This is a genomic window from Pseudomonas lundensis (genome assembly GCF_001042985.1).
Classification (GTDB): Bacteria; Pseudomonadota; Gammaproteobacteria; order Pseudomonadales; family Pseudomonadaceae; genus Aquipseudomonas; species Aquipseudomonas lundensis.
Map to the genome: position 1 here is coordinate 1 of NZ_JYKY01000023.1, position 56,915 is coordinate 56,915.

At 58.5% G+C, this 56,915-nt stretch carries 53 protein-coding genes, 1 tRNA gene and 3 pseudogenes (1 of these 57 running past the window's edge); 29 read left to right on the plus strand and 28 right to left on the minus strand.

Features of this window, described 5'->3' with window-relative positions:
* Positions 1-212: electron transfer flavoprotein subunit alpha/FixB family protein (locus tag TU74_RS17060; protein WP_048377149.1), on the plus strand; the 212-nt coding region annotated here is incomplete at its 5' end.
* A gap of 156 nt (positions 213-368) precedes the next feature.
* Positions 369-857 (plus strand): hypothetical protein, encoded by a 489-nt coding sequence (locus tag TU74_RS17065; protein WP_143517956.1) that lies wholly within the window; start codon positions 369-371, stop codon positions 855-857.
* A 46-nt stretch (positions 858-903) separates the two neighbouring features.
* Here the strand turns inward: TU74_RS17065 and TU74_RS17070 are convergent, their stop codons facing one another.
* Positions 904-1,233 carry a hypothetical protein gene (locus TU74_RS17070; protein ID WP_048377150.1) on the minus strand — a complete coding sequence of 110 codons (330 nt, stop codon included), beginning with the start codon at positions 1,231-1,233 and terminating at the stop codon, positions 904-906.
* A gap of 627 nt (positions 1,234-1,860) precedes the next feature.
* Here TU74_RS17070 and selD point away from each other — a divergent pair.
* The 7 genes from selD to TU74_RS17105 all read left to right on the plus strand — a co-directional run bounded on the left by selD (position 1,861) and on the right by TU74_RS17105 (position 9,733).
* A complete protein-coding gene (selD, locus tag TU74_RS17075; RefSeq protein ID WP_047294731.1) occupies positions 1,861-2,895 on the plus strand; it encodes a selenide, water dikinase SelD in 1,035 nt (344 codons plus the stop codon).
* Complete coding sequence (gene mnmH, locus TU74_RS17080) at positions 2,895-4,004, plus strand: tRNA 2-selenouridine(34) synthase MnmH (protein WP_047273752.1); 1,110 nt, start codon at positions 2,895-2,897, stop codon at positions 4,002-4,004. The genes selD and mnmH overlap by 1 nt, the downstream gene beginning before the upstream one ends.
* Before the next feature lie 151 nt (positions 4,005-4,155).
* Positions 4,156-5,820, plus strand: a complete 1,665-nt coding sequence (locus TU74_RS17085; RefSeq protein ID WP_048377151.1) for an AMP-binding protein — start codon at positions 4,156-4,158, stop codon at positions 5,818-5,820.
* Between the two features lie 15 nt (positions 5,821-5,835).
* Positions 5,836-6,603: an SDR family NAD(P)-dependent oxidoreductase gene (locus TU74_RS17090; RefSeq protein WP_047275806.1), complete on the plus strand. Its 768-nt coding sequence runs from the start codon at positions 5,836-5,838 to the stop codon at positions 6,601-6,603.
* Between the two features lie 10 nt (positions 6,604-6,613).
* A complete protein-coding gene (locus TU74_RS17095; protein ID WP_048377152.1) occupies positions 6,614-7,807 on the plus strand; it encodes an acetyl-CoA C-acyltransferase in 1,194 nt (397 codons plus the stop codon).
* A 10-nt stretch (positions 7,808-7,817) separates the two neighbouring features.
* Entirely contained in the window at positions 7,818-8,945 is a 1,128-nt protein-coding gene (locus TU74_RS17100; protein WP_048377153.1) for an acyl-CoA dehydrogenase, read from the plus strand.
* Positions 8,946-8,959: 14 nt separating this feature from the next.
* Entirely contained in the window at positions 8,960-9,733 is a 774-nt protein-coding gene (locus TU74_RS17105) for an enoyl-CoA hydratase (protein WP_048377154.1), read from the plus strand.
* Between the two features lie 66 nt (positions 9,734-9,799).
* Here the strand turns inward: TU74_RS17105 and TU74_RS17110 are convergent, their stop codons facing one another.
* The 7 genes from TU74_RS17110 to TU74_RS17140 all read right to left on the minus strand — a co-directional run bounded on the left by TU74_RS17110 (position 9,800) and on the right by TU74_RS17140 (position 16,609).
* Positions 9,800-10,951: an acyl-CoA dehydrogenase family protein gene (locus TU74_RS17110; RefSeq protein ID WP_047294718.1), complete on the minus strand. Its 1,152-nt coding sequence runs from the start codon at positions 10,949-10,951 to the stop codon at positions 9,800-9,802.
* 3 nt (positions 10,952-10,954) lie between these two features.
* The gene (locus tag TU74_RS17115; RefSeq protein WP_048377155.1) at positions 10,955-12,061 is read right to left on the minus strand and encodes an enoyl-CoA hydratase/isomerase family protein; all 1,107 of its coding nucleotides are present in this window, start codon (positions 12,059-12,061) and stop codon (positions 10,955-10,957) included.
* Between the two features lie 148 nt (positions 12,062-12,209).
* Positions 12,210-12,980, minus strand: coding sequence for a 3-hydroxybutyrate dehydrogenase (locus TU74_RS17120; RefSeq protein ID WP_047273594.1), 771 nt, complete (start codon positions 12,978-12,980; stop codon positions 12,210-12,212).
* 121 nt (positions 12,981-13,101) lie between these two features.
* Positions 13,102-13,383, minus strand: a complete 282-nt coding sequence (locus TU74_RS17125) for a peptidylprolyl isomerase (RefSeq protein ID WP_008150918.1) — start codon at positions 13,381-13,383, stop codon at positions 13,102-13,104.
* Positions 13,384-13,475: 92 nt separating this feature from the next.
* Entirely contained in the window at positions 13,476-14,357 is an 882-nt protein-coding gene (locus TU74_RS17130; protein ID WP_048377180.1) for a triacylglycerol lipase, read from the minus strand.
* A 257-nt stretch (positions 14,358-14,614) separates the two neighbouring features.
* On the minus strand, positions 14,615-15,703 hold the full coding sequence (locus TU74_RS17135; RefSeq protein WP_048377156.1) for a 3-deoxy-7-phosphoheptulonate synthase: 1,089 nt from the start codon (positions 15,701-15,703) through the stop codon (positions 14,615-14,617).
* A gap of 675 nt (positions 15,704-16,378) precedes the next feature.
* Positions 16,379-16,609: a DNA-binding protein gene (locus TU74_RS17140; protein ID WP_047273599.1), complete on the minus strand. Its 231-nt coding sequence runs from the start codon at positions 16,607-16,609 to the stop codon at positions 16,379-16,381.
* An 81-nt stretch (positions 16,610-16,690) separates the two neighbouring features.
* Here TU74_RS17140 and TU74_RS17145 point away from each other — a divergent pair.
* The 5 genes and pseudogenes from TU74_RS17145 to TU74_RS17165 all read left to right on the plus strand — a co-directional run bounded on the left by TU74_RS17145 (position 16,691) and on the right by TU74_RS17165 (position 20,383).
* Positions 16,691-17,054 (plus strand): annotated as a pseudogene (locus TU74_RS17145) (helix-turn-helix domain-containing protein).
* Between the two features lie 132 nt (positions 17,055-17,186).
* Positions 17,187-17,825: a response regulator transcription factor GacA gene (gacA, locus tag TU74_RS17150; RefSeq protein ID WP_047273603.1), complete on the plus strand. Its 639-nt coding sequence runs from the start codon at positions 17,187-17,189 to the stop codon at positions 17,823-17,825.
* A 2-nt stretch (positions 17,826-17,827) separates the two neighbouring features.
* Positions 17,828-19,651, plus strand: a complete 1,824-nt coding sequence (uvrC, locus tag TU74_RS17155) for an excinuclease ABC subunit UvrC (protein WP_047275821.1) — start codon at positions 17,828-17,830, stop codon at positions 19,649-19,651.
* Between the two features lie 32 nt (positions 19,652-19,683).
* A complete protein-coding gene (gene pgsA / locus TU74_RS17160) occupies positions 19,684-20,241 on the plus strand; it encodes a CDP-diacylglycerol--glycerol-3-phosphate 3-phosphatidyltransferase (RefSeq protein WP_047275824.1) in 558 nt (185 codons plus the stop codon).
* 66 nt (positions 20,242-20,307) lie between these two features.
* Positions 20,308-20,383, plus strand: a tRNA-Gly gene (locus TU74_RS17165).
* 579 nt (positions 20,384-20,962) lie between these two features.
* Here the strand turns inward: TU74_RS17165 and TU74_RS24215 are convergent.
* Positions 20,963-21,163, minus strand: coding sequence for a hypothetical protein (locus TU74_RS24215; protein WP_139048387.1), 201 nt, complete (start codon positions 21,161-21,163; stop codon positions 20,963-20,965).
* A 31-nt stretch (positions 21,164-21,194) separates the two neighbouring features.
* Here TU74_RS24215 and TU74_RS17170 point away from each other — a divergent pair, with 31 nt between their 5' ends.
* The 3 genes from TU74_RS17170 (at position 21,195) to TU74_RS24750 (ending at position 23,975) form a co-directional block, all read left to right on the plus strand.
* A complete protein-coding gene (locus TU74_RS17170; RefSeq protein ID WP_048377158.1) occupies positions 21,195-21,836 on the plus strand; it encodes a glycoside hydrolase family 25 protein in 642 nt (213 codons plus the stop codon).
* 429 nt (positions 21,837-22,265) lie between these two features.
* Complete coding sequence (locus TU74_RS24745; protein WP_241485582.1) at positions 22,266-23,051, plus strand: penicillin-binding protein 2; 786 nt, start codon at positions 22,266-22,268, stop codon at positions 23,049-23,051.
* A 147-nt stretch (positions 23,052-23,198) separates the two neighbouring features.
* The gene (locus TU74_RS24750; RefSeq protein ID WP_277620540.1) at positions 23,199-23,975 is read left to right on the plus strand and encodes a penicillin-binding transpeptidase domain-containing protein; all 777 of its coding nucleotides are present in this window, start codon (positions 23,199-23,201) and stop codon (positions 23,973-23,975) included.
* A gap of 560 nt (positions 23,976-24,535) precedes the next feature.
* Here the strand turns inward: TU74_RS24750 and TU74_RS17180 are convergent.
* Together TU74_RS17180 and TU74_RS23635 are read right to left on the minus strand one after the other, a co-directional pair.
* Positions 24,536-25,240, minus strand: a complete 705-nt coding sequence (locus TU74_RS17180) for a DUF4225 domain-containing protein (RefSeq protein ID WP_047293119.1) — start codon at positions 25,238-25,240, stop codon at positions 24,536-24,538.
* Positions 25,237-25,734 (minus strand): Hcp family type VI secretion system effector, encoded by a 498-nt coding sequence (locus TU74_RS23635; protein ID WP_082149888.1) that lies wholly within the window; start codon positions 25,732-25,734, stop codon positions 25,237-25,239. The genes TU74_RS17180 and TU74_RS23635 overlap by 4 nt, the downstream gene beginning before the upstream one ends.
* Positions 25,735-25,999: 265 nt before the next feature.
* On the opposite strand from TU74_RS23635, the pseudogene TU74_RS24755 reads away from it, so the two are divergent.
* Positions 26,000-26,415, plus strand: a pseudogene (locus TU74_RS24755) (beta/alpha barrel domain-containing protein); the annotation flags it as partial.
* Positions 26,416-26,842: 427 nt separating this feature from the next.
* Here the strand turns inward: TU74_RS24755 and cynR are convergent.
* On the minus strand, positions 26,843-27,781 hold the full coding sequence (cynR, locus tag TU74_RS17190; protein ID WP_048377159.1) for a transcriptional regulator CynR: 939 nt from the start codon (positions 27,779-27,781) through the stop codon (positions 26,843-26,845).
* A 111-nt stretch (positions 27,782-27,892) separates the two neighbouring features.
* On the opposite strand from cynR, the gene TU74_RS17195 reads away from it, so the two are divergent.
* From TU74_RS17195 to TU74_RS17210, 4 genes are all read left to right on the plus strand, one after another.
* The gene (locus TU74_RS17195) at positions 27,893-28,534 is read left to right on the plus strand and encodes a carbonic anhydrase (RefSeq protein WP_047273616.1); all 642 of its coding nucleotides are present in this window, start codon (positions 27,893-27,895) and stop codon (positions 28,532-28,534) included.
* A gap of 29 nt (positions 28,535-28,563) precedes the next feature.
* On the plus strand, positions 28,564-29,034 hold the full coding sequence (gene cynS, locus TU74_RS17200; protein ID WP_047293114.1) for a cyanase: 471 nt from the start codon (positions 28,564-28,566) through the stop codon (positions 29,032-29,034).
* A 75-nt stretch (positions 29,035-29,109) separates the two neighbouring features.
* Complete coding sequence (locus tag TU74_RS17205; protein ID WP_047293113.1) at positions 29,110-29,349, plus strand: DUF2790 domain-containing protein; 240 nt, start codon at positions 29,110-29,112, stop codon at positions 29,347-29,349.
* A 70-nt stretch (positions 29,350-29,419) separates the two neighbouring features.
* Positions 29,420-30,643, plus strand: a complete 1,224-nt coding sequence (locus TU74_RS17210) for an amidohydrolase family protein (RefSeq protein ID WP_048377160.1) — start codon at positions 29,420-29,422, stop codon at positions 30,641-30,643.
* A 60-nt stretch (positions 30,644-30,703) separates the two neighbouring features.
* On the opposite strand, the gene mrdA is transcribed toward TU74_RS17210, so the two are convergent.
* The 7 genes from mrdA to TU74_RS17245 all read right to left on the minus strand — a co-directional run bounded on the left by mrdA (position 30,704) and on the right by TU74_RS17245 (position 38,474).
* Complete coding sequence (gene mrdA / locus TU74_RS17215) at positions 30,704-32,596, minus strand: penicillin-binding protein 2 (protein ID WP_048377161.1); 1,893 nt, start codon at positions 32,594-32,596, stop codon at positions 30,704-30,706.
* Between the two features lie 614 nt (positions 32,597-33,210).
* On the minus strand, positions 33,211-33,999 hold the full coding sequence (locus TU74_RS17220; RefSeq protein ID WP_047273626.1) for an amino acid ABC transporter ATP-binding protein: 789 nt from the start codon (positions 33,997-33,999) through the stop codon (positions 33,211-33,213).
* 16 nt (positions 34,000-34,015) lie between these two features.
* Positions 34,016-35,257 (minus strand): NAD(P)/FAD-dependent oxidoreductase, encoded by a 1,242-nt coding sequence (locus TU74_RS17225; protein ID WP_048377162.1) that lies wholly within the window; start codon positions 35,255-35,257, stop codon positions 34,016-34,018.
* Between the two features lie 48 nt (positions 35,258-35,305).
* A complete protein-coding gene (locus TU74_RS17230) occupies positions 35,306-36,016 on the minus strand; it encodes an ABC transporter permease (protein ID WP_047275841.1) in 711 nt (236 codons plus the stop codon).
* Entirely contained in the window at positions 36,013-36,732 is a 720-nt protein-coding gene (locus TU74_RS17235; RefSeq protein WP_047275843.1) for an ABC transporter permease, read from the minus strand. Before TU74_RS17235 ends, TU74_RS17230 begins: the two co-directional genes overlap by 4 nt.
* Positions 36,733-36,835: 103 nt before the next feature.
* Positions 36,836-37,585, minus strand: coding sequence for a transporter substrate-binding domain-containing protein (locus tag TU74_RS17240; protein WP_047273633.1), 750 nt, complete (start codon positions 37,583-37,585; stop codon positions 36,836-36,838).
* 13 nt (positions 37,586-37,598) lie between these two features.
* Positions 37,599-38,474, minus strand: a complete 876-nt coding sequence (locus tag TU74_RS17245) for a MurR/RpiR family transcriptional regulator (RefSeq protein ID WP_047273635.1) — start codon at positions 38,472-38,474, stop codon at positions 37,599-37,601.
* Between the two features lie 134 nt (positions 38,475-38,608).
* Between TU74_RS17245 and TU74_RS17250 the strand changes: the two genes are divergently transcribed.
* On the plus strand, positions 38,609-39,640 hold the full coding sequence (locus TU74_RS17250; RefSeq protein ID WP_047294096.1) for an Ldh family oxidoreductase: 1,032 nt from the start codon (positions 38,609-38,611) through the stop codon (positions 39,638-39,640).
* Positions 39,641-39,735: 95 nt separating this feature from the next.
* Here the strand turns inward: TU74_RS17250 and TU74_RS17255 are convergent, their stop codons facing one another.
* Both TU74_RS17255 and TU74_RS17260 read right to left on the minus strand, forming a co-directional pair.
* Entirely contained in the window at positions 39,736-40,767 is a 1,032-nt protein-coding gene (locus tag TU74_RS17255; protein WP_048377163.1) for an AraC family transcriptional regulator, read from the minus strand.
* Complete coding sequence (locus TU74_RS17260; RefSeq protein ID WP_048377164.1) at positions 40,764-41,684, minus strand: GGDEF domain-containing protein; 921 nt, start codon at positions 41,682-41,684, stop codon at positions 40,764-40,766. The genes TU74_RS17255 and TU74_RS17260 overlap by 4 nt, the downstream gene beginning before the upstream one ends.
* A 398-nt stretch (positions 41,685-42,082) precedes the next feature.
* Between TU74_RS17260 and TU74_RS17265 the strand changes: the two genes are divergently transcribed.
* From TU74_RS17265 to TU74_RS17290, 6 genes are all read left to right on the plus strand, one after another.
* A complete protein-coding gene (locus TU74_RS17265; RefSeq protein WP_048377165.1) occupies positions 42,083-44,617 on the plus strand; it encodes a TonB-dependent receptor in 2,535 nt (844 codons plus the stop codon).
* A 38-nt stretch (positions 44,618-44,655) separates the two neighbouring features.
* A complete protein-coding gene (locus tag TU74_RS17270) occupies positions 44,656-46,563 on the plus strand; it encodes a phytase (RefSeq protein WP_048377166.1) in 1,908 nt (635 codons plus the stop codon).
* 93 nt (positions 46,564-46,656) lie between these two features.
* On the plus strand, positions 46,657-47,367 hold the full coding sequence (gene tolQ, locus TU74_RS17275) for a protein TolQ (RefSeq protein ID WP_047294086.1): 711 nt from the start codon (positions 46,657-46,659) through the stop codon (positions 47,365-47,367).
* Between the two features lie 14 nt (positions 47,368-47,381).
* Positions 47,382-47,828, plus strand: a complete 447-nt coding sequence (gene tolR / locus TU74_RS17280) for a protein TolR (protein ID WP_047294084.1) — start codon at positions 47,382-47,384, stop codon at positions 47,826-47,828.
* Entirely contained in the window at positions 47,825-48,610 is a 786-nt protein-coding gene (locus tag TU74_RS17285; protein WP_048377167.1) for an energy transducer TonB, read from the plus strand. Before tolR ends, TU74_RS17285 begins: the two co-directional genes overlap by 4 nt.
* 111 nt (positions 48,611-48,721) lie before the next feature.
* Entirely contained in the window at positions 48,722-50,212 is a 1,491-nt protein-coding gene (locus TU74_RS17290) for a DASS family sodium-coupled anion symporter (RefSeq protein ID WP_048377168.1), read from the plus strand.
* A gap of 76 nt (positions 50,213-50,288) precedes the next feature.
* Here TU74_RS17290 and TU74_RS17295 read toward each other — a convergent pair whose 3' ends face one another.
* From TU74_RS17295 to TU74_RS17325, 7 genes and pseudogenes are all read right to left on the minus strand, one after another.
* Positions 50,289-50,648: a Na+/H+ antiporter subunit G gene (locus tag TU74_RS17295; protein ID WP_047273658.1), complete on the minus strand. Its 360-nt coding sequence runs from the start codon at positions 50,646-50,648 to the stop codon at positions 50,289-50,291.
* A complete protein-coding gene (locus TU74_RS17300) occupies positions 50,645-50,923 on the minus strand; it encodes a K+/H+ antiporter subunit F (RefSeq protein WP_047273660.1) in 279 nt (92 codons plus the stop codon). Before TU74_RS17300 ends, TU74_RS17295 begins: the two co-directional genes overlap by 4 nt.
* Positions 50,920-51,408, minus strand: a complete 489-nt coding sequence (locus TU74_RS17305) for a Na+/H+ antiporter subunit E (protein WP_047294080.1) — start codon at positions 51,406-51,408, stop codon at positions 50,920-50,922. Before TU74_RS17305 ends, TU74_RS17300 begins: the two co-directional genes overlap by 4 nt.
* Positions 51,405-53,090 (minus strand): monovalent cation/H+ antiporter subunit D, encoded by a 1,686-nt coding sequence (locus TU74_RS17310; RefSeq protein WP_048377169.1) that lies wholly within the window; start codon positions 53,088-53,090, stop codon positions 51,405-51,407. Before TU74_RS17310 ends, TU74_RS17305 begins: the two co-directional genes overlap by 4 nt.
* The gene (locus tag TU74_RS17315; RefSeq protein WP_003446102.1) at positions 53,087-53,431 is read right to left on the minus strand and encodes a Na+/H+ antiporter subunit C; all 345 of its coding nucleotides are present in this window, start codon (positions 53,429-53,431) and stop codon (positions 53,087-53,089) included. The genes TU74_RS17310 and TU74_RS17315 overlap by 4 nt, the downstream gene beginning before the upstream one ends.
* Entirely contained in the window at positions 53,431-56,349 is a 2,919-nt protein-coding gene (locus TU74_RS17320) for a monovalent cation/H+ antiporter subunit A (protein ID WP_048377170.1), read from the minus strand. The genes TU74_RS17315 and TU74_RS17320 overlap by 1 nt, the downstream gene beginning before the upstream one ends.
* Before the next feature lie 180 nt (positions 56,350-56,529).
* A pseudogene (locus tag TU74_RS17325) lies at positions 56,530-56,915 on the minus strand (DMT family transporter); it runs 621 nt beyond the window's last position.

Sequence of the window (56,915 nt, forward strand, 5' to 3'; positions counted from 1 at the left end):
TGCAGGTGGGCCAGACCGGCAAAATCGTTGCGCCACAGCTGTACATTGCGGTCGGTATTTCCGGCGCGATTCAGCATTTGGCGGGCATGAAAGACTCCAAAGTGATCGTCGCGATCAACAAGGACGAAGAAGCGCCGATCTTCCAGGTGGCCGATTACGGCCTGGTGGCGGACTTGTTCGAAGCCGTACCTGAGTTGGAGCGGGCGCTGTGAGCCGTTAAACAGCTGGCGTGAAGACGCAGGCAGGCTGCAAAAAGCTGTTTCAATCCATTGTGTAGCGGTAACAAAACGCGCTGTCACGAGGTGTAGATTTCTCGCGTTTCAAACGTAATCCCCGTCAATGGCTGTGGAGAATGAATGATGTCGCGAGTGACTGCAAAACGAAGCATGAGCGTGGTTGCGTGGGTGGTAATGGGAGGGTTTTGCGGCCTGACGATGGCGGCACCGGCCGACCCGTTACAGATTGTCGGTACTTATGAATGCTCGGGGTATGACCGGCATGACGGTGCGTATAAGGGCGTGTTGACGCTGACGACGGACGAGAGCGCCAGCCATGCCGAACAGGGGTTTGGAGCCTATCAGTTGACCTTTAGGGTTGAAACGTCCGCAGCGCCGGTCACGTATTCAGGGTATGGCGCGGCCAAAGGGCAAACGCTAGCCCTGTACTTTGCCAATGACGATGCGAGCGCGGCCAAGGACTACGGCATCGGGTTGGCCACCTTGACCCAGGATCAGGATGCGCAGGGCACGTACACCACCACGCTGCACAAGTCGTACTATCAACCGCACTACATGCACAACGGTGTGGCTGGTCGAGGGACAGAAAGCTGCGTCAAGACCGTTGCCGGCAAGGCATAAAAAAAGCCCCGGAGTGAACTCCGGGGCTTTCAATGCCGTCTTTTGATCAGCAGTAGCTGTTCACTTTTATAACCTCAGGTTCTGCTTTCGCCTTTTCCCAGGTCAGGGTCAAGGTTTGGAGCACCTTTGTCATGAACGCTTTGTCCGCGGCGGCCTTTTTGCCCACATAACCCTGGCCGCGGCGGTACATTTTGAGTCGGGCACGCATCTGTGGATGCTGATTTTCGAACTCGGTTTCTTCTACACAGTGGGAGACCGGGTCGATCCGAACGTCACCCGCCTCATTGATCCACACAATATGATCGTTGAGTGCGTCTTTACGACCGGCGAACAGTTCAGCCAGTTCGTTGATAGTCGGTTGGTTATTCAGGTTCATCGCTAGCTCCTTGACCACTCGTTGATCTGTCAATTGATTCGCGCAACTGCCAGTGCAGCGCTACGTGGGGTCCATCTAAAGCAGATCCTGCCTTGAGCGCGTCCCGTGTAGTAGTTAAGTTCAGCTACTACAACATCAGCCTGAAATGAAGGAGGGCAGCGTGAGCCAGAATGCTACGGGTGACATGACACATCAGCCACAAGCCTCTTGAGGACGTCTCGCCAGCTTCTCTCATCCAGACTCTGGACGATCAAACCAGGTCAGCTTCATCAATTCTGCCTTGTGGGCAGTACCTATCCCGGAACAGTCCGACGGCTCGTCGAACATGCTTACAACTACTTTTCCAGCGCTTCCGGTGGGGAAGACGTCTGCATCATGCAAAAGGAAAAAGCCGTCGTCAACACATATGTAGTGATTATTTCAAGGCACTACATATGTGACTCGCGGGTCTGTTTCCAGCTTGCCGGTCATCCTGCGCTGGCCCGCAAGGGCGGGGGGGAAGTGCACTGACGTCTGAGCAATTGCGGTGGTTTGTTGCGGATTTGTTGCGGGCCTCGCATGCCGTGCGCCAGCTGCGCCGGCCGCTCTGTTAGTATCTGGCACTTTGATACCCATTGAAGGTGCCCTATGAGCGAGCCGATTCGCCTGACGCAGTACAGCCACGGAGCAGGGTGCGGCTGCAAAATTTCGCCTCAGGTGCTTGAAGTCATTCTTGCCGGTAGCGGTGCGCAAAACCTTGATCCGAAGTTGTGGGTCGGTAATTCATCGCGCGACGATGCGGCGGTCTACGCCCTGGATGACGAGCGCGGTGTGGTGTCGACCACCGATTTTTTCATGCCCATCGTCGATGACCCGTACGACTTCGGGCGCATTGCGGCCACCAATGCAATCAGCGATATCTACGCCATGGGCGGCGATCCGTTGATGGCGATTGCCATTCTGGGCTGGCCCGTGAACCTGTTGCCGCCCGAAGTGGCACGGGAAGTAATCCGCGGGGGCCGGGCCGTGTGTGATGACGCAGGCATCCCGCTGGCGGGCGGGCATTCGATTGACACCCCCGAGCCGATTTTTGGCCTGGCCGTGACCGGTGTCGTCAACAAACGCCAGATGAAACGCAATGACACCGCGACCGCCGGGTGCTTGCTGTACCTGACCAAACCCTTGGGCATCGGCATCCTCACCACGGCCGAGAAGAAGGGCAAATTGCGCACGCAGGACGTGGGCGTGGCCCGTGACTGGATGTGTACGCTGAACCGGATCGGCAGTCAATTTGCCAAGCTCGATGGCGTCACGGCGATGACCGATGTGACGGGTTTTGGTCTGCTGGGGCATTTGGTCGAGATGGCCGACGGCAGTGGCTTGAGCGCGCAAATCGATTACGCCAGGGTGCCGCGGCTGGACGCGGTGGAATACTACCTGGAGCAGGGCTGCGTGCCGGGCGGCACCTTGCGCAACTATGACAGTTACGCGAGCAAGATTTCGCCGATCCAGGAGCTGCACAAGCGCGTGTTGTGCGATCCGCAAACCAGCGGCGGGTTATTGGTCGCTGTTACCCCGCAAGGCAACGAGGCGTTCCTGGACATGGCCCGCGAGCATGGCTTGCACCTTGAGCCGATCGGCCGCCTGGTGGAGCGACAGACGTACGCGGTTGAGGTTGCATGATGGCTCATGACGTAACCGACTTGCGCGAGGTGTTCCTCAATGACCGGCCGATGATGGATACCCGTGCGCCGATTGAGTTTCACAAAGGGGCGTTTCCGGGTGTGGTCAACCTGCCTCTGATGACCGATCACGAGCGTGAGCGCGTGGGCACGTGCTACAAGCAGCAAGGCCAGCAAGCCGCCGTGGTGCTGGGGCATCAATTGGTCTCGGGCAAGGTCAAGGCTGAGCGTCTGCAAGCATGGGCCGATTTTGCCCGGGCCCATCCCGACGGGTGCCTGTATTGCTTTCGTGGCGGCATGCGGTCGCAGATCGTGCAGCAGTGGCTCAAGCACGATGCCGGCATTGATTACCCGCGCGTCACCGGTGGCTATAAAGCGCTGCGTACGTTCCTGATCCAGACCCTCGACGAGGCCGTGGCGCAGTGCGATCTGCTGGTGCTCGGCGGCATGACCGGCACCGGCAAGACCGACGTGCTGGTGCAGCTCGACAATGCGCTGGACCTTGAAGGTCACGCCAATCATCGCGGTTCAAGCTTTGGCAAGCGCGCCACCGGCCAGCCGTCCAATATTGATTTTGAAAATCGCTTGGCCATTGATGTGCTGAAAAAGCGCGACAAAGGCATTGAGCGCTTTGTGCTGGAAGACGAAAGCCGCACGGTGGGCAGTTGTGCCTTGCCGTTGCCGCTCTACCAAACCATGCAGACCGCGCCGATGGTGTGGCTCGAAGACAGCCTGAACAGCCGGGTCGAGCGCATCCTGCGTGATTACGTCATTGAGTTGTGTGCCGAATTCACGGCTAAAAATGCTGAACATGGTTTCGCGCTGTTTTCTCAGCGGTTGCTGGAAAGCCTGGCCAATATTCAAAAACGCCTCGGCGGTGAACGCTTTCAGCGTTTGCAGGACGTGATGACTCGCGCGCTGCAAGAGCAGGAACGTTGCGGATCGGTGGACATGCACCGGGTGTGGATCGAAGCGTTGCTGCGCGAATACTACGATCCGATGTACGCGTTTCAGCGTGAGAAGAAAGCCGGTCGAATCGCGTTTGCGGGGGATCAAGCGGCCGTGTTGGCGTATTTGCGCGAAAACGCCCGCCAGAAAGAGGGCCGTTAAGCCGCGTCTTTAGGCACGCTCAATCGCTCATTGGCCAAAGCAGTCAACCAGCTTGAGCGGTTTGACCATTGTTGCAGAGCCTTCGCAAGGCGATTATCAGCAGGATTTTCGACGGTTCCCATTCCTATAAAAAGACCGAGGGATTCTGCTGATGCGCGATTATCTGACCGCGATGAGCGACTTTGACTATCAACGTGCCGTAAGCCATTCGCTGCACGGCGATTTGACTGCTCTCAATGCCTGCGTCGAGTGCTGTGACCGCCATGCCTTGCCGGGGCGCATTGCACTGTTCTGGGAAGGCCGTGACGCCAGCAGCGCGTCCTACACCTTCACCGAGTTGCAGACGCACGCGGCCCGCTTTGCCAATTTCCTGTTGGCCCAAGGGGTCAAGCGCGGCGACACCGTAGCCGGCCTGTTACCCCGCAATGTCGAGTTGCTGGTTGTGGTACTGGCAAGCTGGCGCATTGGTGCGGTCTACCAACCTTTGTTTACGGCCTTTGGCCCCAAAGCCATCGAGCACCGCCTTAACAGTTCCGGCGCGGCGCTGGTGGTCACGGACGCCGCCAATCGACCCAAGCTGGACGACGTGAATGACTGCCCGACCATCGTCACCGTGAGCGGTCCGAAAGGGCAGGGGCTCGTGCGCGGCGATTACAGCTTTTGGGCTGAGCTGGAGCGCTACCCGGCGGTCTGCGAGCCCGTGATGCTGAACGGCGAAGACCCTTTTCTGCTGATGTTCACTTCGGGCACCACCGGCCCGGCCAAACCGCTGCTTGTTCCCCTCAAAGCCATCGTCGCGTTTCAGGCCTACACCCGGGACGCCGTGGACCTGCGTGCGCAAGACGCCTTCTGGAACCTGGCCGACCCCGGTTGGGCCTACGGTATCTATTTCGGGATTACCGGCCCGTTGTCGATGGGCCACCCGATCACGCTCTACGACGGCCCGTTCACGGTCGAAAGCACGTGCCGCGTGATCAAAAAGTACGCCATCACCAACCTCACCGGCTCCCCGACGGCGTATCGCCTGTTGATTGCAGCCGGTGATGCGTTCTCCAGCAAGGTCAAAGGCCAGTTGCGGGCCGTCAGCAGCGCAGGTGAACCCCTTAATCCGGAAGTCATCCGCTGGTTTGCCGAGCATTTGGACGTCACCATCCATGACCACTACGGCCAGACTGAAATCGGCATGGTGCTGTGCAATCACCACGGGCTCGGGCACCCGGTGCACCTGGGGGCGGCCGGTTTTGCCTCGCCGGGGCACCGCATCGTGGTGCTGGATGAGCATCACCAGGAACTGCCTGTCGGGCAGCCGGGCATTCTGGCAGTGGACCGCAGCCAGTCGCCGATGTGCTGGTTTGGCGGCTATCAGGGCTTCCCGACCAAGGCCTTCGTCGGCAATTACTACCTGAGCGGCGACACGGTGGAGTTGAACCCGGATGGCAGCATCAGTTTTGTCGGGCGCAGCGATGATGTGATCACCACCTCCGGCTACCGCGTGGGCCCTTTTGATGTGGAGAGCGCCTTGATCGAACACCCGGCGGTGATTGAAGCCGCCGTGGTCGGCAAGCCCGACCCGGAACGCACGGAGTTGGTCAAAGCCTTCGTGGTGCTGAGCCCGCATTACCTGGGCGATGCGCAATTGGCCGAAACCCTGCGCTTGCACGTGCGTCAGCGACTGGCGGCGCATGCCTATCCCCGTGAAATCGAATTTGTCAGCGAGTTGCCCAAAACACCCAGCGGCAAGCTGCAGCGCTTCATCTTGCGCAATCAGGAAATCGCTAAGGCTGAACAGGCGGCAATCGCCCGGGCCACGGCTTAACCTTCAGGAAAAATCATGCAGATCGAGAACAAGGTTTTTATCGTTACGGGCGCAGCTTCGGGCTTGGGTGCTGCAACGGCACAGATGCTGGTCAATGCCGGCGCCAGGGTCATGCTGGTGGACGTGAACGCGGATGCCGTCGCCGCACAGGCCACGCGTCTGGGCCCTCAGGCGCGCAGCGCGGTGGCGGACATCAGTCAGGCGCAGGCGGCGCAGGCCGCCATTGACGCCACGGTCGCGGCGTTTGGCGGCGTGAACGGTCTGGTCAACTGCGCGGGCATCGTGCGCGGCGAAAAGATCCTCGGCAAGGGCGGGCCTCACGGGCTGGAGAGTTTCAGTCAGGTGATCAACGTCAACCTGATCGGCAGTTTCAATATGCTGCGACTGGCCGCGGCGGCCATCGCGCAAACCGCTGCGGACCCCGATGGCGAACGCGGCGTCATCATCAACACCGCGTCGGTGGCCGCGTTTGACGGGCAGATTGGTCAAGCGGCGTACGCGGCGTCCAAAGGCGCGATTGCCAGCCTGACCTTACCCGCAGCCCGCGAGCTGGCGCGTTTCGGGATTCGGGTGATGACCATTGCCCCCGGTATTTTTGAAACCCCGATGATGGCGGGCATGACCCCTGAAGTGCGCGATTCCCTGGCGGCGGGCGTGCCGTTTCCGCCGCGCCTGGGCAAGCCGGCGGAGTATGCCGCGCTGGTGCGTCACATCATTGAAAACAGCATGCTCAATGGCGAAGTGATCCGTCTCGACGGTGCCTTGCGCATGGCAGCCAAATAAGGAGCGGGTGATGACGATGTCAAATGATCCGGTAGTGATTGTCAGTGTGGCACGGACCCCCATGGGCGGCTTTCAAGGTGACTTCAAGGGCCTGACCGCGCCACAACTGGGCGCTGCGGCGATTCGCGCCGCGGTGGAGCGCGCCGGGGTTTCGAGCGACAGCGTTGATGAAGTGCTGTTCGGTTGCGTGCTGTCGGCCGGTCTTGGACAGGCGCCTGCCCGGCAGGCTGCCTTGGGCGCGGGCCTGGACAAGGGAACCCGTTGCACCACGTTGAACAAAATGTGCGGGTCGGGAATGGAGGCGACGATGCTGGCCCATGATCGACTGTTGGCGGGTGGGGCGGATGTGGTGGTCGCGGGCGGCATGGAAAGCATGTCCAACGCGCCGTATCTGCTTGACCGGGCGCGCAGCGGCTACCGCATGGGCCATGGCCGTGTGCTGGATCACATGTTCCTCGACGGCCTGGAGGATGCCTACGACCGCGGCCGTTTGATGGGCACCTTTGCCGAAGATTGCGCGCAGGCCCACGGTTTCAGCCGTGAGGCCCAGGATGCGTTTGCGCTCGCCTCGCTGGCCCGTGCCCAACAGGCGATCAGGGAGGGCAGCTTCAGTGCTGAAATCGTTCCGGTGCAGGTCACGGTGGGCAAAGAACAGCGTGCGATCACCGACGACGAGCAACCACCCAAAGCCAAACCTGAAAAAATCCCCACACTCAAAGCAGCCTTCCGCGACGGCGGCACGGTGACGGCGGCCAACTCCAGCTCTATCTCCGATGGTGCAGCGGCGCTGGTGCTGATGCGCCGCTCCGAGGCGCAAAAGCGCGGGCTTGCGCCGTTGGCGGTGATCCACGGGCATGCGGCGTTTGCCGATGAACCCGGCCTGTTTCCCACCGCACCCGTGGGCGCCATCAAGCGCTTGATGAGCCAAACCGGCTGGAACCTCAATGACGTCGATTTGTTCGAGATCAACGAAGCCTTTGCGGTGGTCACGCTGGTGACCATGAGTGAGCTGGACTTGCCCCATGACAAGGTCAACATCCATGGCGGTGCCTGCGCCTTGGGGCATCCGATCGGGGCTTCCGGGGCACGCATTCTGGTGACGTTGCTGTCGGCCTTGCGCCAGAAAAAACTCAAGCAGGGCGTAGCCGCCATTTGCATTGGCGGCGGCGAAGCCACGGCGATTGCCGTGGAATGTCTGTATTAAGGAATTTTTTATGCTGCCCACACCCGAACAACGACAAATTTGTGAAGCGGCCCGCCAGTTCGCCCAGGAGCGTTTGAAGCCGTTAGCTGCCGAGTGGGACAAGCAGCACCGCTTTCCCCGCGAAGCCCTTCAGGAAATGGCCGAACTGGGCTTTTTTGGCATGTTGGTGCCTGAAGCATGGGGCGGTTGTGACACCGGCTACCAAGCCTATGCCATGGCCCTTGAAGAGATCGCCGCGGGCGACGGTGCCTGTTCGACGATCATGAGCGTGCATAACTCGGTGGGCTGCGTGCCGATTCTCACCTACGGCACCGAACAGCAAAAGCGTGACGTGCTGACCCCGTTGGCCAGCGGCGCCATGTTGGGCGCGTTCGCCCTGACCGAGCCGCAGGCAGGCTCCGACGCCAGCGACCTGAAAACCCGGGCCCGGCGCGAGGGCGATCACTACGTGCTCAATGGCTGCAAGCAGTTCATCACGTCAGGCCAAAACGCTGGCGTGGTGATTGTGTTTGCCGTGACGGACCCGGCCGCAGGCAAGCGCGGGATCAGCGCGTTCATCGTGCCCACCGATACCCCGGGTTACAGCGTGGCACGGGTAGAAGAAAAGCTCGGCCAGCATGCCTCGGACACCTGCCAGATCCTCTTCACCGACATGAAGATCCCGCTGGCCAATCGTCTGGGCGAAGAAGGTCAGGGTTACAAAATCGCGCTGGGCAATCTGGAGGGTGGGCGCATCGGTATCGCATCGCAAGCTGTCGGGATGGCCCGCGCTGCGTTTGAAGTGGCCCGGGACTACGCTCGTGAGCGCACCACTTTCGGCCAGCCATTGGTGGAACACCAAGCGGTGGCGTTTCGTCTGGCCGACATGTCCACTGAAATTGCCGTTGCCCGGCAAATGGTTCGCTATGCCGCCGCCTTGCGTGACAGCGGACAATCCGCGTTGGTCGAGGCGTCCCAGGCCAAGTTGTTTGCCTCGGAAATGGCGGAACGCGTGTGCTCCAAAGCATTGCAAACCCTTGGCGGTTATGGCTATTTGAGCGACTTCCCGCTGGAACGAATCTATCGCGACGTTCGGGTGTGCCAGATTTACGAAGGCACCAGCGATATTCAGCGCATGGTCATTTCGCGCAACCTTTGAACGAGGAGTTATCAATGAGTTACGAAACCATTCTGTTGGACATTCACGGGCGCGTCGGCTTGATTACCCTGAACCGGCCGCAAGCCCTGAACGCCTTGAATGCGCAGTTGGTCAGCGAAGTGAATCACGCGCTTGACCGCCTGGAAGCGGACAACGAGATCGGCTGCATTGTGCTGACCGGTTCGAAGAAAGCCTTCGCCGCCGGTGCTGACATCAAGGAAATGGCTGATCTTACGTACCCACAGATTTACCTGGACGATCTGTTCTCGGACAGTGAGCGCGTGTCGACCCGCCGCAAGCCCATCATTGCCGCCGTTGCCGGGTTCGCCTTGGGTGGCGGGTGTGAGCTGGCGATGATGTGTGACTTCATTCTGGCCGGTGACAACGCCAAGTTTGGCCAGCCTGAAATCAACCTCGGCGTACTGCCGGGCATGGGCGGCACCCAGCGTTTGACGCGTGCGGTAGGCAAGGCCAAGGCCATGGAAATGTGCCTCAGCGGGCGTTTGATTGATGCTGCCGAAGCTGAACGCTCGGGGCTGGTATCACGCGTGGTGCCGGTGGATGAGTTGGTCGAAGAAGCCCTGAAAGTGGCGGCCGTGATTGCCAAAAAATCCCTGCCGGTGTTGATGCTGACCAAAGAATGCGTCAACCGCGCGTTCGAAGTGAATTTGGCCGAAGGCGTGCGTTTTGAGCGCCGTGTGTTCCATTCACTGTTCGCCACGCAGGATCAGAAAGAAGGCATGGCGGCGTTTGTTGCCAAGCGCGAAGCCGACTTCAGGCATCAGTGATTGATCCGGTGCAGCGCGGTCTGGACGGACCGCGTTGCACGGACGGGAGATCCGCCTGATTGCGGCTTAAACCAAATAGTGTTTCAGCTCGCGTGCAATGACCATGCGTTGAATCTCACTCGAGCCCTCATAAATTTGCGTGATTCGCGCATCCCGGTAGTAACGCTCCACCGGGTAATCTTCCAGGTAGCCATAGCCGCCATGAATCTGGATGGCTTTGGAGCACACATACTCGGCAATTTCCGAGGCAAACAACTTGGCCTGCGAGGCCTCTGACAGGCATGGTTTACCGGCGCTGCGCAGTCTGGCCGCATGCAGGATCAGCAAGCGCGCGGCGTTGAGCCGGGTCTGCATGTCGGCAAGCATGTTGGCGACGCTCTGGTGTTCAATGATGGCTTTATCGAATTGCACGCGATCACGGGCGTAGCTGAGCGCGGCTTCAAAGGCGGCGCGGGCGATGCCAAGGGCTTGCGCGGCAATGCCGATACGACCGCCCTCAAGGTTGGACAGCGCGATGGCCAGCCCTTTACCGCGATCCCCCAACAGGCTGCTTTCGGGCACGGTGCAGTTGCTCAGTGTGACCGCGCAGGTGTCCGATGCGCGAATGCCCATTTTGTGTTCCGTACGGTCCACGATGAACCCCGGTGTATCGGTCGGCACCAAAAACGCCGACAGGCCTTTTTTGCCCAGGTCCGGGTCGGTCACGGCAAACACAATGGCCAATTGAGCGCGTTTGCCATTGCTGACAAATTGCTTGGCACCGTTTATCACCCACTGGCCGTCCCGCAGCTCTGCGCGGGTGCGCAGGTTGTGGGCTTCAGAGCCCGCCTGGGGTTCGGTCAGGCAAAAGCAACCGATGGCCTGACCGCTGGCCAGTTTTTCCAGCCAGGTCTGTTTTTGCGCCTCGCTGCCGTATTTGAGAATGGGGCCACACCCCACCGAGTTGTGAATGCTCATCAGCGCGCCCGTGGCGCCATCCCCTGCGGAGATCTCTTCGACCGCCAGGGCGTAGGCCACATAATCGACGTAAGTGCCGCCCCATTCCTCGGGCACTACCATGCCGAGCAGGCCCAGCTCGCCCATTTTTGTCACCAGTGTGTCGTCAATCCAGCCTGCTTTTTCCCAGGCTTGGGCATGGGGTGCGATTTCGCGGCGGGCAAAGTCGCGGGCCATGTCGCGGATCATCACTTGTTCTTCACTCAGTTCGATGTCCTGCATGGCTCAGGCTCCTGTCGGCTTGAAATCAGAGAAAAAACTGGCAACGTGCGCGGCATCCAGCTGATTCAGAGACGGCGGGTTCCAGTGCGGGGTCTTGTCCTTGTCGATGATCAGTGCGCGCACGCCTTCCATGAGATCACCCCGGTCGAACCATTGGCGATCCAGGTGTATTTCCAGCGCGAAGCATTGTTCCAGAGGCAGCTCGCGTCCCCGGCGCAGCATTTCAAGGGTTACGGCCATGGCCAGCGGCGAGCGGGTGAGCAGCAGATCAGCCGTGGCGGTGGCCCACTCACGTTGATCCGGCAGCGTGACGGCGCGCAGGCGATCAACGATCGCGGGCACAGTGGGGGCCGAGAACACGTCGTCGATGAGGGCGCGCCGTGATGCCAGTGCAGGGTCTGGCAGCGAGGTGACAGTCAAGGGGTCAAGCAGGGCCTTGAGGTCCTCGGCGGGTGATTGGGCCCATGTCAGCGCGTTCAGTGCAGCATCAAGCTCCGGCAGTCGGCTGCTGTCGAGGTAGCGATCAGCCAGGCCGCAATACAGCGCGTCGCTCGCACGGATTTGCACGCCGCTAACGCCGAGATACGTGCCGAGTTCTCCCGGAGTTCGGGTAAGAAAGTAGCTCCCGCCGACGTCAGGGAAATAACCGATACCGACTTCGGGCATCGCCAGCTTGCTGCGCTCGGTGACAATACGAAAATCGGCACCCTGCACCAGCCCCATGCCGCCGCCGAGCACAAAACCGTCCATCAGGGCCACGATGGGCTTGGGGTAATGGTGCAGGGTCAGGTCGAGGGCGTATTCCTCTTCGAAGAAGGTGTAATGCAGTGTGCCCTGGCTCTGGTAACTGTCGTACAGCGAGCGGATATCACCGCCGGCGCAGAAGGCTTTTTCACCTGCCCCCCGTAATACAACGGCCTTGATGGCGGGGTCGCTGGACCAGGCATCGAGATGGCGCTGTAGCGCACGGACCATGTTCAAGTTGATGGCGTTAAGGCCGCCGGGGCGGTTCAGGGTCAGGTGGCCAATGTGGTTGCGCACCTCGGCCAGAATCTCGCAATGCGTGGCCTCGACATCCTGTGTCGCTGAGGATGAAACCTGTGCAGTCATCACTAACTCCCTGCTTTGTCTTGTTATTAAGGGCTGTTCGTAGACGAACGATGGTCGATGCTAACAGTGCAAATTTGCCAAGTACAACCCGAATAAGTGCAGGGCTGGCATGCATTTTTGCATGCTCGACCTGCGCAAATACGCATGGTCATTGAGCCAGCCAGCCGCCGTCGACATTCCATGCAGCGCCTCTGACCTGACTGGCGGCTTCACTGCACAGAAACAACACCAACTCGCCCAATTGCGGCGGGGTGACAAATTCCAGCGAAGGCTGCTTTTCGGCCAGCAGGTCGTGCTGAGCCTGATAAGGGTCGATGCCCTGGCTGATGCGTTGGTCTATTTGCGTTTGCACCAACGGCGTCAGAACCCAGCCGGGGCAGATGGCGTTGCAGGTGATGTTGCTGGTCGCCGTTTCTAACCCGACCACTTTGGTCAAGCCAATGACCCCGTGTTTGGCGGCTACATAGGCCGCTTTACCGACCGAGCCCACAAGGCCGTGGACTGACGCGATGTTGACGATGCGCCCCCAATTGCGTTTGCGCATGCCGGGCAGGGCGAGGCGGGTGCTGTGGAAAACCGAGGATAGGTTGATGGCGAGGATGGCGTCCCATTGCTCTGCCGGAAACGCTTCAACGCTGGCCACATGCTGAATGCCGGCATTGTTGACCAAAATGTCAATGCCGCCGAATTCGCGTTCGGCGTAGTCGATCATCTCGGCAATTTGCGCCGGGTCACTGACATCGGCCGCATGATGGCCCACTCGGCCACCCCACTGTTCTACGTCGGCAATGACTTTGCTGGCATCACCAAAGCCGTTGAGTATGAGATCGGCACCGGCTTTGGCAAGGCTCAATGCAATACCCAGGCCTATCCCGCTGGTGGAGCCGGTGACCAGCGCAGTTTTACCCTTAAGGTTCATGATCATTTCCTCAGGTGAGACACGTTGGGTTCGTGAGTGAGGAAACGTAGCACGAGGTTAAAAGCAGCGGATACGAAACGGCCCACCAAAAGGCGGGCCGTTGTCACGCAGCGCTTGAGGATTAATCCTGGCGGCTGGTCACTTCAAGCAGGTGATAACCGAACTGGGTTTTGACCGGGCCTTGAACCACGTTGATCGGTGCGCTGAACACGACAGTGTCAAACTCTTTAACCATCTGGCCTGGACCGAATGAACCCAGGTCGCCACCTTGACGGCTGGAAGGGCAAGTGGAGTTGGCTTTTGCGACTTCAGCGAAATCAGCGCCGCCTTCGATTTGGGCTTTCAGTTCGTTGCATTTAGCTTCGCTGGCAACAAGGATGTGACGGGCAGTGGCTTTGGCCATGGGAAGTGCTCCTTTCAATAAAGGGGTGAGACTACCGGATTCAGGCGCTTTTTTCGCGGCAAAAGTTCCCCCGTCGGTTGTGCTTGTGGGTATTACACGCCTTTGGCCTTGAGACGACGCGCGTGTTCGACGTAAAGCCCGGCCGGATCGACGCTTTTGTTGGCCAGTGCGGCGACATGGTTAATGGTGTCCAGATGATCCAGCGGGTAGTCCGAACGAATCACCTGCCCCAAGTGGGAGCTGAAACGTCCGACCATCCCGTCATTCTCTTTGCTTTCGCGGGTAAAAAAACTGCCAAACACCCGGCAGGCATTGTGCAGGGGGTCAAAAATGTTCAAGGATTCTGAGAGCAGCGAGCCTTTGATTATCCCGCTCCATGAATAGTAGAGAACGCCATTCACCTGTTCGGCGCCCATTGCGCCCCACGTCTCAGGCAGCCCCTGGGGGTATTTTTTGTTGAAGGCGGCCACGCCCTCGGTGGTTAAGGCATTCAATGCACCCAGGGCGTCTTGCGGCAGTTCCCGGCGACCGCTCAACCTTGAAATGAATCTGCCCAGCGCACTGCTCAGGGCGGCGGCGACGGTTTCTGGCAGTGCGCCTGGGGTGAGTGCCTGACGGACGCGATCCGCGAGTTCCGACCCCTGATTGGGCCCGCTGACCGAGGTGACAGAGGCCACCCGTTCTGGTGCGACGGCAGCGGCATAGCGAGCGGTAAGGGCGCCTTGGCTGTGGCCGATCACATTGAATCGCTGTAAGCCGTTTTGTGTGGCCAATGCGCGTAGTTGCTCAAGCAGCTGTTCGCCCCGTTCTTCAGAACTGTTGGCGGCTGAGACTTTGGCCACATAGACCGTGGCCCCGGCCTTGTTCAAGGCTTCTTTGATGCCATTGAAGTAATTGAACGGGCCAATGTGGTCGAATCCAAAAAGGCCGTGTACCAGCACTATCGGGTAGCGCGTGTTGGCTGACGTATCCATGTCATGCATATCCTCTAAAGGTGTTTGATCCATAAAAATCACCTTAGGTGAGGGTTTCATAAGCGCTCTGACAGCAGATGTTGTCCAGGCCACCCCTCGAGCGCAGGCCCCAGAACCATTGGCGTCATATTCCTTCTTTAGGGTCTACAAAATCTGTAGGCGGTCATTGTGCTTTCAACCTGCATTTAGAAAAAGATCTGACTCGCAATGGCATCTGGCTCGGCCCCGGGCGCTGCATGCCCGGGGCATTTTTTCGCTCAGCCGGTTACTTGATTGCGCGCCCGCTGCAGTTGTAGCTGACGGGCAGCAGTGCGCAACAAGGCTTCTGTCTCGTCCCAGCCAAGGCAACCATCGGTGACGGAAACGCCGTAACGCAGGTTGTCACTCAGGGGCTGGCAGCCTTCGAACAGATGGCTTTCGAGCATCATGCCGATCAAGGATCGATCACCGCTCAGGTGCTGTTCAAGCACGTCGTTGAACACGTCCGGTTGACGCAGAGGGTTCTTGCCACTGTTGGCGTGGCTGCAATCGACCATCAAGCGCGCGGGTATGCCGTTTTTCTCCAGTCCGGCGCGGGCATTGGCGACATGGGTTTGGCTGTAGTTGGGGCCACTGTGCCCACCGCGCAGCACCAGGTGAGTGTCGGGGTTGCCTGCTGTCAGGATGATTGCCGGATGGCCCTGTTCATCCACGCCGAAGTGCCGATGGCTGTGAGCGGCGCTGCGCATGGCATCGCACGCAATCGCCACGCCGCCGTCGGTGCCATTTTTGAAGCCCACTGGCAGGTCCAGCCCGCTGGCCATTTCCCGGTGAATCTGCGATTCGGTGGTGCGTGCGCCAATGGCGGCCCAGCCCAGCAGGTCGTCGAAGTAGCCCGCCGCAATTGGCTGCAGCAGCTCAGTGGCGACCGGTAGTCCCATGCGCAGCATCTCGATCATTAACTCGCGTGACAGCGTCAGGCCGTGAGTCATGTCATCGCTGCCATCCAGATGGGGGTCGTAGGCCAGACCTTTCCAGCCAACAGTGGTGCGTGGCTTTTCGACGTAGGCCCGCATTACCAGCAGCATGTCCTCGCTCACTTCGCGGGACAGGGCGGCCAGATGGCTGGCGTATTCGAGGGCTGATTGCGGGTCGTGAAGGGAGCAGGGGCCGACGACGATCAACAGGCGGTCGTCTTTGCCCTCAAGAATGGCGCGGATGGCGTGACGTTGCGCGTGAACCCGCTGTCGCAGGGGTTCGCCGAGGGGCAATTGCTGCTTGAGCTGGGCTGCGCTTGGCAAGCGCCGGGTCAACACAGGGTTGGCAGGGGGTGGTGCGATGTTCAGTGTGGATACGGTGGCGTTCATGGTTCTGGCTTCCTGGGCAGGCGGCGGGTGTTCCCGCGCGCTCAGCCCTAGTGGGGTGTTCGACAGTGGGCCGGGCTGGCTGTAAGGGGATGCGTGCCACCCAAGTGGTTCCGTTCGGAGGCGGCAGACTGTCCCGAACGACGGTTGATAAATCGCCATGCAGCGCAGAGGTCGAAGCGGTAATAAGTGGCGTAGTTCATGGGTAAATCCTCAAATTCAATAAATGGTCAGGGGCTGAAAAAACAAAACCCCCGGTCGGGTAGCCGACCGGGGGTGAGAATTCTCTGGTAGGCGACCCCTGAAACGTGGGCGCCGAATGGGTATCAGGCGCGCCAGTGGCTAAACCAATACCCAAAATAAAATCGTGCAGCAGAGTCTGTGTTGTTCGCGCACACAGTGCCGACCAAGCGAGAAACGCTGGTGCTCTGGCACATGTGGGTGATGGCGTTGTGCAACATGGGTGCTCTCCGATGAATGGCTGAAGCTTACGCGAGGCAAGTCAACAGATTCAATCAAAAATTTCTATGAGTGCTGATCCCGCGGGCTATAAGCCATTTTGCACGTGAGTGCGACAAGTGATTCAGGCGCGGCCAAGGTGCTTATAGCAGGGGAATTGAACAGGGCCTGACCCCGGTTCAATACTAAATCGGGTGGCATTCCCAATTAAGCGCATACTCAAGGAAGTTCATCGTATTTCGCCGCAGAATCAGGCGCAATGATGCCGTCCTTCATGCCCAGAAGTACCGCCACTTTGTGGGCTTCTCCACGCTTCCCTTTTTTGCGCCCGGCGAGCACTTGATAGGTGGTCGCGGGGTCAACGCCGTGCTCTCGAGCAAACTCTTGAACCGACTTTCCCTGATGTTCCAGCCATGCCTTGGCTTGTGCGGCAGTACGAATTCCGGTCATAGTTCAAAACCGTTCAAAATTGTTTAATATTTTTTGATTATACCATCCTCGCGGGTGTTGAAAATGGGAACTTACATCCAAATGAGTGGAATCGGTTCGCGGTTGAGGCAAGAGAGAGCGGCTGGGTCTGTCGCAGAAAGCTTTTGGCGTAATCGGTGGCGTCGAAGCTAACGCACAGGGCAAATATGAAAATGGCGATCGCGCACCCAAGGCCGATTATCTGTCACGGGTAGCTGAGCGCGGTGTGGATGTTCTTTATGTGCTGACGGGGACCCCGACTCCGACACTGGTCTACAACCTCAGTCAGATTGAAGAAAAGGTGCTGGTCAGTTATCGCGTGCTGCAGAAAGAAGACCAGGATGCGATTCGCCGGTTGACGACCACACTGGCTGATCTCTCGGTGATCCATTCTGCCAAGAGTCGCCAGGAGCCCAGTGACGTCTGAAGGCTATAAATACAGCTGACTTGAGCATTTTTTAATTTTCCATGGACAGGAGGTGCAGGTTAGTAGGTTGGGGCATTGGTTTTTTGCTAAGGTGTCGGCAACCAAAAGAAGACCAATTTACGAGGTGTCGACTTGATTCGGGTTCTAGTGGTCGATGACCATGATCTTGTGCGTACAGGCATCACACGAATGCTGGCTGATATCGACGGCCTTCAGGTGGTCGGCCAGGCCGAGTCCGGCGAAGAGTCACTGATCAAAGCGCGTGAGTTGAAACCGGACGTCGTTCTGATGGATGTCAAAATGCCAGGCATTGGCGGGCTAGAGGCGACGCGCAAAATGATGCGTAGCCATCCGGACATCAAAGTGGTTGCCGTGACGGTCTGTGAGGAAGATCCCTTCCCGACGCGCCTGCTCCAAGCGGGCGCTGCAGGGTATATGACCAAAGGAGCTGGCCTGGCAGAGATGGTTCAGGCCATCCGCCTGGTTTTTGCAGGTCAGCGTTACATCAGTCCGCAAGTCGCTCAGCAACTGGCCCTCAAATCATTTCAGCCTGCCAGCGATTCGCCTTTCGATGCTTTGTCCGAGCGTGAAATTCAAATCGCCTTGATGATCGTTGGTTGCCAGAAAGTGCAGGTCATCTCGGACAAACTGTGTTTGTCGCCCAAAACGGTCAACACCTACCGTTATCGGATTTTCGAAAAACTCTCAGTCAAAAGTGATGTGGAGCTGGCGCTGCTGGCCGTTCGGCATGGCATGGTAGATGCTGGTTGATAATGACTGACGTGTTTGATCCAAGTGCCTTTCTCTCGACGTGCAGCGGTCGGCCCGGCGTCTATCGCATGTTCGATGGCGAGGCGCGCCTGCTGTATGTGGGCAAAGCCAAAAACCTTAAAAAACGCTTGGCCAGCTACTTCCGCAAGACTGGGCTGGCGCCCAAGACAGCGGCGTTGGTGGGGCGTATTGCGCAGATCGAAACCACGATCACCGCCAACGAAACCGAAGCCTTGTTGCTTGAGCAGACCCTGATCAAGGAATGGCGGCCGCCGTACAACATTCTGCTGCGTGACGATAAGTCATACCCCTATGTGTTTCTGTCTGACGGCCAATACCCGCGTTTGAGTATTCACCGGGGCGCCAAAAAGCCTAAAGGCAAGTATTTTGGACCCTATCCAAGTGCGGGCGCGATTCGAGAAAGCTTGAGCCTGTTGCAAAAGACGTTTCTGGTGCGCCAGTGCGAAGACAGCTACTTCAAAAATCGGACCCGGCCTTGTTTGCAGTATCAGATCAAGCGCTGCAAAGGCCCCTGTGTGGGCTTGGTTGATCCGCAGGAGTACGCTCAAGACGTGCGTCACTCGGTAATGTTCCTTGAAGGTCGTAGCAGCGCGCTGACCGATGAACTGAACGCCGAGATGGAGCAGGCCGCCAGTACGCTGGATTTCGAGCGGGCTGCGCAAATACGCGATCAAATTTCCTTGTTGAGGCGCGTCCAGGATCAACAGAGCATGGAGGGCGGTAATGGCGATGTGGATGTCATCGCAGCCTTCGTTAACCCGGGTGGGGCTTGTGTGCATTTGATCAATGTGCGCGGTGGGCGGGTGCTCGGCAGCAAGAACTTCTTCCCGCAAGTGGGGATTGAAGAAGACGTCGCAGAGGTGATGGCGGCGTTTCTGGGGCAGTACTACATCAGTAGCCCGGAGCGTGATTTGCCGGGCGAATTGATCGTTAACGTCGAGCACGAAAGCTTTGCAGCCATCAGTGCTGCCATCGAAGAACTGCGAGGACGCGAAATCGCCATCAGTTATCGAGTGCGAGGCACGCGCGCACGCTGGCAGCAATTGGCTGTAACCAACGCCGAACAGGCCCTCAGTGCCCGTTTGGCGAATCGTCAACATGTAGCCGCCCGCTTTGAGGCACTGGCCAAAGTTCTGAAGCTCGACGAGATCCCGCAACGGCTGGAGTGTTATGACATCAGCCACTCCAGTGGCGAAGCGACGGTTGCGTCCTGTGTTGTGTTTGGCCCGGAAGGCCCTATCAAGTCGGACTACAGGCGCTTCAACATTGAAGGCGTGACGGCGGGCGACGACTATGCCGCCATGCACCAGGCACTGATGCGGCGCTTCAGCCGACTCAAGGAAGGCGAGGGCAAGCTGCCGGACATCTTGCTGGTGGACGGGGGCAAGGGGCAAATGTCCATGGCCCGGGACGTGCTGAATGAGTTGGCGGTTCCGGACCTTATTTTGTTAGGTGTTGCCAAAGGCGCGACCCGCAAGGCAGGGTTTGAAACGCTGTACTTGAACGACGCCGCGCACGAATTTACGTTAAAAGGCGACTCGCCCGCACTGCATTTGATCCAGCAGATACGCGACGAGGCTCACCGTTTTGCTATCACCGGCCACCGGGCGCGGCGCGGTAAAACGCGCAGAACCTCGACGCTTGAAGGCATCGCGGGGGTGGGGCCGACACGCCGCCGAGATTTATTGAAACATTTTGGTGGATTACAGGAGCTGTCTCGTGCAAGCATCGAGGAGATCGCCAAAGCACCCGGGATCAGTAAAAAGCTCGCTGAGTTGATTTATGCAAACCTGCACAGCGAGTAGAATGCCACCTCACCTCGTAGCCAGTTGTGCCGATGAATATCCCTAATTTGATCACCGTTTTACGCGTTCTCCTGATTCCTATCTTCATCCTTTTGTTTTACCTCCCTTATAGCTGGAGCTATGTCGCCTCCAGCTCGGTCTTCGCCTTTGCGGCTGCAACAGACTGGCTGGACGGGTACTTGGCCAGGCGGCTGGAGCAAAGCACACCATTTGGTGCCTTTCTTGATCCCGTTGCCGACAAATTAATGGTTGCGGTGGCGCTGGTATTGCTGGTGCAAGAGCATCACAACGTCTGGTTAACGCTTCCTGCTGCAGTGATTATTGGTCGTGAAATTGTCATCTCGGCATTGCGCGAGTGGATGGCCGAGTTGGGCGCACGCGCTCAAGTGGCTGTCTCCAACATGGGCAAATGGAAAACAGCGGCGCAGATGTTGGCACTGGTAATTTTGTTGGCCAATCCTTCGGATTTCAGCTTCTGGGTCTTGGTGGGGTACGGCTTGCTGCTTGTGGCTGCGGGGTTGACCCTGTGGTCGATGCTCCAATATTTGCGGGCTGCCTGGCCGCATTTGAAGACCACTTCCGAAAAATAAAGAAAACTTTTCGAATCAAGGGGTTGACGCATTCTTTGAACACTATAGAATGCCCACCACCAAGACGCGGGAATAGCTCAGTTGGTAGAGCACGACCTTGCCAAGGTCGGGGTCGCGAGTTCGAGTCTCGTTTCCCGCTCCAAATATCGATCTACAGAGTTCCATGGAAGTCTGTAAGTCATTGAAAAGAGACGCTTCGGCGTCTTTTTTCGTTCCGCCAGCATCCATTAAAAAACCACGGGTAGCTCGACTGAGTCAGTCCATTTCAGGATGGTGTTGAGAGCGGTTTGTTGCGCGAGCCTGACCAGTCATTTGCTGAATATCTAGCCCTGAAATGAACCTTCAGAAGGCTAGAGCATGGCTCTTTCAAAGGCTCCTATCCGGCACGCTTAGCCCATCGGCAATGAGGACACCTCTCAGTTGCAGCGCCGACGCAACCGTTAAGCCGACCGGCTGGCGCAAGTAAATTCCTTCCTTGGCATGTTCGATCGCTGGATCGAACATCGCGCACTCTCGTTCTAAGAAAGGCACCCCAAGTAAGCTGTCTCACATACGCAGTTTCTTTGACAGCCCTGTATCACCGTCACTGGGATTGCGCTCTATCGGTCAGGGCAGCGGCCGTGGGGTCGCAGGTACTGGTGAGGAGTGAGCGGTGCGGCGCCTTCACCATGATCGAGAAATGTCGGACCGGGTTCAGACAGTTGTCTCATTTCTCCCTACCTCACATAACGCAGGGCTTATACAAGTCGATGGTTTGCTGCTGCAGGTTGCGTTGCAGATGATAATCCAGACGTTTCAACAGGATGGTCTCCAAGACTGTCATGGCGTAGGGGGATGCCGTGGCGCGTCCCGAACCACATTGAATAAGCAATGGGTGGTAGCCCGATAGTGCATGGGTGACGGTCGGCGGGAGGAAGATCATGCGCTGGACCATCCAATGCAGGAGAGCAGAAATGAATTGCAAAAAGCCGATCAAGCATGATTATGCACGCGGCATCGATGTGTCGCGCTGGCAGGGGGACATAGATTGGGCGAGGGTCGCGGCTGCCGGCATCACCCATGCGATAGCCAAGATGACCGAGGGCGGCACCTATACCGACCCCAAGTTTGTCGACAACTTTCAAGGTATGCGCGCCGCAGGCCTGAAGGGCGGGGTCTATCACTACTTCCGTGCGCTGAGCAGCACGCCTGGCCAACAGCTGGCCAATATCCAGGCGCGGTTGGCCGAGGTGGGGTTCAGGGTCGGTGAAGACATCCTGGCCATCGATGTCGAGACCCAGGGCAACGAAGGCGCCAGTGCGGACCAGATGGCCGACGCTCTGTTTGAGCTGGTGACGCTGATCCGGGAGTCGTTGCTGGACGGGGCTTATCCTTACCTCTACACCTCGCCAAGCGTCTGGAGCAACAGCGTTGCCTGGCGCAAGTACGATTTTAGCGAGTGCCCGCTGTGGATTGCGCATTGGGGTGCCGCCCAGCCCAGAGTGCCGGAAACCTGGAGTAATCATGGCAAGCGCTGGCAGTGGTGGCAACACAGCAGCAAGGGGCAGGTCGATGGCATCCAGGGAGCAGTAGATCTGGATTGGGTCAGGCGTTGAGCGCAGACGTCACAGCGGCTTCGATAGAGGCCGTTGTTTTTTTCAGGGTCAATACGCGTCGGGTTACAACAGGGTAGTGACCGTGCGATCCCCTTCGGTGATGCTCCATAGCATCACTTCATCGGTGAGGCGATAGACCGAGAGCATACGGTTTCCATGATGGAATCCCCCGGCACGGCAATGAATACCTGCTCGCCGTGACTCACGACGCTGAGGGTGGAATAGACCAGCGGGACATTGGGGAGCAGTTGACTACAACTGGCCCGATGGCCTATCTCCCACTCTGCTAGAGGCCATCGCTAAACGTCGCCACTTAACACGCTTTAAACTAATCTATTATCAGTGTTTGTTTCCTGATATTACAAAGCAGGATTGGAATAATTTAGTTCGGCTGGTCTTGTTTTTAGCGTATACGTCAGGATGTGCAGTGTGATTTTCCAAGCAACTAACCCTCGATTCACCCTCGTTATTATTATTTTTTATTCACTTTCAATCATTCTTGCGGCCAAAATCACTTACCTGATGATTTTTTCTCATGACTTCTTGAGTAATGAGGGGCGTAAACGTTCAACGCGGCTGATTGAAACAGCCCCTGTTCGGGGTACTATTTTTGATAGGTTCAATCAGCTCCTGGCTGTTTCAACGCCTGTGAGCACGTTGTGGGTAAATCCTAAACAGTTCGCCCCGACGCATCAGCACGTTGCGCTGTTGAATAAGTATCTTGCTGTGGATGAGGTGAGGATCAGAGCATTAGCATCCAACCCTGGAGACAAGTCGTTTGCCTATTTGGCCAGAAGGATTAGTCCTGAGGTAGCCAGCAGAATTATACAGTTGTCTATTCCAGGTGTTTATGAGCGCCAGGAGCACAAACGATTTTACCCTCAATCTTCGATGCTTGCTCAGACGTTAGGCTTTACGAACATTGACCAGAAAGGAATCGAAGGTATTGAATTACTGTACAATCACCAACGTTCGGGCATGCTTGGCCTAGAGAAGCGTACATTTAACTTGCACAAGCGCGTCACCCGTGAAAACCGTGTATACAAACCCGTTACGCCCGGACGTGATGTCTATTTAACCATTGACTCTACCCTACAAGATTTCGTTGAAAAAGCACTCATTAAAGGGCTTGAGGAACATGCAGAAAAGTCGGTCAGCGCTATTCTTGTGCACGCCAAAACAGGAGAGATTCTGGCATTGTCTACAGTGCCTTAATTCAATCCAAATGCACGTAGAAGCTGTGATGCGAAGTTTATTCGAAATCGCGTGTTTGCTGATATTTATGCCAGGCTCGGTCATAAAACCCTTCAGCATGGCAGCTGTTCTGACCGCCAATGTAATTGATAAGAACGCCATTATAAAATAGCGCCAGGTTTCGTAAAAATTAATGGATATACTATTCGGGATGTCGGCAGAGACAGTCAGTTAGATTTGGCAGGTATTATTCGCCGCTCTTCTGATGTTGGCATGAGCAAGGTCGCTATTCAAACCGGTGGAGCAGTCATTTCGCGACTACTGACTGATCTTGGATTCGGAAATAACACCGCGGTTTATTTTCCTGGGGAAAGTAGCGGCACGGTTCCAGTCAAGAGAGCATGGTCAGATATTGCTACAGCGAGCCTCTCCTACGGATATAGCGTGTCGGTTAACTTGGCTCAACTGGCTCAGGCCTATACCGTTTTTGCCAATGAGGGGGATCTCATACCGCTGTCGCTCATAAAAGGTGAGGCGAAGCTGCCACGTAATGTCATAAGCCCCGAGGTCGCTAACAGCGTTCTGGACATGATGGTAAATGCAGTGGAGGGACCTGGGGCAGGTGGGAAGCGGGCAGGAATCGAAGGTTATTCCATTGCAGGCAAAAGTGGGACTTCACGTAAGGCATCCAGTGGCGGTTATAAACATAATAAATACAGGGCCATGTTCGTAGGTATTGCTCCCGCCAACGAGCCAGAATTTATCATTGCCGTACTTGTGGATGAGCCTACTGCGAATGGCTATTTCGGCGGCGCCGTGGCAGCCCCGATTTTTAAGGAGGTGCTTGAAAATGTTCTTCGAATCAGGAATATACCGAGTGATGAAAGTGAAATGTTTCCTGCAGTTAAAAAATCACTAAGTGCAGAACCTTCTGGTTCGGTATAGGCTGTGTGTCATAGGTTAATAATGGTAGTTATGGGCGACGGCTGGAAACGTGAGAAATGAAGTGTGTCCACTGTGGCGTGTGCACGCTGGTAAAGCTTGAAACGGCCAATTTGGTGCATGGAGGCTTTGAATCTAGTGCACTAAGCACCCGCCGAGCACTTGAACATTAAGGGTATTTCGTGAGGAAGCTATTAAATTTAGACAGGCCATGTGTTAGTTGTGCGTTGATCTCATGGGTTAGTAGTATGATAAAATTGTCTCAGTTCAAGATCATGCTATTATAGGAGGGTATTATCGAGAAGCAAGGCGTATTCAAATTAATTGCAGTGAGCGCTTTTTATGAGAATGGAAGATCTGCGGTATTATACGATAGTGACACTGCTGGTTTTAGGGTCGGCTGGTTTAAATACGATGATCGTAGTTTGGGTTGTCGAGATGTTTTTTACATTGTCTGATAGTGCTCTCTATGTCACAGTTGTCGTGACTTATATTGTCATATGTCTGGTCGGGATGATTCACGCTATTCCGCGATTAAGAGGTTTTTTCTGACTTGTATAAATTTACTGCTCGCCATCAGTGGTTTTGGAGGGGTGTTCTTTTTTTAATTCATATATTGATTTTATGGAGATTCCATCAACTAAGGCTTCTAAGGCTAAGGAGATTCTCCCCGTTTGCTTGTAAGCCCTCTCATAATCTTCAGGCATACTTCTAAATAGCTTAAATGTATCGGTCTTTTGGGTTTTTCTACCAAGCCCTACTCCCGCTAGCACTAAGTCAAAAGAATAATAAGTTATATCGCCATAATGCTCACTTCTAAGTATTTCTCGGTAGACTTTTTTCATGGGCCCTACAGTGCTGTTGGTGTCATTGTAAATATTCATTCCTCCTTCATATATGTTGTTAATTCCGTGGGCAATCATTGGGCCGCTATACGGGAGGCTAAGCCCTCTTGTTGTAATAGCGGATTCAATGCCTGTTTTAAGTTGCATGAATCCACCGGCAATCCCAGCATCATTTTTAGCGTAAAACCACGCTTTATTGGCTAGCTCGTCATACTCAGTTATAAGTTCCTGCATCCCGTCCCAGGCACTAATAACACCGTCGTTAACGTCGCGAATGACCTCGTTTACATAGTTTGCAATAATCGAGCTAAACTTCAGCTGCATGATGCTATCAAGGTACGTGGCGCTCGTGGTGCAGCCAAAAGACATCAGGTCTGAGGCTGCTTTCGTGACGTCATGGATGTCACACTGTTGGTCACTCATACGCCATTGTTCCATGTGCTATGCGCGCTGGTGCCAGCCCCAACGTGTATCCATGTAATATCCCGATAGCGAATCGCGACGACTTCTTGCGGCTGACCGCCTGACATATTGATCGCATGCGGTACTTGAACATTTATATACGCAATTCGTGCGCCCTCTAAACAAACAGTATAATATTTTTCCTGACTGCCCGTCGGCGATGTGCGGTAAAAGTCAATGACGCATTTAATTTCCTCACCATCTTGCAGAGCATTGGAAATCAATGGAGAGGATTTATCAATGTTTTTAGTAATAACAACAGGTCTGTGTTGCCCACGACCGCCTGTTACTGTTCCATCACTTCCTGCAATCATGTCATGCGAATAAGCCAACACCATGATTTCATCAAAGTGGCCGATCTGACATTTATTGCCGATAGAAACTTGACTAGAACAGCCTGAAGAAATTAGGCCTTGTTTTTTCCCTGTAATAGACATGTATCCGTGATTAGCCATTTCATATTCCTTAAATTTACCAACCATCCTAATGCAGTAATAACGAACTTATTGTAGGAAGATTCCTAAATATTCTGATCAGTCCCCTTAAAAAATCATGTAATTCCCTATACCCCCCGCCGAGCCGGAATTACCGCCCAGGTTGTTTGCATCCAGATCGACTGTGGTACAAATCCGATTTTTCTTAAGAACCTACGGGCGGTGCAATTGCTACTCGGCCATATGAAGCTGGAGAGCACCGTTGGGTATCTGGGGGTTGCGGTTGATGACGTGCTGGAGATGGCTGATCCTACCCAAAGGTTGGACCATCAAGAACCGCATCGCCAAAGCCGCTATGGAAGAAAATATGGCGGACGCCTACCAGGCGCGTTCGGTACACCTGATGCGTCTGTATCAGGCTTGGGCCGACGGCAGTGCTGGGTTGATCATAACGGGCAACATGATGGTCGATGGCCTTGCCATGACCAGACCCTGCGGCGTGGTGTTGAAAAAGATCTGCAACGGGACAAATTCAAGCGCGGGGAGGGAATTGGCCAGTCCGGCGATGCTCAGTTCTGGCTGCAGATCAATCACCCCGGCCGTTAGATGCAGGCCAACCTGGGGCAAATAGCGTGGGCGCCGTCGGCGGTATCGATGGGTCTGGGCAACATGCCTAAGCATTTCGCTACGCCTCACGCGATGATTCAACCGATATCACCCTTACGTGCGATGGTTTTGCAGCAGATCGGCAGGGCGTTTCGCACGCGTCAGTATCGCCGCAGGGTAGAGAAGTACACGCGTTGAAATTCGCCATGGGCAACTTCAGGTCCACCCTCTACGGCTGATTGAGTACCCGGTTTTGGGCGACAGTAGCAGTCCGTCTGCGCCTTTGCTCTGGGAGACGCAGGTAGCGATTGTTCGCTCAAATCCGAATGTCAGCGTGTGCCGGTCTTCGCGGTGCGCGCAACCCAAAAAGCGCCTGAACAGGGGCTTTGGCTGGAAGAATCGTCTGATGCGCTGGAGCATGACGGACTTGTTTTACGTTGAGACCCAGCAACGTGTTGGGCCATGGGCGCGTCATCACGTGTCGGCCAAGTCAGCGCCACTGACTATCCGAAAGACGCTATTTTCAATTGGCCGTCAGGTCGCTGGCCACTTCCTTGGCCACTTCCTTGGCCACTTCCTTGGCCACTTCCTTGGCCACTTCCTTGGCCAGTGCCATAAACGCCCGTGCCGCCGAGGATTGATAGCCATTCTTGCGCTGCATTAATACTGCCGTGCGTTCCAACCGGTGCGGTCCCAGCTCAACAGCGACTAACGCGGGGTGCGCCCGTGCGATGGCGGCGGGCAGTAAGGTCGACAGCGGGGTTCTGCGCACCACCTCAATCAATGCACCAATCGCATTGGCCTCCATGACCACGCGCGGGCGGATGCCGTGTTGGGTGCAATAGCGGTCGATCTGCTCGCGGGTGGCAAACGCTTTGCTGAGCAGAATCAGAGATTGCGCATTCAGCGTCTCCAGCCCGATGGTTCGTTCGCCGGCCAGCGGGTGTTGGCTGCCCACGACCAAGGCAAGCGTTTCAACCAGCAGTGCAAAGGCCTCGATGTCTGGCGCATGCACTTCATCAAACCCAATGCCCACATCCAGTTCGTCCGCCAGCAGTTGGTGCTCCATGTGCTCTTGGGCGAGTTCATGCACGTTCAGCACAATGTTCGGGTAGCGGCAGTGAAAGGCTTCCACCAGTGGCCCGACCAGGTAAGTGGTGAAGGTCGGCGTCACTGCGATGCGCAGCGTTCCTCGACTGAGATCGCCCACGTCATGGATCGCCCGTTGGCCTTCGCGCAGTTCCTGGGCCGCGCGCAGGGCATAGCGCAAGTAAACCTCTCCGGCGTCGGTCAGGCGCGTCTTGCGACCTGTACGGTCAAACAACTGCGCGCCGAGGCTTTCTTCCAGTTGGCGCACTTGCTGTGACAGTGCGGGCTGCGAGACATGCAGTGCTGCCGCCGCACGGGTGAAGCCTTGGTGGTGCGCGACCGCAAGGAAATATTGGATATGACGCGCGAGCATGCTCGTACCTATAAGATTATCTAATGCTTGTGATCATATATCAGACTTTTAACTTATTTCACGTTCTCCGTAACCTTTGCTTCATCGCATCGCGAACCAACGGAGTCACCCATGCAAGACATCATCGACGGTTTCCTTAAATTTCAGCGCAATGCCTTCCCGGAACGTGCCGGCCTGTTCAAAGGTCTGGCCAACCAACAGAGCCCACGGGCGTTGTTCATCTCTTGCTCAGACAGCCGGCTGGTGCCGGAGCTGGTCACCCAGCGCGAACCGGGCGACCTGTTTGTCATCCGCAACGCTGGCAACATCGTCCCGTCCTACGGCCCTGAGCCGGGCGGCGTGTCGGCCTCGGTGGAATACGCCGTCGCCGCCCTGAAAGTCAGCGATATCGTGATCTGCGGGCATTCCGACTGCGGCGCCATGACCGCTATCGCCACCTGCAAGTGCCTGGATCACATGCCCGCCGTGGCTGGCTGGTTGCGCTACGCCGATTCCGGTCGGGTGGTCAATGAGGCCCGTCAGCATGTCGACCAGCACGCCAAAGTCGCCTCGATGGTGCGCGAAAACGTCATCGCCCAGTTAGCCAATATCCAGACACATCCTTCAGTACGCCTCGCACTCGAAGAGCAGCGCGTGACGTTGCATGGCTGGGTCTACGACATCGAAAGCGGCTGCATCCAGGCCTTCGATCGTCGCACCGGCACGTTTGTGCCACTGGCCGAAAACCCGACAGTTCGCGCTGTTTCGCACTAACCCTGATTTTTACCCACGGAGAACCCACCATGATCCAGTCCCACATCAACCAAAACGCTCGCCATGCCCTGACCGACGTCATCTTGTTGGCCAAGGCCCGCAAAGACTTGTCGTTTGCACAAATCGCCGAAGGCACCGGCCTGCATGAAGCCTTCGTCACCGCTGCGCTGCTCGGTCAACACCCGCTGCCAGCCGACGCCGCCCACGTGGTGGCCGACACCCTGGGCCTCGACGCAGACGCGGTCCTTGTGCTGCAAAGCATCCCGCTGCGCGGCAGTATCGGTAACGGCATTCCCACCGACCCGACCATCTACCGTTTTTACGAAATGATTCAGGTCTACGGCACCACGCTCAAGGCGCTGGTTCACGAAAAATTTGGCGACGGCATCATCAGCGCCATCAACTTCAAACTAGACGTCAAGAAGGTCGATGACCCGGACGGCGGCTCTCGCGCGGTCATCACCCTGGATGGCAAGTACCTGCCGACCAAACCGTTCTGATCAATGCCCCATGGACCCGGCGCTATAAGGCTGCCGGGTTCCCTTTTTTCGACATCTGGAAGAGAGCTTCTGAGCATGAAAGCGTTACTTCTATTAATAGCCAGCGTGTTCAGCGCTGCGGCCATGGCCGACGAGCCGCTAGCGGTTGAGCACTACAGCTATAGCCAGCACCTGGACATCGCCCACGTCATTTCCACCACTGAAATCGCCAATGTCTGTGCCGTCGTGCCTGTGCGTATGACCTATGAAGACACCAATGGCCAGAAACACATACTGGAATACCGTGTGATGGGTAACGGCTGTTCCAACGGTTGAACACCCGGTTATTTGTATGTCTACCGTTGCCCCGACGTGTCTGCGGGCAGCAACACAGAGGGCCTACGTCATGGATTTAATCTTTCGCAATGTACGCATCGATGATGCCAAACCGCTGGTGGACGTAGCGGTGAACGACGGCAAGATTATCGAGATTGCGCCGACCCTTTCAGTGCGCGCCACGCAGGAAATCGAGGGCCACGGCAACGTGTTGATCCCGGGGTTTGTCGAAGGGCACCTGCACCTGGAAAAAGCCAATATCATGCACCGCAAGGCCAATCGCTCCGGCACATTGAAAGAGGCGATAGCGGTTACCGCCGAACTCAAACCGACGTTGACGCGCGACGACATCCTTGAGCGTTCGACTCAGGCACTGCGGGCCTTGGTGCAGGCCGGCACCACCCACGTCCGCGCCCACGCCGAATTCGACCCGGTGCAAGGCTTCACCGGCTTTGATGTGGTGCTGGAACTGCGTGACACGCTGCGAGACGTCATCGACATCCAGGTGGTGGCTTTCCCGCAGGAAGGCATCCTGAAACTGCCGGGCATGCAGGCCATGATGGTTGAGGCCATGGAAAAAGGCGCCGATGTCGTGGGCGGTATTCCCTACAACGATGACTCGGCGCATGAACACATCGACTATGTGTTCAACCTGGCCCGGGAGTACGACAAGGACATTGACTTCCATCAGGACTTTGCCGACAACGCCGAGCACATGACCATTGAATACCTGGCCCGCAAGACCCTCGAAGCAGGCTATCAAGGGCGCGTGTGCGTCGGTCACCTGACCAGCCTGGGCGCCGTGCCGCCGCACAGACAGCAGGCAATCATTGGCTTGATGCGTGAGGCGGGCATCAGCGTCATGTGCCTGCCCGCTACCGACTTGCACCTCGGCGCGCGCGGCGACGGCCATAACGTACGCCGCACACTGACGCCGGTGCGGGCGCTGCGTGACGGCGGGGTGAATGTCTGCCTTGCCACCAACAATATTCGCAACGCGTTCACCCCGTTTGGCACCGGTGATTTGCTCAACATTGCGCAGCTGGCGATTCCGGCCTGCCACCTGGGCGGGGCGGATGACCAGGCCACGGTCCTGTCGATGCTCACGACCCATCCGGCGAAAGCGCTGGGGCTCAAGGATTATGGCTTGGCGCCGGGTAAGGCTGCCGATGTGGTGTTGCTGGATACACGGTCGGTGAGCGATGTGATTCTCGACCTGCCCGCGCGGTTGATGGTGCTTAAACGCGGGAAAATCGTAGCCACCTCGGTCTGTCAGCGTTCGGTGGTGTTCTGATCCGGCGCGGTGCGTTGACGAGAACCCCATGAGGGGGCTTTCTCACGATCCGCGCTGTCACTACACAGGCGGGTTGCCCTGTTTGATGTGTGGGCTGGCATATTGCGGCTTCAGCCCGCCCTGGCTGTCGAGCAGCCAGGCATCCATCACCTTGCGCACCACCGGCCCGGCAACGCGTCCACCCGCTTCGCCGTTTTCGATCATCACCGAGATCACGATCTGCGGGGCTTCAGCCGGGGCAAACCCCACAAACAAGGCGTTGTCGCGATTGCGTTCAGCGGTTTTCAGGCGGTTGTAGCGCTCACCTTGCTTAATCGCCACCACTTGCGCCGTACCACTCTTGCCGGCAATCCGGTATTGCGCGCCGGTTGCCGATGCCCGGGCGATCCCCCGGGCATCGTGCATCACCAGTTGCATGGCATGGTTGACCTGTTCCCACTCTTTGGGGTCATGCAGCACGATGTTGGGCATCGGGTGTTCATCCACCGGTGGGGCACCGTCGATGGTGCGGGCCAAGTGCGGGCGGTTCCACACCCCTTTATTGGCGATCAGCGCAGTGGCCTGTGCCAGTTGCAAAGGCGTGACCTGCATGTAGCCCTGACCAATCCCTAAAATCACCGTTTCGCCGGGGTACCAGGCCTGGCGCCGGGTGCTGCGCTTCCATTCGCGTGAAGGCATCAAACCGGATGATTCTTCGAACATGTCCAGCGACACTTTCTGGCCCACACCAAACATCGACAGGTAGTCGTGCAGGCGGTCAATGCCCAGCTTTGACGCCAGATCATAGAAGTACGTGTCGTTTGACCGCATGATTGCGGCGTTCAGGTCAACCCAGCCATCGCCACTGTGGTTCCAGTTACGGTATTTATGGTCAACGTTCGGCAGTTGGAAGTAGCCGGGGTCGAAGACCCGCGTCGAGGCAGAAATCACGCCGCTGTCGAGTCCGGCGATGGCGACTTCAGGCTTGATGGTCGAGCCGGGCGCATACAGGCCGCGCAGTGCCCGGTTGAACAACGGTTTGTCGATGGAATCGCGCAAACCGGAATAATCCCTGGAACTGATGCCGGTCACGAACAGGTTGGGGTCGAAGCTCGGTTTGCTGACCATCGCCAGCACTTCACCGGTTTTCGGGTCGATGGCAATGATCGAACCGCGGCGGTCGCCGAGGGCCTCTTCGGCCGCTGCCTGCAACTTGATGTCGAGGCTGAGCACGATGTTCTTGCCCGGTACTGCATCGGTGTGGCGCAACACCCGCATGACCCGGCCCTGAGCATTGGTTTCGACCTCTTCAAAGCCGACCTTGCCGTGCAGTTCGGGTTCGTAAAAACGTTCGATACCGGTCTTGCCGATGGACTGCGTGCCCCGGTATTGCGTGGGGTCCAGCTGCTTGGTTTCTTTCTCATTGATACGCCCGACATACCCCACCGAATGCGCAAAATGATTGCCCTGCGGGTAGTGGCGGACAAACTGTGCTTCCACGTCGATACCCGGCAAACGGTACTGATTGACGGCCAGCAGCGCGATCTGTTCTTCGGTCAAGTCGTAGAGCAGGGTGGACGGCTCGAAAGGGTGGCGCGCCTGTTTCATCGCTTTGGCAAATACGGCGCGTTCCTCGGCGGGCAAATGCAGGATGCTGATCACCGAGTCCAGCACGTTGGCGGCATCGCCCGCGCGTTCGCGGGTCAGGGTCATGTTGAAGCTGGGCTGGTTATCGGCGAGCAACACGCCATTGCGGTCATAAATAAAGCCGCGTTCGGGCGGGATCGGCAACACATGCACGCGGTTGTTTTCGGAGACGGTGGAGTTGTAGTCGAACTCGGTGACTTGCAGGAAATACAGCCTGCCCACCAGCGTGCAACTGATCGCCAGTACCAGTGCAGCGCAGGCGATAAGTCGTTTATTGACCAGCCGTTTCTCGGTGTCGTGATCTTTGAGCGGGATCGGCTTGGGCATGGTGGGGGTGCCTCACATCAAAAAACGGAAATGCAGCCGTCTGCGCAAGGGGCGGCAGGCGGCGAAAAGTCGGCGCACACCTTACCAGCACGTGGGGTATTAATCCGTTTTGCAACATGAAACTTGACAGGCTGCGCGCACGGGCGCGTTGCGCGGCCAGCCTACAGCCGCGTTGGGCCAAGGAAGGCCCGTCACGGCGTACCTACGGAGCGGGAACGGAGCGAAACCCATCGTTCAGTCAGACGCTGATGCCGGATAGGTACGCCCTGTTCCTGTTGAAGCAACGGTGTACTTATCCATTTGATGTGTGAGGGCCTTTTACGGGGTCCGCCCTTACGGCGGCTCACTTTTGGCAAACAGCCCCAAAAGTAAGCAAAAGGTCCTTGCCCTGCCATACGGCCGCCTCGCTCTGGCTCGACGGTGCCTTCACTCCGGCACTGTTGCAGGGGCACGCCGTGACGGGCCTTCCATGGCCCAGCACGGCTGGCTCGGCTCCTGCCGACCCACCCCAGCAACAGCACCTGCGTTCAGCCTGCTGTGAGGGGCTTTTGTGTCGTTTGCACCGTTTGGGTGGCAGCAGTGAGATCGCTTTAAGCAACAGCAATAGCGTCAAATCAATGCACGATTTGCGCAAGGAACGCCTTGGCTCGCGGGCTTTTGGGTGCGTTGAAGAAGTCGTTGGGCGGCGAGTCTTCGATGATCATGCCGCCATCGAGGAACAACACGCGTTCGGCCACTTGCCGCGCAAAGCCCATTTCGTGGGTCACGCAGAGCATGGTCATGCCGCTGCCCGCCAGGTTGACCATGACGTCGAGCACTTCGCTGACCATTTCCGGGTCCAGCGCAGACGTCGGTTCGTCAAACAGCATGATTTTGGGTTCCATGCACAGGGCGCGGGCAATGGCGACGCGTTGCTGCTGTCCGCCTGACAGTTGGCTGGGGTATTTGTCGGCCTGGCTGGCAATGCCGACTTTATTGAGGAAGTGCTGCGCCAGTTCAACCGCTTTCTTACGCGACAGGCCGCGTACCGACATGGGCGCCAAGATGCAGTTGTCGAGGACGCTCATGTGCGGGAACAGGTTGAAATGCTGGAACACCATGCCAATTTCACTGCGGACCCTGGCGGCTTCGCGGGTGGCTTGGGACAGGTCGGTGTTGTTGATCAGGATGCTGCCTTTTTCGGCGATTTCCAGGCGGTTGATGCAGCGGATCAAGGTGGATTTGCCTGAGCCGGACGGACCGCACAGGACGATGCGTTCGCCTTCGCGCACGGTCAGGTCGATGCCTTTGAGGACATGAAACGCGCTGTAGTACTTGTTCAGGCCAGCGATGTCCACGACCACCTTTCTGGTGTCCGACGATGGAGACACGGGCGTGTGAACGTAAGCAGGTTGTGCATGCATTGTGTGTCTCCAGTAATCAGTAAAAGCGCTCGGCGCTGTAGGGTGTCGGGTCGGTGAAGGGGTATTCACCGGTCATCATTTCGGCCAGCAAGCGTCCGCTCACCGGGCCCAGGGTCAAACCGTGGTGAGCATGACCGAAGTTGAACCACAGGCCTTTATGCCGGCTGGCCGGGCCGATTACCGGGCACATGTCCGGCAGGCAGGGGCGTCGGCCCAGCCACGGTTCGGGGTCCAGCCGCTCGCCCAGCGGGTACAGGTGGCGGGCGCGCGCTTCGCAACGGCGCAGTTGGATCTCGTTGATCGGGTCTTCGCTGTCGGCAAATTCGATCCCGGTGGTCAGGCGTATTCCGCCCACCATCGGCGCCAGCACATAGCCGCCCACCGAATCCAGAATCGGGTGGTGCATGGTGTGGCCGTCTTTCGCGGCGTAGTGCATGTGATAGCCGCGCTTGATGGCCAGCGGAATGCGGTAGCCCAGCGGTTCGAAGATGTCCCGCGCTTGTGGTCCCAGGGCGATCACGGCTTCGTTGGCCACGATCAGCCCCTTCTGGCTGTCTGCCTGCCACTGGCCCGCCGTCGGGCGCAGGCTGATGGCGTCACCGATGACGAAGGTGCCGCCGCGCTTGATGAACAGTTCGGCGTAGCCACGGGTCAGTCTGCCCGGATCGCTGACGGTTTTGGGGTCGAGCCAGTGAATGCCGCCGATCACATCAGCGTGCAGGCCGGGTTCCAGTGCGTGCACCTGAGCCTGCCCGAGTACGCGGTAGTTGAGTGTGTATGCTTGTAAGGCGGCGGCATCGCGCTGCGCTTTGTCGAAGTCCTCGCGGGTGCGGTACACCTCCACCCAGCCGCTGTCGCTGATCAGGCCGCTCATGCCTGCCGGCCCCGCCAGCGCGTCATGTTCGGTGACGCAGCGTTCAATCAACGGCAACATGGCGCGGGTGGCCTTGGCCAGGCCTTTGGCCCCGGATTGGCGCCAATACTGCATCAGCCACGGCCCCGCCTTGGGCAGGTGCTTGAGGCTGTAGCGCACGTCGGATTGCTGATTCAGGCCATAGCGCAGCAAACGTGAGATTTCGCGCGGGAACGAGTAGGGGATCACGCTGGCACGCTCGATCAGCCCGGCATTGCCGTGGCTGGTTCCGCTGCCGGGTTGGGCCCGGTCCAGCAACACCACGTTGCGCCCTCGGGCCTGGAGTTGCAGCGCGGTACTGACGCCGACGATGCCGGCTCCCAGAACAATGGTGTCGCAATGCATAGACAAATCCTTGAAACGGGGGCCGTGTTCGCAGCCCGGACAATGGGCTTACTGCAAATGACGGCCGAGTCGGCCTTCAATCAGTTTCAGGCTGCGGCGCACCACCTCCACGATCACCAGGTACAGTACGGCGGCCCACAGGTAGACCTGGAAGTCGAAGCTGCGCGAGAACACCATTTTGGTCACGCCCATCAGGTCATAGATGGTGACGAGCGAGGCAATGGCGCTGGCCTTGATCATCAGGATCAGTTCGTTGCCCAGCGGGCCGATGGCCACCAACAGCGATTGCGGCAATACGATTTTGCGAAAGGTGGTCCAGCGCGACAGGTTCAAGGCCTTGCAGGCTTCACGCTGGCCCTGGGCCACGGACAAAATGGCGCCGCGCAAAATTTCGGCCTGGTACGCCGCGGTATTGAGGGTGAACGCCAACAGGGTGCACAGCCAGGCGTCACGGAAGAACCACCAGAGGCCGACGTCTTGCCACAGGCTTTTGAACGAGCCAAGGCCGTAGTACAGCAAAAACAGCTGTGCCAGGAGCGGTGAACCCCTGAAGAAATACACATAGGCGCCGGTAAAGCTGCGCAAAAAGCGGCTGCTCGACAGGCGCCCCAGGGCGATCAGCAAGCCGAGCAGGGCGCCGAGGGTGAAGGAGATGCCCACCAGTTTGCAGGTCACCCACAGGCCGTCAATGAAGCGCGGGCCGTAGCGGTCCAGCAAGTCGGGGCTGAGCAACAGGTTTTGCAGGTCCGTCAGGCTCATGGCTGCACGCTCCGCTGATGACGATTGAAATGGCGCTCCAGGTAGGCAAACAGGCGGCCGGAAATCGCTGAGAAGAACAGGTAGATGAAACACGCCACGCTGTAAAACAGCATCGGTTCTTTGGTCACGCTCACCGCCAGGTTGGTCTGACGCATCAAGTCGACCAGGGCGATGGTCGACACCAGCGAGGTGTCTTTGAGCAGCGACAGCCAGTTATTGGAGAGGCCGGGCAGGGCAATGCGCGCCAGTTGCGGCAGCACCACTTTGCGAAACGTGGTGAACGGCGAAAGGCCCAGCGCCGAGGCGGCTTCGAACTGACCTTTGGGAATGGTTTTAAACGCACCCAGCCAGATTTCGCTGGAGAACGCGGCAAACACCAGGCTGAAGGCAATCATTGCCGCCACAAAGGTGTTGATCGTGAAGGGTGTGTCGTAGCCCATCAGGCCCAGGATTTTTTGCGCCGCGATCTGGCAGCCGTAATAAATAATCAGCAGCGTGAGCAGTTCCGGCAGGCCGCGAAACACAGTGGAAAACGTCGTCGCCCAAGCACGCATCCAGCGATTTTTGGAACGTGCGGCCACCGCCACGAGCAGCCCCAATGGCAAACCGATGGGCAGGCAGCTCAAGGCCAGGGCGATGGTGACCAGCGACCCGGCAAGCAGCGCCGAGCCCCAGCCGCCACTGGCGAAGGAAAGCAATGAAAGTTGATCGAGCATGCTCGAATCCCCGGACAAAATCGGGCCGATATTCAGCCGCTGCGCACACCGGGTGCGCAGGGCAAGGCGTCAGGCAGGCTGCCCTCAACCGAGGGCGGGCAGGTTAATAAATGTCGAAGTCGAAGTACTTGCTGGAGATCTTTTTGTAGGTGCCGTCAGCCACGATCTCGTCCAGAGCCTTGTTGAAGCGCTCGCGCAAGTCGTTGTCTTCTTGACGCACCGCGATTGCGGCGTCGGCCAGCGTACCGTTCACGTCACCAATGATCTTGCAGCAGTCCTTGCCGGTTTTATTGACCCATTCGAGTAGCGGGAATTTGTCGGCAATCACCACATCGACCCGCTCATTGGCCAGTTCACTGTTGGCTTCGTCGAGGGTTGGGTACAGCTTCAGGTCAGCCTTTTTGTAGTGTTCTTCGGCATAGATGCTTTGGGTGGCAGCGCTTTGCGCGCCGACAGTTTTGCCGCTGAAGTCACTTTGCGCATCGGTGATGTCCGAGTCTTTGGGCACGGCAATCGACAGCGGGGTGCGGTAGTAATGATTGGTGAACGCGATTTTCTGCTTGCGCTCATCGTTGACGATCATCGAGGCCACAATCGCGTCGTATTTTTTGGCCATCAGGCCGGCGATAATGCCGTCCCAGTCCTGCGCCACCAGGGTGCAGTCGGCTTTCATGCGTTCGCACACGGCCATCGTGATGTCGACGTCAAAGCCATGCAGCTTGTTGTCCGAGTCCACGTAGTTAAACGGAGGGTAGGCGCCTTCCGTGGCGATTGTCAGTTTGTCGGCCTGAGCGTTGGACGCTACGGCTACAACCATTGCACATGCACTTGCAAAGCGAATGACGTTTTTCATCTAGCACCTCGTTTTATTGTTTTGTGCCGGGTGAGGAGGTGTAGCCCACGAACTCGTTGTGCAAGGCCGCGGTTGCCTCAAGACGTTTTTCGACGTCCGGTCCCAGTTGTTTGCAGACTTCATTGACCAACAGGTGCACCAGCGACAGCATGGCTGCCGTGGATTCCCAGAACAGATTGAATTCGGTCGGTACGCGAAACACTTCATCGGCGTACTGGTCGGCCCAGTCGCAGAAGGTGTCTGTGACCAGCGTTACCGGGATACCGGCTTCGCGGGCCTTGCGGCACAGGTGCTGGGCGTGGCGCGAATAACGCCGCGCTTCGAACACCACCAATGCGCAGTCATGGTCGGGGCATAACAGGACATCGGCGTAATGCCCGGCCGCACCGTCCACCAGGTGCACGCCGTCGCGGATGTATTGCAGCAAATGCACCATCGAGGCCGCGATGCCGCGCTCGGTCTGAAAACCGGCGACAAAGACTTTGCGGCGTGTGGCCAGGCGCTGGCTGACGATCTGCCACTCAGGGGTCAGGCTGTACTCGTAGACCTTGACCAGTGCCCCGACTTCCAGCTCAAAACTGCGCGGCAGCGCCTGAGGGCTTTGGCTCGATTGTTGGCGGAATTCTTGCAGGCGATCACCGACCAGCCAGGGGCCATCACCCAGGTCGTCTTTCAGGTCGTTTTTCAGTTCTTTGAAATGGCTGTAACCCAGCGCCCGGCAAAAACGCCCGACACTCGACTCGCTGACACCCAGCTTGCTGGCAATGTCGGCGGCCGTTTGAAAAGGCAGCTCGTAGAGGTTGGCCAGCATGTAACTGGCAATCGCCCGACCCGACGGGGCGGCGGTTGACAGGCTGCTTTCCAGGCGTTGTTTGATCGACTGACTCACGGCTGTTGTTCCTGTTTTTATTTCAGCGCGTTGCAGAAAGTGAATGTTTTCTGTCATTAAGTCAACAATTGACAGATATCTGTCATCGCCGGATAGTTGCCCACAACAATAACAACTCGATTGGAGCGCACCGCATGTCTGAGTCCGACGCTAGCGTACAGGCCGTTGAATCGCTGTCTCTGGATCAACTGACCACCTTGCTGCAACAGATTTTTGAACGCCACGGCACCTCGCACACCGTGGCCAGGGTACTGGCGGATAACTGCGCGCGAGCCCAGCGCGACGGTTCCTACAGTCATGGGGTGTTCCGCATTCCCGGCTATTTGTCCTCACTGGCCAGCCGTTGGGTTGATGGCCAGGCGAGCCCTCAAGTTGAAGACGTGGCGTCGGGTTTTATTCGGGTGGATGCGGCCAATGGCTTTGCTCAACCGGCGTTGGCGGCCGCTCGCGGGCTGCTGGTCGAAAAAGCCCGCAGCGCCGGGATTGCGGTGCTGGCCATTCGCAATTCGCACCACTTTGCAGCGCTCTGGCCCGACGTTGAACCCTTCGCTGAGGAGGGGCTGGTGGCGTTGAGCGTGGTCAACAGCATGACGTGCGTGGTGCCCCACGGCGCCCAAAAGCCCTTGTTTGGCACCAACCCGATTGCCTTCGCTGCGCCGCGTGCCGATGACCACCCGATTGTGTTCGATCTGGCCACCAGCGCCATTGCCCATGGCGATGTGCAAATTGCCGCGCGTAAAGGTCATGAACTGCCAGCGGGCATGGGCGTTGACCGTCGGGGTGAGCCGACCCAGGACCCGAAAGCGATTCTCGACGGCGGGGCTTTGTTGCCGTTTGGCGGGCACAAAGGCTCGGCGCTGTCGATGATGGTGGAGTTGCTCGCGGCGGCCTTGACCGGCGGCAATTTCTCGTTCGAGTTTGACTGGTCCAAACACCCCGGCGCGCAAACGCCGTGGACCGGCCAGCTACTGATCGTGATTGATCCGAGCAAATCCGGAGGCAACAGCTTTGCCGGGCGCAGCGCTGAGCTGGTGCGCCAGATGCACGCGGTAGGCCTGGAACGGCTGCCGGGGGATCGTCGGTTCAAGACGCGCGCCCAATCGCTGGAGCACGGCATACCGCTGGCGATCGACGAACTGGCCAAGTTGCGGGCATTGGCCCAGTAACCTCGCATCAGGTGTTCGTCTTCTTCGTGGCCTGGTGAGTGGGTGAGCGGTTGACTGCGCTGGCGCAGTACGTGGTCACGAAGAGGGCTTGACGGCTAGGAAAACAACTGCCGAATCAGATTGGGCGTACAGCCGGTCCAGCGCTTGAGCGAGCGCCGGAAGTTGGCCGGATCGCTGAAATTGAGGTAGCGCGCGACGTCTTCGTTGCTCATCCCTTTGATCTGATACAGGTACAGCGCCATGTGTTTACGCGCCTGATCCTGCTGCGCCTGAAAGTGTGTGCCGTGTTTACTCAGTTTGCGCTTGAGGGTGGCCTGGCTCATGCTCAGGGTCTGGGCGGTGAGTTCCAGGCTCGGCGCGTGGTGCGCGTTGTGACGCAAATACACGTACACACGGTCAAGCAGACTGGCACTGAACCCCAGGCTGTCGAGTTCGCGCTGGGCGTGTTGCAACGCCACTTGCCGCGCAATCGCTGAGGCGTTGGGCCATGGCCGGTTAAGGCACTCCCGAGAGATGCGCATCATGTCCAGCTGGCAGCCAAACTGGCTGTTTTCGCCCAGGTGCACCCAGTACTGCTCCACATAGCGGGGTTCGGCATGGCTGAACCGGCATTCCCACGGCAGCCGTTCGCCACTGAGCCACCGACTCATGGCCAGCAGGGCAGTCATGCTGGCTTCCAGCACAAAGCGCGCGTGCTCCTGGGCGCCGCTGCTGTCGAGCCAATACACATAGGCGTAATGGTCATCGAGCACTAGGCGCGGCGTCAGCAGCGGGCTGAGCAGGGCGCGATGGTGGATCACGGTTTCCAGCGCCTGATGCAGGTTGGGCGCCTGTTGCAGGGCGTGGCTGGCGGGGCCGTAATGCCCGGGCAACAAGCGCTGGCCGAACAGAAAGCTGCTGTCATCGGCGTCCAGCAGACGGCGGGCATTGCCGATCAGGCTGAAAAACTGCTGCGGGCTGACGCAGGTCGTGCCCGCCAGAATGTCTTCGTAAAACAGCCCGGTGCCGCGTAACAGGCGATGGCTGTCGATGTCCCGCGACAGCGCCAGATCGATCAGCGTCGCGGGCTGATAATGCCCGGGTATGAAGCGCGTGTCGGCCTCGTACCACCCGCCGGGCCGGCTCATGCGCGCTGGATCCGGGGCGGCTTGGCGCGGGCCAGTGCCAGGTTCAGGCGTTTGAGCAGGGCGTCCGGGGTTTCGTCGACCGCCATCACCACTGCGGTGCTCGCGCACAGGTAAACCCGTTCGCCCTGGAGACGGGTTTTATGCGCCAGGCTTTGCACCGCCTGTTCCATTTCCTGTGCCAGCAGGCGCGCCTGACGTTCGCCGGTATTGGGCAACACCATCACAAAGCGATCCCCGGCCAGACGGCACAGCAGGTCGTGGCGGCGCAGGTTGAGCAACAACAACTGGCTGATGGCTTGCAACACGGCATCGCCTTCTGGGTGCCCGTATTGCTGATTGATCGACGCGAAATGATCGAGGTCGAGCGCCAGCAGCGACAACGGTTGCTGATGCTCAAGGCTGTGGCTCAGGCAATCGCTGACCTGACGCTTGAGGTAATCGGCGCCCCCCAGCGGCGTCAACTTGTCAAACAGGCGGTGCTCCCGAAATACCCGCTCGCGCTTCTCCATTTGCTGGCTGATGGCCAATTGTTCGCGGTGCCAGTGGAACAGGCCGATGGTCAGCAAGATCATGCCCACCGGCATCGGTGCCGACTCCAGCCAGTGGTCCCAGCCGATGTGCTTGGGCAAGCGGATGAATTCGTCGAGCACATCGATCCACCACGAGAAAAACATGAAGCACAAACCGCTGGCCAAGTAGTGGGTGACGCGCCCGGCAGGTCGGCTTTTGAGCACCAGTCCCAGCCAGAACAGCATAAACAGCGCCGTGCCGCCTTCGCCCAGAATGTCCAGCCACTGCCACTCACTGACCGGTTTTACGCTGCCGAAGGCCAGATTCAGCAGCAGGCCGATATTGGCCCCGAGTACCAGCAGGGCGAGTTTCCAGCGATGATGTGTAAGCACGTTTAACCCGCTCATGAGTGTTCTACCCAAACGTATTGCCGGTCAGCAGAACAGAGCCATGTGACAACCGTGTGACGGGCGCGCCGGGTCGAATCAGCTCAGAGCTGTTGCAAGAAATTTCTGTAAACAACAGCGTGTCCAGGGCCTGCCGAGTTGAACACTTGAGGCGCCATTCACCCGGACGAAGTCGGCACGGGGGCTTGGCCCTGATCGCCGTGGCGTGCGTGAACAGCCATTGCGTACCGCGTGAGGTCAAATCAGCTCATTTCGCCCTTCATCTGGGTCCAAACCCCCTGATTCCGGGGGCTTGCGCCACCTGCTGTCACAGTACTGTCATCCGCGCTGCCTAGTTTTCGCTACCAATTGCCGGGCCACTTGCCCGGCCGGTCACGGGACGCTGGGGGAGCACAAGCATGTACAAGTGTCGCAGTAAGGCACAGTGGGTCGGGTTTACAGTCAGCGCCTTGGCCATCGCGATTGCCAGTGAACGCCTGAGCGCCGCCGATGCGGCGGCTACAGGCGTCACCGAGCATGTGGAGGTGGTCGGGCAGGCGGCGAGCATCGATCAGGCGCTCAAGGAACAACGTAACTCCGACAACATCGAGAGCGTGGTGCACGCCGATGGCGTGGCGCAGTTGCCCGACGCCAACGTTGCCGAAGCCGTGCAGCGCCTGCCGGGCATCAGTGTCGAGCGCGATCAGGGGGAAGGCCGGTTTGTCAGCGTGCGCGGCCTGGGGCCGGACCTCAACAGCGTCACCATCAACGGCACGCTGGTGCCTTCGCCGGAAAGTGCGCGCCGGGCTGTGGCCCTGGATGTGTTGCCTTCCGAGCTGGTGCAATCACTGTCGGTGATCAAAACCCTGACCCCGGACATGGATGCCAACTCGCTGGGCGGCACCGTGGACGTACAAAGCCTGTCGGCATTCGACCACAAAGGGCTGTTTTACACCGGCACCAGTGAGGCCGGTTACAACCAGAACACCCACCAGACCAGCCCCAAGTTTTCGGGTGCGATCAGTGATCGTTTCAGCCTGGGTGACGGTATCGACAACTTCGGTGTGGCCGCTGCCCTGAGCTGGAACAAACGGGACTTCGGCTCCGATAACGTCGAAACCGGCGGCGCGTGGGATTTCAATGACGGCGCCCGGCTCAACAGTTTCGAGCAACGCGTGTACGACATCAGCCGTGAACGCACCGGCGGCGGGCTGAATTTCGACTACAAGCCCGATGACGACACCCAACTGTACCTGCGCACGCTGTACAGCCGCTTCAAGGACAGCGAAACCCGTAACTCCACCAGCCTCGAATTCGACAAGCCACAGGCGGCAGGTGAGTTGGGCAAGGCCAAAGCCAAGCGCAAGCTCAAGCAGCGCGAAGAGACCCAGGAAATCCAGTCGTATGTGTTCGGTGGTGAACGCATGCTGGGCTTATGGACCCTCAGCGGGCAGGCGGGTTACAGCCGCTCCAGCGAAGACAGCCCGGGGCACATCGCGGGGGCCACGTTCAAAGGCAATTCCAGTTTCCCCAACAGCGGTTTTTACGACACTGAAAAGCCCCGGCCGATCATTAGCGCGGGCTTTTATGACCCGTCCAACTTCACCCTCGACAAAGTGGACTGGGAAGAGCAGGACACCCGCGACACCGAGAAAAACCTTCGCCTGGACCTGGCCCGTGACTACGACGTTGAGGGCTATGCCTCGCAGGTCAAATTCGGCGGCAAGGTCAGCCGTCGCAACAAGGACAATGACCTCAATGCCTGGGTCTACAAGGATTTCGATGACGCCGGTTTTAACGATGCGCAGTTGAACATGACCCCGTTCGACAAAGGCAATGTGCACTATCAGTTGGGCCAGTTCGGCCCCGGCATCAGCGGTGGTGCGATCAAAGACCTGATCGGCGGCCTCAACCCCGGCGATTACTACGATGAACAGGAGTCGCGGGCCAACGATTTCAAAATGCGCGAAGACATCAATGCCGCGTACGTGATGAACACCGTCGATATCGACGATTGGCGTTTTATCGCCGGCATGCGCTACGAGGGCACTGAATTCGAGGCCAAAGGCACAGGTGTGCGTGATGGCGCCTTTGAAGCACAAGACACTCAACGCGATTATCACCACTGGCTGCCGGGGCTACACGCACGCTATCAGTTGGACAAAAACACCCAGCTGCGGGCGGCGTGGACCAACGCCGTGGTGCGCCCGACCTTTGGCCAGTTGGCGCCGGGTTTTGTGATTGACGATGACGAGGCCAGTTTCGGCAACCCCAACCTCAAGCCGCTGGAATCGAGCAACTTCGACTTGGGCATTGAGCATTACATGGGGCAGGCGGGCACGGTGTCGGCGTTCCTCTTCTATAAAGACATCAAGAACTTTGTCTACAACAACGACCTGGCGGGCAGTGGCGAATGGGTCGATTTCACCGAGGCGCACACCTACGCCAACGGCGACAGCGCCAAGCTGTACGGGCTGGAGCTGGCCTATTCGCAGAAGTTTGACTGGCTGCCCGCACCGTGGAATGGCCTGTTGCTCGGCGCCAACACCACCTTCAGCCGTTCCAGCGCCAGCATTGAAGGGTTCGATCAGGGCACGGGGCGCAACCGCAAGCGCGACATCGACCTGCCCAACCAGTCCGACACCGTGGGCAACCTGATGCTCGGCTGGGAGGACGACACACTGAGCTTGCGCCTCTCTGCCAACTACAAATCGCAGTACCTCTATGAGCTGGCGGGGATCAGTGACAAAGCCCACGACCTGCATGTCGATGCGCAAACCTTTGTCGATTTCAGCGCCCGTTATTCGCTGACCAAAAACCTGCAAGTCAGCTTCGAGGCGCAGAACCTCACGGACCAGCCTTACTTCGTCTACAGCGGCCACCGTCGTTACAACAACCAGTACGAAGAGTACGGACCGACCTATTCGCTGGGCCTGACGTTCACCCATTTTTAAAGGCGGCCCGAGCGGGCCAGTAGAAGGAATTTCCCATCATGCGTTTTATCCGTAAACCGTGTCTGTTGCCGATTTTGGCCTGCCTCAGCGCAGCCACGGCGCAGGCCGCACCTGACATCGCAGCGCCGACTTTGCAGGCCTGGGGGACGGGCAACGTGCAGGCACTGGGCTTTGCCCCCGATCACCAGCGGCTGGCCGTGAGCAAGCGTGACGGGGTGTTGCTGCTCGATGCAGAGGGCAAAACCCTGAGCCACGCGGCGGGCGCCTTCGCGTCGCTGGACAGCCGACCGATGGGCGATCAGGTGCTGGTTGCCAGCCATGACGAGAAAAAGCAGCAAGTGGCCCTGTTCAGCCTGGACCCGCGCAGCCATGAGTGGCAGGCACCGGTCTACTTGCCGCCCCGTGAGTACGCAGTCAACGGCGTGTGCCTGTACCGCGACGAGGCGAGCAATGTTTATCTGTTCACCGTGGGTGAAGAGGGCAAGGGCGAACAATGGCTGGTGGCGGCTGACCGCAAACGACTGGCCGAGCCACGTCTGGTGCGCAGCCTGCCGTTACCGCCGAATGCCGAGTTCTGTCAGGTTGACGATACCGGGCAACAGTTGTTCGTGAATGAAGAAAAAGTCGGCTGGTGGGTGTACCCGGCCCACGCCGAGGCCGATGCTTCGCGAGTACCCGTGGCGCTGATCGAGCCCTTTGGTGAGGTGAAAAAGGCCGCCGGGGCCATGGCGCTGGTGCCGGGCGGCATGCTCGGCCTGGACCCGAAAGCGGCGCACCTGCACCTGTACCAGCAGCACGGTAACGGTTGGTCGCCGGTGGCCCGATTGGTGCTGGACACGCTCAAAGAACCGGAACACCTGGCGGTGCGTCAGACGCCTCAAGGGTTGCAGGTGCTGGTGCAGGACGACAGCAACCAACAGGTGTTCCAGGGGCTGTTGAACTGGCAGCCGACCCCGGCCCGTGCCCCTGCGCCATTGCCGGTGATCAAACCCGTGGTGCAAACCGAACCGGTGGTCAGTCAGGGCGATGCAGCGGATGACCCGGCCATCTGGGTTAACCCGCAAAATCCGGCATTGAGCCGGGTCTTGGGCACCAATAAAAAGAACGGCCTTGAGGTGTACGACTTGCAAGGCAAGCGGCTGCAACACCTTGAAGTGGGGCGCCTGAACAATGTCGATCTGCGTCCCGGATTCACGTTGGGCGAACGCACCGTGGACCTGGCAGTGGCCACCAACCGTGACCACAACAGCCTCAGTGTGTTCAGCATCGACCCTGCCACGGGTGAGGTGCGCGCAGTGGGTGAAGTGCCGACACCGGTAAAGGACATCTACGGGTTCTGCCTGTTCAAAGCACCGGGGGGCGAACTCTACAGCTTCGCCAACGACAAAGACGGCACGTTCGTTCAGCACCGCCTGAGCGCCAGGGGCGATCAAGTGCATGGCGAGCTGGTGCGTCAGTTCAAGGTTCAGACCCAACCGGAAGGCTGTGTAGCGGACGACCGGCAGCAACGGTTGTTCGTGGGCGAAGAAGATGTGGCGGTGTGGGCGGTGGATGCGCGTCCCGATCAGCCGGCCACGCTGACCCGTGTGATCGGCGTTGGCGTTGGCGATCAGGTGCATGACGACATCGAAGGACTGGCGCTGTATCAGACCGCCAAACAGTCCTATCTGGTGATTTCCAGCCAGGGCAATGACAGCTACGTAGTGCTGGATGCCGCACCACCGTATGCCGTGCGCGGCGCTTTTCGTGTCGGGGTTAACGCTGACGCCGGGATTGACGGAACGTCGGAAACGGACGGTCTGGACGTGACCTCGGCCAACCTCGGCGGGCCGTTTGCCCAAGGCATGCTGGTGGTGCAGGACGGCCGCAAGCGCATGCCGGAGCAAAGCCAGAACTACAAGTACATCCCGTGGGCCGATGTGGCCAAGACCCTGAAATTGCCTTGAGCCGGTTGTCATCAACCGGTCACCGCAGGGGTTTTGAATTTTATCCGTGCGCCACTCCCGCTGAGCGGCGCCGTCTTGAGCAAGGAGTCAGGTATGCAAGCAACCATGGAACATATGACGATTTGGGGTTTGATCAGCGACGCCAGTCTGTTGGTGAAAGGGGTCATGCTGGTGTTGTTTCTGGCCTCTGTGCTGAGCTGGTTTTTGATCGTGCGCCGCAGTGCCATTTTGCGCCGCAGTGAACGCGACATGGACGCCTTCGCTCAGCGCTTGCGCAGTCAGGGCGAGCTGAACGCGCTGTATCGCGAGAGCCGCGACAATCACCACGACGATGCCGGTGCAGAGCAGGTGTTCGCAGCGGCCTACAGTGAGTACGCACAGCTGAAGCAGCAGCCGGGGATTGATCCTGACGGGGTGATGCAGGGGGTCGAACGCGCGTTATACGTAGCGATTACCGAGCAGGAAGTGCGCCTTGAAAAGGGCTTGCAGTTTCTGGCGACGGTGGGCTCGGTCAGCCCGTACATCGGCCTGTTTGGCACCGTGTGGGGGATCATGAATTCGTTCATCGGTTTGTCTCAGGTGCAGCAGGCCACGTTGTCCACGGTGGCCCCGGGGATTGCCGAGGCCTTGATTGCCACCGCGATCGGTTTGTTTGCGGCGATTCCGGCGGTGATTGCCTACAACCGTTTTTCTTCCAGGGGCCAGACGTTGCTCACCCGCTATTACAGCCTCGGCAATGAAGTGCAAATGCGTCTGTACCGCGGTCTGCATGCAGGCGCGCGAAACATGGCGGCGGTTGCCTGACAGGGGGTTTGATCATGCTCGCTCGACCACAGCGTAAACACGGGCCCAAGGCCGAAATGAACGTCGTGCCGTATATCGACGTGATGCTGGTATTGCTGGTGATCTTTATGGTGACCGCGCCGATGCTGACCCAGGGGGTCAAAATAGAACTGCCCAAGGTGGCCAGTGAGGCGTTGATCAATGACAAACAGCAGACGATCCTGACGTTATCGGTGAAGGCCGACGGCGGTTACTACTGGAATCTGGGAAGTGAACTGGACACCAAAAACCAGACGGACAGCGCCGTCAACCTTGACGAGTTGCAGGCCAAGATCGGTCAGGTGGTGGCGCAAAACGGCGACACGCAGGTGTATATCCGGGCCGACAACGACGCCGGTTACGGCAGTGTGGTCAAGGCGATGTCTGCCTTGCAGCAGGGCGGCGTGAGCAACCTGGGGCTGGTGACCGAGGCGCCGCAATGAGCGCCGCAGTCATGGGGTGCGCGGTCACGCCGGCCCGGCACATGCCTTGGGGGCGACTGTGGCGTAACGCACAGGCGTGGGCCGTCACGGTTGCGTTGCACGGGGCAGTGGTGGCGCTGCTGGTGGTCGGCTGGACGCTGCAACAGCCGCCGGTGAGCGCGCCCGCCGTACTCAAGACCCGCTTGATTACCCTGCCTGCCGAACCGGTGGCCGCGCCAGCGCCGGACCCCTTGCCCGTGGCGGCACCGGCGCCGGTGGTCGAGGCTAAACCCGAGGTCAAACCTGCGCCGATCGACCCGCAGATTCAGGCGCGCAAACTTGAACAGGCTGCTTTGGCGCGCAAACGGGTCGCTGAGCAAAAGCAGGCACTGGAAGCCCGTCAGCTTGAAGAGCAGCAAGCCCGGCTACGCGAGCAACAGGCGCAGGCGCAGCGTCAGCAGGCGCTGGCCGATCAGGCGCGGGTTGCAGCAGATAACGCCCGGCGTGCGCAACAGCAGGCAGCGGCTGCCGACGTGCGCCAATATTTGCCCATCAGCAAGGACGCGCCGGATTACCCGCAGCGGGCGTTGGATAAAGGCGTTGAAGGGGATTGCACGGTGGAGTATTCGGTGACGCCTGAAGGCAAGGTCGAGAACCCGAAAGTGGTGGGCAATTGCCACCCGATGTTTATTCGTCCTTCGCTACTCGCTGCGGCGACCTTCCGTTATAAGCCGCGAATGGTGGACGGTCAGGCCGTCAGCGTGGCGGGCGTGCGAAACACCTTTCACTACAAAATCCACTAACCCTGCTTGACGTCGGGCGCCGTCCCGACTGGCGTGAAGCTGACAGGCATCAACGCCTGATTTGCATTCCTGACCTATGCTGCAGGCGATTTTATGCATAAGGAGATGGCCATGAATGCGCCTGCAACCACCCCCGAGCCGACCCCGGCAAAATTGAAACTGCCCTTGGGTCTGGTGATTGCTGTCCTGGTCATGGTCGGGATTTTGCTGTTGCCATTACCGCCTGACCTGCCGGTCGCCGGGCACCGCATGCTGGCCATCCTGGCCTTCGCGGTGGTGGTCTGGATTACCGAGGCGGTGTCGTACGAAGCCAGCGCCATCATGATCACGTCGCTGATGGCTTTTTTGATCGGTATGGCGCCGATGCTGGACGACCCGTCGCGCCTCTACGGGACATCGGCCGGGATCACCATGGCCCTGACCGGGTTTTCCAATGCCGCCCTGGCCCTGGTGACCGGGGCGTTATTTATTGCCGCGGCGATGACCCACACCGGGCTGGACCGGCGCATTGCGTTGGTAACCCTGTCAAAAATAGGCACCAGTACCCGGCGAATTTTGCTCGGGGCGATTGCCGTGACCATTTTGCTGAGCCTGGTAGTGCCCAGCGCCACGGCGCGCAGCGCGTGTGTGGTGCCGATCATGATGGGGGTGATTCTGGCGTTTGGTGTCGATAAGCGCTCCAACATTGCGGCCGGGATCATGATCGTGGTGGCGCAGGGCACCAGCATCTGGAACGTGGGCATTCAAACGGCGGCGGCGCAAAACCTGCTGACGGTCGGGTTCATGGACAAAATGCTGGGCGCACGGGTGAGTTGGATCGACTGGCTGATTGCCGGTGCGCCTTGGGCGATCATCATGTCGGCGGTGTTGCTGTTTGTGGTGCTCAAGATGTTGCCGCCAGAAAGCGACAGCATTCCGGGTGGCAAGGAAGCTGTGGAGCAGTCGCTGATTGCGTTGGGGCCGATGACCGCGCCGCAGAAACGTCTGATGGCCGTCTCTGTAGCCTTGCTGCTGGCGTGGGCCACCGAGGGCAAGCTGCACAGTTTTGACACCACCTCGACCACCTACGCCGGATTGGTCTTTCTGCTGTTGCCGCGCTATGGGGTGATGACCTGGAAGGATGTGCAGTCGCGCATCCCGTGGGGCACGGTGATTGTCTTCGGGGTCGGGATCAGTTTGGGGACGGCGTTGCTCACCACTCAGGCCGGTCAATGGCTGGGGGGGCAGGTGGTGCAGCATACCGGGCTGGATCAGCTCGGGCCGCTGGGGATTTTTGCGATTCTGGGGGCGTTCCTGATTTTGATTCACCTGGGGTTCGCCAGTGCCACGGCATTGACCTCGGCATTACTGCCGATCCTGATTGCCGTGCTGCAAACCTTGCCCGGTGAGTTCAACCGTTTGGGCATGACCATGTTGCTGGGTTTTGTGGTCAGTTACGGTTTCATTCTGCCGATCAATGCGCCGCAAAACATGGTGTGTCTGGGCACGCAGACCTTCACCGCCAAGCAGTTCGCCAAAGTCGGACTGATTGTCACCGCGGTGGGGTATGTCTTGATGTTGGGCTTCGGCGCAACGTACTGGAAGTGGTTGGGCCTGATGTAGACCCGGCGCCGGAGGATAACGCGAGGCAGCTACCGGCGGGCTGACCGTCGGAGCAGTCAGCCGGTGGGGGATTGCGTCAACTGCCGCCTTTACTGCTGACTTCTGCCGGAACGTCTTCACCCGCCATGCGCTTGCGGAACAAGGACGTGCGCGCCAGCAGCAAGGTGGTCACGGGTACAGTGATGGACAGCAAGATCGGTATCAGCCAGGCGTGTAAAACAGGGGTGGATTTAAGCGCCGAAAAATACAGGATCGAGGCCAATGCCACGCCCCAGGCGCCGAGGGTGGAGGCCAGTGCAGGCGGGTGCATGCGCTGGAAAAAGTCTTTGAGCCGCAACAGGCCGATTGCCCCACACAAGGCGAACAGGCTGCTTAGCACCAGCAGCACCGCCACTGGAACCTCGATCCACAGGGATAGCTCGCTGATGGAATTCATTCGATCACCTCACCGCGCAACAGGAATTTGGCCAGCGCAAACGACCCGACAAAGCCAAACAGGGCAATCAGCAGCGCGCCTTCAAAATAGGTATCACTGGCATACCGAATGCCCAGTACCAACATCATCAGCATGGCCACGATGTACAGATAATCCAGCGCCAGTACCCGGTCTTGTGCAGAAGGGCCTTTGAACAGACGGATCAGGGTCAGCACCATGGCCAGGCTGAAGATGAACAGGCTCAGCAAAATGGCGTTGGAGAGCAGTGCACTCATTCAAAGATCTCCATCAGTGGGCGTTCATAGGTGGACTTGAAGTGCTGGATGAACTGCGCTTCGTCGTCCAGATCGAACACGTGCAAGAGCAAAATGCTGCGGTCCAGTGCCAGTTCGGACCAAATGGTGCCGGGCACTACGGTGGTAATCATCGACAGGGCCGCCAGCCCGTTGGCGTCGCGCAGATCCAGCGGGATTTTGATGAACCGTGAGCGTGGCGGTCGGCGCCCGGCGTTGAGCACGCCCCAGGCCACGGCCAGATTCGAAAGAATGACGTCACGCCCGACCAGGAAAAACAGTGTGATGATCACGCCCGGACGACGAATGCGGATGGGCAACGGTCTTAACGGTGCCATCATCAGCGGCCCCAAAAAACCTAGCGCGGCCCCTAGCAACAGGTTCCCCGCGCTCAGTGACAGGTTGAGCAGCAACCACAATGCCCACAAGGCCAGTGATAACCACGGCGCGGGAAACAGACGTTTCATGGCTGCACCTTCTGCATGGCGGCTTTCGCTTCAGGACTGGGCACCGGGCGTGAGCCCATGACCGCCATGACATAGCGTTCCGGGTTGTTCAACGTATCAGCGGCCGCCTGGGTGTAACGCATCACGGGCTCAGCCTTGAAGGTCATGACAACGCAGAGCCCGAGCAATACAACAATGGGAATGCACTCATAACGGCGCAGCAGCGGAGAGGGGCGTTCCAGTGGCGTCCAGAAGCGCTGAATACCCAGTCGCGAGAAGCCGATCAGCGAAGCCAGACCGGAAAGAATCAGCAGGGCCAACAGGCACCAGGCCGCTGTGGAAACCGTAGCTTCGCTGAGGTGGCCCAGCCCCACGGGGTTGAGCAGGGCATTGAGCAGGGTCAACTTGCCGATAAACCCTGAGAGTGGCGGCATGCCGATGATCAGCAAGGCGCAGGCGATAAAGCTCAGGCCAAGGAACGCCATGGTCCAGGGAATGATCTGGCCCACCACGGCCTTTTGTTCGTCATCCAGGTTGGTGCCACGGGGCGGGTTGAGCGACTCCATCAAGCTGGGGAGCTGCTCAACATCATCCTCAAGGAGCATTTCATTGGAGGAGCGAGAGCGCTCGATCAACTCGGCCAGCAGGAACAGCGCACTGAGGGCGAGCGTTGAGCTAATCAGATAGAACAGGGCGGCTGCGGTGAGGTTGGGTTGGGCGAACCCGACAGCCGAAAGCAAGATGCCTGCCGACACCAGAATGCTCAGGCTGGCCATGCGTTCGAGTCGTTGAGCCGCCACGATTGCGATCGCAGCACAGACGATCGTGGCCATGCCGCCATAGATCAGCCAGTCGCTGGCAAAGTAGGCGGAAGCGCCCGCTTGGCCGGAAAACATCAGCGTCCACAGGCGCAGCACGGTGTAGATCCCGACCTTGGTCATGATCGCGAACAACGCAGCCACCGGTGCGCTTGCCGAAGAGTAGGCCGGCACCAGCCAGAAATTGAGCGGCCACATCCCGGCCTTGGCCAAAAACGCCACGGCCAGAATGGCCGCACCCGCGTGCAGCAAACCGCGGTCGGCTTCAGGTACCAGCGGGATCTTCAGGGCCAGATCAGCCATGTTCAACGTGCCGGTGACCCCGTAGATCAGCGCGGCGCCGATCAGGAACAGGGACGATGCCAGCAGGTTGATCGAGATGTAATGCAACCCTGCTGACACCCGGGCTTTGCCCGAACCGTGGAGCATTAGCCCGTAGGACGCTGCCAGCAGCACTTCGAAGAACACAAACAGATTGAACAGATCGGCTGTCAGAAACGCGCCGTACAACCCCATCAACTGAATCTGAAACAGTGCATGGAAACTGGCACCGGCCCGATCCCAGCGAGCCATGGCGAACAGCAAGGCGCAGCTGGCGATGATCCCGGTGAGCACCAGCATCAAGGCTGACAGGCGATCGACGACCAGCACGATGCCAAACGGCACCTGCCAGTTGCTGGGCAGGTACACACCAATGGAGGCGGGTTCGGTTTGTTGCTGTGTCCAAAGCAACAGGGTGATGGAAATGGCAAGCCCCAGCAGCGTTGAGCTCAAGTTGATGCGGGCCTTCATTGGCCGGTGTTTCTCGCCCAGCAGCAACATGCACGCGGCAGTCAGCAGCGGCAAGAGAATGGGCGCAATAATCAAATGCGGCATCAGGTTCATTCTTTAGGCTCCCGGCCATCCACGTGGTCGGTGCCGGTCAGGCCCCGTGAGGCCAGCAAGACCACCAGGAACAGCGCGGTCATGGCAAAACTGATAACGATTGCAGTGAGCACCAGTGCCTGGGGCAGCGGGTCGGTGTAGTTGAGCAGGTCTTGCGGAACCCCGTCCTTGATCACCGGCTCCTTGCCGATGAACAGGCTGCCCATACTGAAAATGAACAGGTTGACCCCGTAGGACAGCAGGCACAGTCCCATGACGACCTGAAACGTCCGGGGGCGCAGTACCAGCCAGGTGCCGGAGGCGGCCAATACGCCGATCGCGATCGCGATGACTTCTTCCATCAGGCGGCTCCTGTCTTGGGTTGTGCATGGGCTTGCAGGCTCGGGCGGTGGGCCCGGACTGACTGGTGCGCGAGAGCGGTCAGGATCAGCAGGGTGGCGCCGACCACCACGGCAAATACGCCGATGTCAAAAAACAGGGCGCTGGCGACGTGGATATCGCCCAGTAGCGGCAAGTTGAAATGCGCGGTGTGGGTGGTGAGGAACGGGTAACCGAAGCCGATCGCACCCAGGCCGGTGATCGTGGCGAACAACAAGCCCGTGCCCATCCAGCGCAACGGACGCAGGCTCATCTGAGCTTCCACCCACTGGGTGCCGGCAACCATGTATTGCAGGATGAACGCGACTGACATCACCAGCCCGGCGACGAAACCGCCGCCTGGCTGGTTATGGCCGCGCATGAACAGGTACATCGACACCACGAACGCAATCGGCAGCAACAAACGCACCAGGACCGCGGGCACCATCATGAAACCCAGCGCGGTGTCGCTGGCGCTGCGCGGGTTGACCAGATCGGTGACCACATCCTTGGCCAGCAAACGCTGCTGGGCGGGTAGCTCCATGCTTTCTTTGGGGGGACGGAAGCGGCGCAACAGGGCGAAAACGGTGAGCGCCACGGCCGCCAGCACGGTGATCTCTCCCAGCGTATCGAAGCCCCGGAAGTCCACCAGCATCACATTCACCACATTGCTACCGCCGCCTTCAGGCAGTGCGCGGCTGAGGTAGAACGAAGAAATATCATTCGGGGTCTGACGGGTCAGCATCGCGTAGGACAGCAATGCCATGCCGCCGCCAACGACCGTCGACAAGAGCAAGTCACGCAGGCGCCTGATGCGCGCCTTGCGCAATATTCTTGGCAACGGGGAGACTTCTTCGATCCGACGTGGCAGCCACCGCAGGCCGAGCAGAATCAAGACTGTGGTCACCACCTCAACCACCAGTTGCGTCAGCGCCAGGTCCGGTGCCGAGAACCAGACGAATGTGATACAGGTCATCAGCCCGCACACGCTGACCATGGTCAGTGCGGCGAGACGGTGATACTTGGCTTGCCAGGCGGCGCCGAGGGCGCAGGCAATTGCCATCAGCCACAGGGTGACAAACACGATCGAACCCGGGATTTTAGGACGATCCCCCCAGCTCAGGCCGCTGTAAATCATGGGAATCAAACCTGCCACCACAGCCGCCAGCACCAGCAGAAACAGCTGGCTTTGCAGGCGTTGAGTGCTGACACGGCGCTCAATGCGTCGCGCGCCTCGCATGATGACCACCACGCTGCGCTCGAAGAAGCGCTTGCCATTGAAGAAGCGGATCAGGGGCGGTAGTGGGAAACGATTGAGCTTGAGCTGTTTGCGCAACAGGACATAGAGCACGATACCGCCCGACATGGCGATCAGGCTCATGATCATCGGTGCGTTGAGGCCATGCCAGATGGCCAGGCTGTATTCAGGCAATTGGCCACCGACGACTGGCTGGGCAGCGGCAGCGAGGAGCGGTCCAACGGTCTGGGCCGGGAAAATACCGACCATCAAACAGGTAAACACCAGTAATTCAACGGGCGCACGCATCCAGCGCGGGGGCTCATGGGGCGTGTGCGGGAGATCAGTGGCGGGCGGTCCGAAGAACACATCCACCGTGAAGCGCAGGGCATAGGCCACGCTGAAGGTCCCGGCGACGGTGGCAATCACCGGCAGTGCGATTTCTACCCATTTTGTGGAATTGATGAACACGGTTTCTGCGAAGAACATCTCTTTGGACAGGAAGCCGTTGAGCAGAGGTACACCGGCCATGGAAGCGCTGGCAACCATGGCCAGCGTCGCGGTGTAAGGCATGAGCTTGAACAGGCCGCTGAGCTTGCGTATGTCGCGGGTGCCGCTCTCGTGGTCGATGATGCCGGCTGCCATGAACAAGGAAGCTTTGAAGGTGGCATGGTTGAGAATATGAAACACGGCCGCGACCGCAGCCAGCGGGCTATTGAGGCCCAGTAGCAGTGTAATCAGGCCCAGGTGGCTGATCGTGGAGTAGGCCAGCAGGCCTTTGAGGTCGTTCTGGAACATGGCGCAATAAGCACCTAATACCAGCGTGCAGGCACCGGCCCCACTGACGATCCAGAACCATTGCTCACTGCCGGACAACGCAGGCCATAGCCTTGCCAGCAAGAACACACCGGCCTTGACCATGGTCGCTGAGTGCAAATACGCCGACACCGGCGTGGGAGCCGCCATCGCGTGGGGAAGCCAGAAATGGAACGGGAATTGTGCGCTTTTGCTGAGCGCGCCAATCAGGATGAGAGTGAGCAAGATCGGATAGAGGCTGTGGGCGCGAATCTGGTCGCCCGCCGCCAATACGGCATCCAGATCGTAGCTGCCGACAACATGGCCGAGCAGCATGACCCCTGCCAGCAGGCACAGCCCTCCCGCGCCTGTGACCATCAATGCCATATAAGCGCCACGGCGTGCATCCGAGCGGTGGTGCCAGTACCCAATCAGCAAAAATGAGAAGAGACTGGTGAGCTCCCAGAAAAATACGATCTGGATCAAGTTGCCTGACAGCACCAGGCCGAGCATTGCCCCCATGAAGGCCAGGAAAAACGAGAAAAAGCGGGGGACGGGGTCTTCAGGTGACATGTAGTAGCGGGCGTACAACGACACAAGCGTACCGATGCCCAGCACCAGGATTGAAAACAGCCAGGCAAACCCATCCATGCGCAATACAAAATTCAGGCCGAGACTGGGCAGCCACATGAACTCTTCCCGAATCACACCCCCATGGGCGATTTGCGGATAGAACATAGCGACTTGAATGGTGCCTACGAGTGCAATAAGGCCGGCCAACAGTGATTCACTGTTGCGCGCGTTGTGCGGCAAAACAGCCGCCAGACAGCTGCCGATAAAGGGCAGAAGCAGTAGAACTATCAGGGACATAGGCTTCTAATCTGCAGGAGTTTGTGAGCGATCATACGTGGCGGGCTGGGGATCACCAACAGTCAAGCTGCCGCCGAATCCTACAAAATGTGTACAAGCTGTTTAATGGCTTGCCCGTCAGCATCCTTGTATGAGCACGCCCGGACAGGGGTGTGTGCATCTGATTTCAGCGCTGCAGAATCAATCGCATGCTTTATTGCTTTGGTTCTCATCGGGCATTTCGATGGTTTCACCTTTTGTTTTTAACTCACTCACGATCACCGCTGCAACAATCAATGCAGCCCCCAGCAGTGCAATGCCGGGCAAACGTTCGCCCGCCAGACGCCCGGCGATACCGGCCCAGACGGGTTCTCCCGCATAAATCAACGTGGCACGGGTAGGGGATACGCTTTTCTGCGCCCAGTTCATGGCGACCTGAATGACTGCGCTGGCCATACCCAATCCGACTGCGCTTATTAAGAGCAGCCATGAAAATTCGGGGGCTGTTTCATGGGTAGGTACAGTCATCGCGAAGGCAAGCACGCAAGCAGTTGCCAATTGCACTACGGTCACTCTGCGCACGTCTA

Excerpts from the sequence above, each read along its gene's own strand:
- TU74_RS23635 (WP_082149888.1), bottom strand. The coding sequence starts at position 25,734 with ATGGCTAATCACGGATACATGTCTATTACAGGGAAAAAACAAGGCCTA.
- mrdA (WP_048377161.1), bottom strand. The coding sequence starts at position 32,596 with ATGCCCAAGCCGATCCCGCTCAAAGATCACGACACCGAGAAACGGCTG.
- TU74_RS24215 (WP_139048387.1), bottom strand. The coding sequence starts at position 21,163 with ATGATCTTCCTCCCGCCGACCGTCACCCATGCACTATCGGGCTACCAC.
- TU74_RS17105 (WP_048377154.1), top strand. The coding sequence starts at position 8,960 with ATGAGTTACGAAACCATTCTGTTGGACATTCACGGGCGCGTCGGCTTG.
- TU74_RS17120 (WP_047273594.1), bottom strand. The coding sequence starts at position 12,980 with ATGAACCTTAAGGGTAAAACTGCGCTGGTCACCGGCTCCACCAGCGGG.
- TU74_RS17100 (WP_048377153.1), top strand. The coding sequence starts at position 7,818 with ATGCTGCCCACACCCGAACAACGACAAATTTGTGAAGCGGCCCGCCAG.
- selD (WP_047294731.1), top strand. The coding sequence starts at position 1,861 with ATGAGCGAGCCGATTCGCCTGACGCAGTACAGCCACGGAGCAGGGTGC.
- tolQ (WP_047294086.1), top strand. The coding sequence starts at position 46,657 with ATGCAAGCAACCATGGAACATATGACGATTTGGGGTTTGATCAGCGAC.
- TU74_RS17305 (WP_047294080.1), bottom strand. The coding sequence starts at position 51,408 with ATGAAACGTCTGTTTCCCGCGCCGTGGTTATCACTGGCCTTGTGGGCA.
- TU74_RS17225 (WP_048377162.1), bottom strand. The coding sequence starts at position 35,257 with ATGCATTGCGACACCATTGTTCTGGGAGCCGGCATCGTCGGCGTCAGT.
- TU74_RS17235 (WP_047275843.1), bottom strand. The coding sequence starts at position 36,732 with ATGCTCGATCAACTTTCATTGCTTTCCTTCGCCAGTGGCGGCTGGGGC.
- TU74_RS17315 (WP_003446102.1), bottom strand. The coding sequence starts at position 53,431 with ATGGAAGAAGTCATCGCGATCGCGATCGGCGTATTGGCCGCCTCCGGC.
- TU74_RS17230 (WP_047275841.1), bottom strand. The coding sequence starts at position 36,016 with ATGAGCCTGACGGACCTGCAAAACCTGTTGCTCAGCCCCGACTTGCTG.
- TU74_RS17125 (WP_008150918.1), bottom strand. The coding sequence starts at position 13,383 with ATGGCCAAAGCCACTGCCCGTCACATCCTTGTTGCCAGCGAAGCTAAA.
- TU74_RS17195 (WP_047273616.1), top strand. The coding sequence starts at position 27,893 with ATGCAAGACATCATCGACGGTTTCCTTAAATTTCAGCGCAATGCCTTC.
- cynR (WP_048377159.1), bottom strand. The coding sequence starts at position 27,781 with ATGCTCGCGCGTCATATCCAATATTTCCTTGCGGTCGCGCACCACCAA.
- TU74_RS17220 (WP_047273626.1), bottom strand. The coding sequence starts at position 33,999 with ATGCATGCACAACCTGCTTACGTTCACACGCCCGTGTCTCCATCGTCG.
- mnmH (WP_047273752.1), top strand. The coding sequence starts at position 2,895 with ATGGCTCATGACGTAACCGACTTGCGCGAGGTGTTCCTCAATGACCGG.
- TU74_RS17180 (WP_047293119.1), bottom strand. The coding sequence starts at position 25,240 with ATGAGTGACCAACAGTGTGACATCCATGACGTCACGAAAGCAGCCTCA.
- TU74_RS17255 (WP_048377163.1), bottom strand. The coding sequence starts at position 40,767 with ATGAGCCGGCCCGGCGGGTGGTACGAGGCCGACACGCGCTTCATACCC.
- TU74_RS17270 (WP_048377166.1), top strand. The coding sequence starts at position 44,656 with ATGCGTTTTATCCGTAAACCGTGTCTGTTGCCGATTTTGGCCTGCCTC.
- TU74_RS17310 (WP_048377169.1), bottom strand. The coding sequence starts at position 53,090 with ATGAACCTGATGCCGCATTTGATTATTGCGCCCATTCTCTTGCCGCTG.
- TU74_RS17290 (WP_048377168.1), top strand. The coding sequence starts at position 48,722 with ATGAATGCGCCTGCAACCACCCCCGAGCCGACCCCGGCAAAATTGAAA.
- TU74_RS17115 (WP_048377155.1), bottom strand. The coding sequence starts at position 12,061 with ATGACTGCACAGGTTTCATCCTCAGCGACACAGGATGTCGAGGCCACG.
- TU74_RS17110 (WP_047294718.1), bottom strand. The coding sequence starts at position 10,951 with ATGCAGGACATCGAACTGAGTGAAGAACAAGTGATGATCCGCGACATG.
- TU74_RS17300 (WP_047273660.1), bottom strand. The coding sequence starts at position 50,923 with ATGAGTGCACTGCTCTCCAACGCCATTTTGCTGAGCCTGTTCATCTTC.
- TU74_RS17210 (WP_048377160.1), top strand. The coding sequence starts at position 29,420 with ATGGATTTAATCTTTCGCAATGTACGCATCGATGATGCCAAACCGCTG.
- TU74_RS17250 (WP_047294096.1), top strand. The coding sequence starts at position 38,609 with ATGTCTGAGTCCGACGCTAGCGTACAGGCCGTTGAATCGCTGTCTCTG.
- uvrC (WP_047275821.1), top strand. The coding sequence starts at position 17,828 with ATGACTGACGTGTTTGATCCAAGTGCCTTTCTCTCGACGTGCAGCGGT.
- pgsA (WP_047275824.1), top strand. The coding sequence starts at position 19,684 with ATGAATATCCCTAATTTGATCACCGTTTTACGCGTTCTCCTGATTCCT.
- TU74_RS17265 (WP_048377165.1), top strand. The coding sequence starts at position 42,083 with ATGTACAAGTGTCGCAGTAAGGCACAGTGGGTCGGGTTTACAGTCAGC.
- tolR (WP_047294084.1), top strand. The coding sequence starts at position 47,382 with ATGCTCGCTCGACCACAGCGTAAACACGGGCCCAAGGCCGAAATGAAC.
- TU74_RS17240 (WP_047273633.1), bottom strand. The coding sequence starts at position 37,585 with ATGAAAAACGTCATTCGCTTTGCAAGTGCATGTGCAATGGTTGTAGCC.
- TU74_RS17070 (WP_048377150.1), bottom strand. The coding sequence starts at position 1,233 with ATGAACCTGAATAACCAACCGACTATCAACGAACTGGCTGAACTGTTC.
- TU74_RS17295 (WP_047273658.1), bottom strand. The coding sequence starts at position 50,648 with ATGAATTCCATCAGCGAGCTATCCCTGTGGATCGAGGTTCCAGTGGCG.
- cynS (WP_047293114.1), top strand. The coding sequence starts at position 28,564 with ATGATCCAGTCCCACATCAACCAAAACGCTCGCCATGCCCTGACCGAC.
- TU74_RS17285 (WP_048377167.1), top strand. The coding sequence starts at position 47,825 with ATGAGCGCCGCAGTCATGGGGTGCGCGGTCACGCCGGCCCGGCACATG.
- TU74_RS17140 (WP_047273599.1), bottom strand. The coding sequence starts at position 16,609 with ATGACCGGAATTCGTACTGCCGCACAAGCCAAGGCATGGCTGGAACAT.
- TU74_RS17135 (WP_048377156.1), bottom strand. The coding sequence starts at position 15,703 with ATGAACGCCACCGTATCCACACTGAACATCGCACCACCCCCTGCCAAC.
- TU74_RS17085 (WP_048377151.1), top strand. The coding sequence starts at position 4,156 with ATGCGCGATTATCTGACCGCGATGAGCGACTTTGACTATCAACGTGCC.
- TU74_RS17095 (WP_048377152.1), top strand. The coding sequence starts at position 6,614 with ATGACGATGTCAAATGATCCGGTAGTGATTGTCAGTGTGGCACGGACC.
- TU74_RS17090 (WP_047275806.1), top strand. The coding sequence starts at position 5,836 with ATGCAGATCGAGAACAAGGTTTTTATCGTTACGGGCGCAGCTTCGGGC.
- TU74_RS17320 (WP_048377170.1), bottom strand. The coding sequence starts at position 56,349 with ATGTCCCTGATAGTTCTACTGCTTCTGCCCTTTATCGGCAGCTGTCTG.
- TU74_RS17205 (WP_047293113.1), top strand. The coding sequence starts at position 29,110 with ATGAAAGCGTTACTTCTATTAATAGCCAGCGTGTTCAGCGCTGCGGCC.
- TU74_RS17260 (WP_048377164.1), bottom strand. The coding sequence starts at position 41,684 with ATGAGCGGGTTAAACGTGCTTACACATCATCGCTGGAAACTCGCCCTG.
- TU74_RS17170 (WP_048377158.1), top strand. The coding sequence starts at position 21,195 with ATGAATTGCAAAAAGCCGATCAAGCATGATTATGCACGCGGCATCGAT.
- TU74_RS17130 (WP_048377180.1), bottom strand. The coding sequence starts at position 14,357 with ATGGATACGTCAGCCAACACGCGCTACCCGATAGTGCTGGTACACGGC.